At 40.4% G+C, this 57,671-nt stretch carries 43 protein-coding genes (2 of these 43 cut by a window edge); 19 read left to right on the top strand and 24 right to left on the bottom strand.

The genetic code is table 11. The annotated features are described in order from the left end of the window. Nucleotides 1-190, bottom strand: the beginning of a protein-coding gene (locus IEY40_RS15795; RefSeq protein ID WP_188957843.1) for a M61 family metallopeptidase. The gene continues 1,643 nt to the left of window position 1, outside the view; the window shows 190 of its 1,833 coding nt (coding positions 1-190); the start codon lies at nucleotides 188-190; the stop codon falls past the left edge of the window. Nucleotides 191-391: 201 nt separating this feature from the next. Between IEY40_RS15795 and IEY40_RS15800 the strand changes: the two genes are divergently transcribed. The 4 genes from IEY40_RS15800 to xni all read left to right on the top strand — a co-directional run bounded on the left by IEY40_RS15800 (nucleotide 392) and on the right by xni (nucleotide 6,465). Beyond that, nucleotides 392-2,548, top strand: coding sequence for a tetratricopeptide repeat protein (locus tag IEY40_RS15800; protein WP_188957845.1), 2,157 nt, complete (start codon nucleotides 392-394; stop codon nucleotides 2,546-2,548). A gap of 176 nt (nucleotides 2,549-2,724) precedes the next feature. Then, nucleotides 2,725-4,281: a sensor domain-containing diguanylate cyclase gene (locus tag IEY40_RS15805; RefSeq protein WP_188957847.1), complete on the top strand. Its 1,557-nt coding sequence runs from the start codon at nucleotides 2,725-2,727 to the stop codon at nucleotides 4,279-4,281. 62 nt (nucleotides 4,282-4,343) lie between these two features. Further along, nucleotides 4,344-5,708: a nucleotide 5'-monophosphate nucleosidase PpnN gene (ppnN, locus tag IEY40_RS15810; protein ID WP_188957849.1), complete on the top strand. Its 1,365-nt coding sequence runs from the start codon at nucleotides 4,344-4,346 to the stop codon at nucleotides 5,706-5,708. Next, on the top strand, nucleotides 5,701-6,465 hold the full coding sequence (gene xni, locus IEY40_RS15815) for a flap endonuclease Xni (RefSeq protein ID WP_188957851.1): 765 nt from the start codon (nucleotides 5,701-5,703) through the stop codon (nucleotides 6,463-6,465). The genes ppnN and xni overlap by 8 nt, the downstream gene beginning before the upstream one ends. A gap of 96 nt (nucleotides 6,466-6,561) precedes the next feature. Here the strand turns inward: xni and IEY40_RS15820 are convergent, their stop codons facing one another. After that, nucleotides 6,562-9,381: a S9 family peptidase gene (locus IEY40_RS15820; RefSeq protein WP_188957853.1), complete on the bottom strand. Its 2,820-nt coding sequence runs from the start codon at nucleotides 9,379-9,381 to the stop codon at nucleotides 6,562-6,564. 396 nt (nucleotides 9,382-9,777) lie between these two features. On the opposite strand from IEY40_RS15820, the gene IEY40_RS15825 reads away from it, so the two are divergent. Next, on the top strand, nucleotides 9,778-10,788 hold the full coding sequence (locus IEY40_RS15825; protein WP_188957855.1) for an isocitrate dehydrogenase: 1,011 nt from the start codon (nucleotides 9,778-9,780) through the stop codon (nucleotides 10,786-10,788). A 91-nt stretch (nucleotides 10,789-10,879) separates the two neighbouring features. Here IEY40_RS15825 and rlmM read toward each other — a convergent pair whose 3' ends face one another. The 4 genes from rlmM to IEY40_RS15845 all read right to left on the bottom strand — a co-directional run bounded on the left by rlmM (nucleotide 10,880) and on the right by IEY40_RS15845 (nucleotide 14,078). After that, nucleotides 10,880-11,968, bottom strand: coding sequence for a 23S rRNA (cytidine(2498)-2'-O)-methyltransferase RlmM (rlmM, locus tag IEY40_RS15830; protein ID WP_188957857.1), 1,089 nt, complete (start codon nucleotides 11,966-11,968; stop codon nucleotides 10,880-10,882). 98 nt (nucleotides 11,969-12,066) lie between these two features. Next, on the bottom strand, nucleotides 12,067-12,447 hold the full coding sequence (locus IEY40_RS15835; RefSeq protein WP_188957859.1) for a DUF423 domain-containing protein: 381 nt from the start codon (nucleotides 12,445-12,447) through the stop codon (nucleotides 12,067-12,069). A gap of 28 nt (nucleotides 12,448-12,475) precedes the next feature. Further along, the gene (locus IEY40_RS15840; protein ID WP_188957861.1) at nucleotides 12,476-13,186 is read right to left on the bottom strand and encodes an alpha/beta family hydrolase; all 711 of its coding nucleotides are present in this window, start codon (nucleotides 13,184-13,186) and stop codon (nucleotides 12,476-12,478) included. Beyond that, nucleotides 13,167-14,078: a transcriptional regulator GcvA gene (locus IEY40_RS15845; RefSeq protein ID WP_160053940.1), complete on the bottom strand. Its 912-nt coding sequence runs from the start codon at nucleotides 14,076-14,078 to the stop codon at nucleotides 13,167-13,169. The genes IEY40_RS15840 and IEY40_RS15845 overlap by 20 nt, the downstream gene beginning before the upstream one ends. A gap of 178 nt (nucleotides 14,079-14,256) precedes the next feature. Here IEY40_RS15845 and IEY40_RS15850 point away from each other — a divergent pair, with 178 nt between their 5' ends. Next, entirely contained in the window at nucleotides 14,257-14,481 is a 225-nt protein-coding gene (locus IEY40_RS15850; protein WP_188957863.1) for a hypothetical protein, read from the top strand. Nucleotides 14,482-14,609: 128 nt separating this feature from the next. On the opposite strand, the gene thiI is transcribed toward IEY40_RS15850, so the two are convergent. The 3 genes from thiI to pomA all read right to left on the bottom strand — a co-directional run bounded on the left by thiI (nucleotide 14,610) and on the right by pomA (nucleotide 18,061). Further along, the gene (gene thiI / locus IEY40_RS15855; protein ID WP_188957865.1) at nucleotides 14,610-16,064 is read right to left on the bottom strand and encodes a tRNA uracil 4-sulfurtransferase ThiI; all 1,455 of its coding nucleotides are present in this window, start codon (nucleotides 16,062-16,064) and stop codon (nucleotides 14,610-14,612) included. 299 nt (nucleotides 16,065-16,363) lie between these two features. Next, nucleotides 16,364-17,290 (bottom strand): flagellar motor protein MotB, encoded by a 927-nt coding sequence (locus IEY40_RS15860; RefSeq protein ID WP_188957867.1) that lies wholly within the window; start codon nucleotides 17,288-17,290, stop codon nucleotides 16,364-16,366. Between the two features lie 3 nt (nucleotides 17,291-17,293). Continuing rightward, the gene (pomA, locus tag IEY40_RS15865) at nucleotides 17,294-18,061 is read right to left on the bottom strand and encodes a flagellar motor protein PomA (RefSeq protein ID WP_188957869.1); all 768 of its coding nucleotides are present in this window, start codon (nucleotides 18,059-18,061) and stop codon (nucleotides 17,294-17,296) included. A gap of 368 nt (nucleotides 18,062-18,429) precedes the next feature. Here pomA and xseB point away from each other — a divergent pair, with 368 nt between their 5' ends. The 3 genes from xseB to dxs are packed head-to-tail and all read left to right on the top strand — an operon-like array spanning nucleotide 18,430 to nucleotide 21,472. Next, a complete protein-coding gene (xseB, locus tag IEY40_RS15870) occupies nucleotides 18,430-18,666 on the top strand; it encodes an exodeoxyribonuclease VII small subunit (protein ID WP_188957870.1) in 237 nt (78 codons plus the stop codon). A 37-nt stretch (nucleotides 18,667-18,703) separates the two neighbouring features. After that, on the top strand, nucleotides 18,704-19,585 hold the full coding sequence (gene ispA / locus IEY40_RS15875; RefSeq protein WP_188957872.1) for a (2E,6E)-farnesyl diphosphate synthase: 882 nt from the start codon (nucleotides 18,704-18,706) through the stop codon (nucleotides 19,583-19,585). 21 nt (nucleotides 19,586-19,606) lie between these two features. After that, nucleotides 19,607-21,472, top strand: a complete 1,866-nt coding sequence (dxs, locus tag IEY40_RS15880; RefSeq protein WP_188957874.1) for a 1-deoxy-D-xylulose-5-phosphate synthase — start codon at nucleotides 19,607-19,609, stop codon at nucleotides 21,470-21,472. 152 nt (nucleotides 21,473-21,624) lie between these two features. On the opposite strand, the gene grpE is transcribed toward dxs, so the two are convergent. Then, nucleotides 21,625-22,230: a nucleotide exchange factor GrpE gene (grpE, locus tag IEY40_RS15885; protein ID WP_188957876.1), complete on the bottom strand. Its 606-nt coding sequence runs from the start codon at nucleotides 22,228-22,230 to the stop codon at nucleotides 21,625-21,627. Between the two features lie 155 nt (nucleotides 22,231-22,385). Between grpE and nadK the strand changes: the two genes are divergently transcribed. From nadK to IEY40_RS15900, 3 genes are all read left to right on the top strand, one after another. Next, on the top strand, nucleotides 22,386-23,264 hold the full coding sequence (gene nadK, locus IEY40_RS15890) for an NAD(+) kinase (RefSeq protein WP_188957878.1): 879 nt from the start codon (nucleotides 22,386-22,388) through the stop codon (nucleotides 23,262-23,264). Nucleotides 23,265-23,596: 332 nt separating this feature from the next. Beyond that, the gene (locus IEY40_RS15895; RefSeq protein ID WP_188957880.1) at nucleotides 23,597-25,249 is read left to right on the top strand and encodes an L-lactate permease; all 1,653 of its coding nucleotides are present in this window, start codon (nucleotides 23,597-23,599) and stop codon (nucleotides 25,247-25,249) included. Between the two features lie 135 nt (nucleotides 25,250-25,384). Further along, nucleotides 25,385-28,189: an FAD-binding and (Fe-S)-binding domain-containing protein gene (locus IEY40_RS15900; RefSeq protein WP_188957882.1), complete on the top strand. Its 2,805-nt coding sequence runs from the start codon at nucleotides 25,385-25,387 to the stop codon at nucleotides 28,187-28,189. Between the two features lie 91 nt (nucleotides 28,190-28,280). Here IEY40_RS15900 and IEY40_RS15905 read toward each other — a convergent pair whose 3' ends face one another. The 3 genes from IEY40_RS15905 to IEY40_RS15915 form a co-directional block, all read right to left on the bottom strand. Continuing rightward, entirely contained in the window at nucleotides 28,281-29,348 is a 1,068-nt protein-coding gene (locus tag IEY40_RS15905; protein ID WP_188957885.1) for a CobW family GTP-binding protein, read from the bottom strand. Further along, a complete protein-coding gene (locus IEY40_RS15910) occupies nucleotides 29,345-30,619 on the bottom strand; it encodes a DEAD/DEAH box helicase (protein ID WP_188957887.1) in 1,275 nt (424 codons plus the stop codon). The genes IEY40_RS15905 and IEY40_RS15910 overlap by 4 nt, the downstream gene beginning before the upstream one ends. A 157-nt stretch (nucleotides 30,620-30,776) precedes the next feature. Continuing rightward, on the bottom strand, nucleotides 30,777-33,842 hold the full coding sequence (locus IEY40_RS15915; RefSeq protein WP_428848154.1) for an EAL domain-containing protein: 3,066 nt from the start codon (nucleotides 33,840-33,842) through the stop codon (nucleotides 30,777-30,779). A 421-nt stretch (nucleotides 33,843-34,263) separates the two neighbouring features. Here IEY40_RS15915 and yiaY point away from each other — a divergent pair, with 421 nt between their 5' ends. Together yiaY and IEY40_RS15925 are read left to right on the top strand one after the other, a co-directional pair. Beyond that, nucleotides 34,264-35,412 carry an L-threonine dehydrogenase gene (gene yiaY, locus IEY40_RS15920; RefSeq protein ID WP_188957891.1) on the top strand — a complete coding sequence of 383 codons (1,149 nt, stop codon included), beginning with the start codon at nucleotides 34,264-34,266 and terminating at the stop codon, nucleotides 35,410-35,412. A gap of 226 nt (nucleotides 35,413-35,638) precedes the next feature. Continuing rightward, entirely contained in the window at nucleotides 35,639-36,004 is a 366-nt protein-coding gene (locus tag IEY40_RS15925; RefSeq protein WP_188957893.1) for a cytoplasmic protein, read from the top strand. A 91-nt stretch (nucleotides 36,005-36,095) separates the two neighbouring features. Here IEY40_RS15925 and IEY40_RS15930 read toward each other — a convergent pair whose 3' ends face one another. From IEY40_RS15930 to IEY40_RS15950, 5 genes are all read right to left on the bottom strand, one after another. Further along, nucleotides 36,096-36,464 carry an acyl-CoA thioesterase gene (locus tag IEY40_RS15930; RefSeq protein ID WP_160053957.1) on the bottom strand — a complete coding sequence of 123 codons (369 nt, stop codon included), beginning with the start codon at nucleotides 36,462-36,464 and terminating at the stop codon, nucleotides 36,096-36,098. 214 nt (nucleotides 36,465-36,678) lie between these two features. Further along, the gene (ltaE, locus tag IEY40_RS15935; RefSeq protein ID WP_188957895.1) at nucleotides 36,679-37,698 is read right to left on the bottom strand and encodes a low-specificity L-threonine aldolase; all 1,020 of its coding nucleotides are present in this window, start codon (nucleotides 37,696-37,698) and stop codon (nucleotides 36,679-36,681) included. Nucleotides 37,699-37,745: 47 nt separating this feature from the next. Beyond that, nucleotides 37,746-38,336, bottom strand: a complete 591-nt coding sequence (tpx, locus tag IEY40_RS15940) for a thiol peroxidase (protein ID WP_188957897.1) — start codon at nucleotides 38,334-38,336, stop codon at nucleotides 37,746-37,748. 66 nt (nucleotides 38,337-38,402) lie between these two features. Then, a complete protein-coding gene (locus IEY40_RS15945; protein WP_188957899.1) occupies nucleotides 38,403-39,245 on the bottom strand; it encodes a mechanosensitive ion channel family protein in 843 nt (280 codons plus the stop codon). Nucleotides 39,246-39,270: 25 nt separating this feature from the next. Continuing rightward, nucleotides 39,271-39,918 carry an OmpA family protein gene (locus tag IEY40_RS15950; protein ID WP_188957901.1) on the bottom strand — a complete coding sequence of 216 codons (648 nt, stop codon included), beginning with the start codon at nucleotides 39,916-39,918 and terminating at the stop codon, nucleotides 39,271-39,273. Between the two features lie 530 nt (nucleotides 39,919-40,448). Here IEY40_RS15950 and IEY40_RS15955 point away from each other — a divergent pair. Next, entirely contained in the window at nucleotides 40,449-41,957 is a 1,509-nt protein-coding gene (locus tag IEY40_RS15955; protein WP_188957903.1) for a peptide MFS transporter, read from the top strand. A 104-nt stretch (nucleotides 41,958-42,061) separates the two neighbouring features. Here IEY40_RS15955 and IEY40_RS15960 read toward each other — a convergent pair whose 3' ends face one another. Both IEY40_RS15960 and IEY40_RS15965 read right to left on the bottom strand, forming a co-directional pair. Further along, nucleotides 42,062-43,183: a response regulator gene (locus IEY40_RS15960; RefSeq protein WP_188957905.1), complete on the bottom strand. Its 1,122-nt coding sequence runs from the start codon at nucleotides 43,181-43,183 to the stop codon at nucleotides 42,062-42,064. Between the two features lie 46 nt (nucleotides 43,184-43,229). Next, nucleotides 43,230-44,009, bottom strand: a complete 780-nt coding sequence (locus IEY40_RS15965; RefSeq protein ID WP_188957907.1) for an MlaA family lipoprotein — start codon at nucleotides 44,007-44,009, stop codon at nucleotides 43,230-43,232. Between the two features lie 342 nt (nucleotides 44,010-44,351). On the opposite strand from IEY40_RS15965, the gene IEY40_RS15970 reads away from it, so the two are divergent. Both IEY40_RS15970 and IEY40_RS15975 read left to right on the top strand, forming a co-directional pair. Beyond that, nucleotides 44,352-46,412 (top strand): hypothetical protein, encoded by a 2,061-nt coding sequence (locus IEY40_RS15970; protein ID WP_188957909.1) that lies wholly within the window; start codon nucleotides 44,352-44,354, stop codon nucleotides 46,410-46,412. Between the two features lie 19 nt (nucleotides 46,413-46,431). Then, nucleotides 46,432-46,743, top strand: coding sequence for an EscU/YscU/HrcU family type III secretion system export apparatus switch protein (locus tag IEY40_RS15975; protein WP_188957911.1), 312 nt, complete (start codon nucleotides 46,432-46,434; stop codon nucleotides 46,741-46,743). 424 nt (nucleotides 46,744-47,167) lie between these two features. Here the strand turns inward: IEY40_RS15975 and IEY40_RS15980 are convergent, their stop codons facing one another. Then, complete coding sequence (locus IEY40_RS15980; protein WP_188957913.1) at nucleotides 47,168-47,566, bottom strand: hypothetical protein; 399 nt, start codon at nucleotides 47,564-47,566, stop codon at nucleotides 47,168-47,170. Nucleotides 47,567-48,024: 458 nt separating this feature from the next. Then, on the bottom strand, nucleotides 48,025-48,363 hold the full coding sequence (locus tag IEY40_RS15985; RefSeq protein WP_188957915.1) for a hypothetical protein: 339 nt from the start codon (nucleotides 48,361-48,363) through the stop codon (nucleotides 48,025-48,027). Nucleotides 48,364-48,950: 587 nt separating this feature from the next. On the opposite strand from IEY40_RS15985, the gene IEY40_RS15990 reads away from it, so the two are divergent. Then, nucleotides 48,951-49,922 (top strand): DUF3187 family protein, encoded by a 972-nt coding sequence (locus IEY40_RS15990; RefSeq protein WP_229777134.1) that lies wholly within the window; start codon nucleotides 48,951-48,953, stop codon nucleotides 49,920-49,922. A gap of 33 nt (nucleotides 49,923-49,955) precedes the next feature. Here the strand turns inward: IEY40_RS15990 and IEY40_RS15995 are convergent, their stop codons facing one another. Beyond that, on the bottom strand, nucleotides 49,956-50,915 hold the full coding sequence (locus IEY40_RS15995) for a diguanylate cyclase (RefSeq protein WP_188957917.1): 960 nt from the start codon (nucleotides 50,913-50,915) through the stop codon (nucleotides 49,956-49,958). Between the two features lie 3 nt (nucleotides 50,916-50,918). Further along, entirely contained in the window at nucleotides 50,919-55,805 is a 4,887-nt protein-coding gene (locus IEY40_RS16000) for a PAS domain S-box protein (protein WP_188957919.1), read from the bottom strand. A gap of 646 nt (nucleotides 55,806-56,451) precedes the next feature. Between IEY40_RS16000 and IEY40_RS16005 the strand changes: the two genes are divergently transcribed. Beyond that, a protein-coding gene (locus IEY40_RS16005) for a methyl-accepting chemotaxis protein (RefSeq protein WP_188957921.1) crosses the window boundary here: on the top strand, nucleotides 56,452-57,671 show its 5' portion. It continues 403 nt past the right edge of the window; 1,220 of the gene's 1,623 nt are visible here — the first part of the coding sequence; its start codon is at nucleotides 56,452-56,454; the stop codon falls past the right edge of the window.

Raw genomic sequence — 57,671 nt, forward strand, 5'->3', positions numbered from 1 at the left:
TGCGCCACACGGGTAAATTGACGGTTAACTGTGTCGATTCGGTTTTAGGAAAAGAAACGCTAACTTGCGCTAGATGATGTATTGGTTGGTCAATATCAATATGGTAATCAACATCTGCCAACGCCGACGTCGTAAAGCACATCGAAAAAAGCGCACTTGTGGTTAAAAATGCAAGATTAGTAGGTTTCACTCTAGGTTCCTTCTGGTATGATTCTATTTGTTTTTATTTTAAATTCCGAACAATTATAACAATCTACGCTAATTTACAAAGTGGCCATTTACGACTCATTACAAAATGTATTACTAAGTCGGTAAATATGGATGCGGTTTACACGCTATCGTTATCTGCCCAGCGTTATTTTTAAGAAACATATTAAAGGGTTTAATTGCTATGCTGCGACTCGCTCACCTTGTCTTATTCATTTCACTATTTCTCAGCTCAGTCGCGGACGCTAAAGATCTTGAACAACAAGAAATTGAATTTAAAGAAAACCCCAATAAGCTATTAATTAAACTCTCAAAGTCGACTGAATTTCCGTTACAGTTCACCAATAAAGAAGAGTTTAGTAAAATTGCTAACGATTTAGGCTATGAACCTATTGAGTTACAACGAGATTTAGAAGTGCTCGCTAGAGTCAATCTTGAAACCAATTTGAGCTCGCCGACAAAATACGACGATGCAAAATTATTAATTGGGCAACTTGACGCAATTGCTTCTAACGCCTTCGATGAAGCTATGGTCATTATGCTAAAGGCGAGATTGAGGGCGCGCGAAAATAAAGAATATCAGCCGATTATTGTGCAATACATGGATGCGTTAAACAAAATCAACACTGACATGAGCCTACAAGCAACACTGTTTAAATATATTATCCACGAACATTTAGGTGGATTACATATGATGTTGCTCCAATCCGCTCCATCGTTGTCACATTACAATCGCTATCGAGAAATTGCTTATCAGCTTCACAATGACTACTTCATCGCAGAAGCAGAAACCGCGCTGGGTAAATATTACAACCGTAATGGTGACAAGGCAAAATCACTGCAACATTTTAGCGAAGCATTTAGGTTAGCCAGTGGGGTTAATTACCCTATGTTAAAATCACAAGCATTAATCAATTTAGCACGTACTTATCGAGATTTAGAACAATGGGACGATGCCTTAAAATATGCCCATGAAGCCGCTGAAATTCAGCAGCAATTAGGCTTTGAAACCTACCTTGCCGAAACATTGAATGTCATTGCAATGGTATATGAAGGACAAGAGAAATGGAGTAAAGCGGTAGATTACTATTTAAATGCACAACAAGTTAACGAGCGTGTAGGTAATGTAATTGCCGTAGGGATTAACTTTCATAACATTGGCGGCATTTACGCTAAACTCAATAATATTCCAGCCGCACTTAATGCATTACAGCGTGCTAATGATATTTTTAGATCGCTAAAAACTAACCATTACTTAGTTCATAACGAGTTATTATTCACCCAAATCAATGCACAACAAGGCCAATGGGCTGAAACAATCGATCACGCAAAAAAGACACTTGAACTAGCTAAAAAGCTGAAACAGACTGATATCCAAATTGAAACATTAGGTTATTTATCAACTGCATATCGTAAAACCAATGATCTCAATGCGGCTATCGATACTGTGGAAAGTATCATTACATTAACCAATAACCATGACGATGATACAAAAGACGATAAAAGCTACTCAGAGCTCACAGAACAAAAGTTAAAATTTGAATTAACACTGCTCAGCAACAAGCTAGAGCAACAAATAACAAAAAACAAACACCATCAATTGATTATTATTTTATTGGCTTTTAGCTTAAGTATTGTTATCGCTGTAGTGATCTTTATTTGGCGTAAATTGGCACTTAAAAACGCCTTATACCTAGATGCTAAAGTGATTAACCATATCGAGCCTATGACGCAAATAGCGGGATATCGTGCATTTATTGAAAAGTTAGACACCTTAGACCCGAGTGAACCTCAAACATTGGCACTGATCAATATTGATGAACTTAATAATCTTGATATACAGCTCGGATTAACTGAATCACGTGCATTAATGCAAAAGTTGATTGTACAAATGAGTCAACATCTCAACACTGAAGTCTTCATGATCCGCTCAGGGCAGCTGGCATGCTATTTTAATCAACAACGAAATGCTGACTATATTTACGATGCATTAGTCATGTGTCTTGAAAAATTAAACAACATACAACCTAATATCCCGCATTTTGCTCATTTACAGGATGCACACAAAGCGAGTATTGGCCACATCAATTTACCCTTGTTAAGCAATCCTGACGTTAACATCAGTGCTCAACTGCATTTCGAAACACTTCAGTACGCATTAGCGGCTGCCATCGATATTAAAGAGAAACCTGCTTATGTTTCATTAAGGCCGCTTAATTTCGCGCCAGCCGCTATTTTTATGCCACCGCTATATTTAAATCTAACTCAAGCGTTGAACAGAGGCATCATTCGAGCTGAAAGCAACCGAAATACTTTAGATATCAATTGGCCAAAAAGCTAATTGCCTAATAAACTAGCAGTTATGTTCTAATTACGAATCTTTATTAGCAATTAGATTTGTTGCACAACATTAATGAGATAACATCTATAATATACGGACTAAGAGATCATCCTTAGCACTAGGATTGTGGCACTAGATAGTTTATTGCTATCTAATTAATAGTAGGCAATGTAATAATGAAAGAGTCTGATACCGCTATTTCGCAAATAACATTAATGAAGCAAAAGCTTCATGCAGCGAAACTTGCACTGGATGAGATTAATACTGATCGCAATGACAAATTAAAAACGCTGATCCAGTTTATTAGCCATTTAAGCCTTGCTTGCAAAGGACAAAACTTAGAGTTAGACAATAAGCTGGCTAAGTTGCGTCATCATATGCAAAATTTTGAGCAAATTGATGAAGCCCTTCCTGAATTGGTTGATATAGAGCGCCTACTTAAATCACAATACAGCCATACTATGTCACGCTTAGAGGACAGTCGTCTCGGCCTGACACGTGTTATTCGTCAAATTCAACGCATCAACTCAGCACCAGATAAACTCAAAAAAGAAATCACTTATTTTAAACAAGATCTTAGCAAACCTTTTCATACTGTATGGGAATACATTCCTAAGGTTGAAAAACTCATCTTTTTTTATGAAGAGATTTTGAAGCAGGAAATTTCTGGCACTGACAACTACGATATTTTGCCGCAACACATACAACTGGCAAGAGAACTGGCAGCAAAAATAGCAGAGGTTGAGTTCAGAAAAGATCAACGAGATCAAATACTCGTAATTAAAGAAGTATTACTCGGCGATATTCATGTTAATGGTTTACTTGACGCATACCAAACCATCTTAAGTCTACTGCTAGACAATATTGCTCGTGAAAAAACAGCATCACAAGACTTCTTATTCGCCTTAAATGATGCGCTAAGTATCGTCCGAGACGTGGTTAACAGTACTTATAATAACAGCCAGCGCAGCGAACAATTAAAAGGTCAATTAAACAAAGAAATTAACTTACGTGTGAATAATGCTGACTCATTAGTGGTTGATCTTGATAATATTATTGAACTGAAAACTCAGCTTACCGTACAATTATCTTCTCTGCGTGATGCACTCTCTCGCAAAGAAGCACTCGAGCAGCGTGAGCAAACTATTTTACGCAAATCGATAGACTCTATGCGTAAAGAACTGAACGCAATGAGTAACGAAGCAAACACTTACAAAGAAAAGCTATTCGAACACCAAAAACTGAATCTATTAGATCCGCTTACTCAGCTGTCAAACCGCACAGCTTTAGAAGACCGAATGGAACAGGAATACCGTAACCATGTACGCTTTAAAACGCCATTATGGATTGCCATAACAGATATCGACCACTTTAAAGCCATTAATGATAACTTTGGCCATAGTACCGGCGATAAAACCTTACAAGTGATTGCTATGGCACTTAAAAACTCATTGCGTGACAGTGAATTTGTGGCACGTTATGGTGGTGAAGAGTTTGTCTTGTTATTACCAGGCATTACAGATGAACACATCTCACTGATGCTTAACCGAGTTAGAGAAAAGATTAAAAACATTCCGTTTAAGTTTAAAAATCAGAGAATTACAGTTACATTATCTATAGGTGCTGCACAGGTAATGGAAAATGAGACGCTCGAAGAAGCATTCGAAAGAGCAGACGCAGCATTATACCAAGCAAAAAACAACGGCAGAGACCGGGTCGTTATTGATATCTAGTCCATTGCCAAACAATGTTCTTTGGACTCAATAACAAGTATTCGAGTCCAAAGGAGTTGCTTATGATCGTAAAAATTAGTCCACGTGGTAGTCTAGATCAACTGTCTCAATTAGAAGTAGAACGCCTTAGACAAGGCGCCAAAAGCGACCTTTATCAATTATACCGCAATTGCTCACTTGCTGTGCTCGCCTCAGGTTTAATCAGCGACAGTTCAGAAGAGTTATTTACCCGCTACGAATCTTTCAATGTCAATATTTTGCAGCGTGAACGCGGCATTCAAATCGAATTAATTAATCCGCCCACCCAAGCATTTGTCGACGGCGAAATTATTGTTGGTATTCAAGAGCACTTATTCGCAGTATTGCGAGACATTATCTACATCAGCAATAAATACGATAATTTAAAACACATTGATTTGACCAATGCGAGTCACATTACCAATGTGGTGTTTGATATTTTACGTAATGCTCAAGCCATATCGCCAATGAAAGATCCCAATGTTGTTGTGTGCTGGGGTGGTCATAGTATTAATCCTGTCGAGTATCAATACACACGCGATGTAGGTTATCAATTAGGGCTTCGAGGTCTAGATATCTGCACAGGTTGCGGTCCAGGAGCAATGGAAGGCCCGATGAAAGGAGCCACTATTGGCCATGCAAAACAACGGGTACATAATGCACGTTACATCGGCTTAACCGAGCCCAGTATTATCGCAGCAGAACCACCAAACCAGATTGTGAATGAACTGGTAATTTTACCGGATATTGAGAAGCGACTCGAGGCCTTTGTTCGACTAGGACATGGTATCGTGATATTTCCAGGTGGTGCAGGCACTGCAGAAGAACTGCTGTACTTTTTAGGTATTTTATTGCACAAAGATAACTGCAATAGCCCATTTCCACTAATATTAACTGGCCCTGCTGAAAGCGCAGAATACTTTACAGAAATAGATGCTTTTATTGGTGCAACACTCGGTGCAGAAGCCCAAAGTAAATATCAGATCATTATTGACGACCCAGTGCAAGTTGGCCAAATAATGAAACAAGGAATGACTGAGGTTAAAAACTATCGTAAAAATAAAGGTGACGCGTATCAATATCAATGGTCACTAAAAATAGAGCCTGAATTTCAATTACCCTTTGATCCAACCCATGAAGTTATGGCAAATTTAAACTTATACTTTCAAGACAACAAAGCAGAACTTGCCGCTAATTTACGCAAAGCATTTTCGGGCATTGTTGCGGGTAATGTTAAAAGTGACACGATTAAACTTATCCAACAACACGGGCCTTTTAACATACAAGGTGATGTGCAACTCATGCACATGATGGATAACCTGTTAACGGCATTTGTAAAACAACAACGGATGAAATTACCAGGTAGCGCGTATGTGCCCTGCTACAAGATAATAAAAACTAATGAATAAACTGCTGATTATTGATGGATTAAACCTTGTGCGCCGTATTCACGCAGCGCTACCAGATGAAAACGACATAACCAGCGTGCAGCAACGCACTCTGGCTGCATCGCAAAAGATGTTGCTGCAACATCAACCCACTCACGTAATCGTCGTGTGGGATGGTAATGAGACATCCTGGCGCAAGGTATTGTACGAAGATTATAAAAAAGGACGTAAGCCAATGCCCACAGCGTTAAGCGAAGGGCTAGCAAAAATCAAAACGACATTAGCAGACAATGATATTCACTCATTTGATGCACAATCAGAGGCAGACGATGTTATTGCCACGATTGCGACCAAAGTGATAAGCAACAAAGGTGAAGTCGTTATCGTTTCGACCGACAAAGGCTTTAGCCAGTTACCCACCAAAAACCTAACCTTATGGGATCACTTTAATCAACAAACGTTTGATATCAAACAATACGAAAAAAAACTTGGGGTTGAACAATATCAGCTCCTTGATTTTATCGCGCTTGCTGGAGACAGCGGTAATAAAATCCCTGGAATTACCGGTATAGGGCCAAAATCGGCAGCTGACTTACTCAATAAATTTAGAACCCTTGCTAACTTATATCGCTCGCTTGATAACCTAGGCGCTAAACAGGCGCAAAAGCTTGCTGAAGGGAAAGAAATGGCACGGATTAGTTATAAGCTTGCCCAACTGCAAACCGATATTCCACTCAATGTGAACTTAAAACAATTTAGGGCCAAGAACGCTGATTAATTTGTATTTCACATTCCCAGAGACAACAAAAAAAACGCCTCAGTATCATTGATACTGAGGCGTTTTGAAACTGTAAGGCTTTAGTCAAATAGTGGGTTAGTCAACTTTTTTATACTCTTGGTAAGCTTCACCTTGAGATAGCCATTGCGGTGCAGGCTCACCTTTTAAATAATGGTCAAAGTATTGTTTCATTTTAATACTGTAATCCAATTTATTTGGGTATTTTTTCAAATGATGTGGTTCGTCTTGATATTGCAAAAACACCACATCTTTGCCCGCACGGCGCATCGCTAAATACAATTCCACACCTTGCTCCCAAGGCACAGCATCATCTTTATCACCAAACATAATCATCATCGGCGTTTGAATGCGATCAGCATAAAAGATAGGCGAGTTTTCAATGTACTTTTGCGGTGCTGCAAATAAGCTTGCTCCAATGCGGCTTTGACCGGTTTCGTATTGAAATTGACGAGCCAAGCCAGAACCATGACGAATACCGCTATAAGCACTGGTCATGTTTGACACTGGAGCGCCAGTGACCACTGCCTTAAATATATTGGTTTGAGTCACAGCATATGCACTTTGATAACCGCCCCATGAGTGGCCCTGTATCCCTACTGCATCGGGATCTGTCACGCCCATCTCAATGAGTTTTTGCACACCAGCAGTTAATGCTTTAACAGACGAAATACCAGGATAGCCAATTTCAAAACGAATATCGGGCAAAAAGATGGCATAACCATTATCGGCATACCAAGCAAAATTAGGACGATGATTCAGCTTCATATCGGGGAAAGCATGTAACCTGTCGCTCATAAAACGGTAAAAGTACACCATGGTTGGATACGCTTTACCCGCTTGGTAATTGGTCGGCTTAATTAATACCCCATCCATTTTTACCCCATCGCCATCACGCCAATGCACAAGCTCGGCATTGCCCCAGGCAAAATCATTACGTTGCGCATCAAGCGTAGTGAGTTGTTTGGCATTTTGTACATTGTTAACATCAGCACTGTACAAATCAGGATACAAGTCATAGCGTTGTTTAGAGAAAACAACTGTATTGGCATCGTTCGCGCGGGCTAATAAAGTTAATTTACTGTCGCCAGTAGTCATAGCTCTAACACCTTGCTTACCCACTGTCGCAGCATAAAAGGTATCGGCTTTGGTTGTATGGCTGTAACCTTGTAACAACAGTTGTTGACCCTGAGTTACCGTTGCTGGTAGTCGCTTCTTTTTGACTAAACCCACGACTCTAAATTGCGTGTTATTCTTTCGTCCTTCACCGTTGGTTAACATAAAACCTTTATGTGACGATGTATTAAATTGCCACATATCGAATTTATCGTAGAAAGTCACACCACTATCGTCGGATAACCAAGGGCCAAAACCATATCCAGGAGCTTCGCTGGGATAATCATGATCCTCGTCGGCAAATGGGCTGCTGATGTTCTGTGTTAGATTAACGTTACGACCAGACAAAATATCGCGCAAATACACACTGCCCTGTTGGTAATAAGCCAGATATTTAGCATTTGGCGACAACGTTGGCATAGCGTCACTCGGTTGCTGTACCAATATTTGCTGTTTGTTGCCAGTCCTCAGATTAACCAAGTACACATCACGGTAAAAACCAGCCCAAGTAATCATTTTTTGATACGGTACATCTGTGCTTGCTAACAGATAATCAGTTTGTTCACCATAAGTGACATCGGGTATATCCTGATCAGCTAATTGCACCATTTTGTTTGTATCTAAATGCAAAACCGCAAGGTAAGTACGCTTTAACTCTTTTGCATACTCTTTAACTTCTTGTGGTTTAATTTTAGCATCGTCTCCATGCCATACTCTCAACTGCTTTTGTGCAGTAATAACATCGGGATTAACAACATCATCAGCATTATTGTATTTTGCTTGTTCCGCTTGCTGAGCCACACTCGGCACGCGGCCAACAAATAAACGTTGGCTATCTTTAGAAAACTGCACACTAGAATACTGATTGTAACTCCAACGATTATCTTTAGCATATGTACGCAGTTTTTTGCTGTTAATATCAAACAATACCAGCTCATGTTCACGTCCATAACGCTCAACAGAATCATTACCTTTAGTCAATGCAACGAAACGCCCATCAGGACTGATGGCTAATGATTCAAGCTGTTCGTTATCGCTATTAAACACATTCTCACGGGTAAATGAGTCAAGCTTAACCAAGATTAGGTTATGTGATGTTGGTTGGTGCTGATTTTGTAATACTGCTAAGTACTTACCGGCTTTATCAAACGTATATTGCGTGACGTTGTCTAGCGATAACTGCTCATTAGTTGCAAGCTTTACCAATGTAATAGAGGTTCCTACATCTTTTTTATCGGCAGGCTTTTCATCTTCAGTTTGTTCATTCTTAGCTTTTTCAGCAATGATCTTTTTATCCGAATTATCGGCAGATACTTCAGCATTATCGTCGCTAGCATCGGCGGGTTTGTACTTCAATAACAAATAAGCACCATCTTCACTAAATATGGCAGTATCGACGTTATCAAACTGTTGCTGGTTGCCAGTGTCAGTCGCTAAAAGCACCACAGAGTGAGGTAAATCGTCACTTTTTTCTGTTTCACGTTCAAACAAAGACGCTTCAATATTCGCAAGTACAAAGCGACCGTCGGCGCTCACTTTAACATTGCTACCATGCTCAATTTGATATTGCTTATTACTATTACTAAAGCGCACTAATGCACGGCTATCACCGCGGTCTGGCATAGCTTGCACCGCGATAACTTTGCCATTATCCGACACAACAGGCTGTTGCAGAGTTTCAAACTTCATTATATCGTCAATGGCTAATGCCCGCGGCGCCGCAACGCTTGAAGCACTAAAAGACAGGCATATTGCCAGTGGAATTAAATTAAATACCTTCACAGTTTCCTCTAATTATTATCATGTTGGATGGTCTGTTTTTTCAATGGCTGACAAGCAGCGCCATTAAATCGATGATCATTCGACCAAAGTCGTCTATATAAAAACGCCTTAGCGAATAAGCTATCCGTGGTCAACATCTGGCTCTGGTCACTAATAGCCACAGTCTTTCTTAGAAAAATCCAAATCGAACTGATTGATAGTTCATAGTAAAACAAACAGATTAGGATTGACTTAAAAATAACGAAAATTATGTGATAATACTCACTATTTTCTGTAAATAAACGTTAAAAGTCGTTAAAATACGCCGCAGAAAAACGACGGATTTTATCGTCGTCTGACCGTAGCAATAATGCGGTTCAACACTTGCTGTAACCACAATCGTGGAAAGGACTATTCATGTCAAAACGTACAATTACCGTAATCCCTGGTGATGGGATTGGACCTAGCATTATCGATTCAGCCTTAAAAATCCTCGACAAGGCAGGATGTGACTTTGAATATGAATTCGCAGATGCCGGGCTAACCGCACTAGAAAAACACGGTGAACTATTACCACAACGTACACTGGACCTTATCGAAAAAAACCGTATCACCTTAAAAGGTCCATTAACAACGCCTGTCGGTGAAGGCTTTACTTCAATCAATGTAAGCCTTCGTAAAAAATTCAGCTTATATGCTAACGTCCGCCCAGTTAATTCTTTTAAAGGCACTCAAGCACGTTACGAAAACATCGATATCATTACGGTTCGTGAAAACACTGAAGGTATGTATTCTGGGTTGGGCCAAAAAGTATCTGATGACGGTCAAACAGCTGAAGCAACCAGTATTATTACACGCCAAGGCGCTGAGCAAATTACCACATTTGCTTACGAGCTAGCGCGTAAAGAAAACCGTAAAAAAGTCACTATCGTTCATAAAGCGAACATCATGAAGTCGACTTCAGGTTTATTCTTGAAAGTCGCGCGTGAAGTGAGTCTACGTTACCCTGACATTACAACTGAAGAAATGATTGTTGATGCAACCTGCATGAAATTAGTCATGAACCCTGAAAATTTTGATGTAATTGTAACTACGAACCTATTTGGTGACATCTTATCAGACTTATGCGCAGGTCTCGTAGGTGGTTTAGGCATGGCACCTGGCGCTAACATTGGTCGTGATGCTGCTATTTTTGAAGCTGTCCACGGCAGTGCCCCAGACATAGCAGGTAAAAACCTTGCTAACCCAACGTCAGTTATTTTGGCATCGATTCAAATGCTTGAGTATTTAGGTATGTCTGATAAAGCGGTCATGATACGCGATGCCGTTTCTGCAGTGATTGAAGAAGGTGATCGTACGACTCGCGATTTAGGTGGTACTTACGGCACTACTGACTTTACCCAAGCTGTTCTTGATCGTTTAGGCTAATCACTTCTTCTTAAAAAGACTTGAAGCTCAATAAAAAGCCCGCTGATAATGACTATCAGCGGGCTTTTTATATTAATCGATATTGAGATTATTAAGCGTAACTCACACCCTTTTCAGGGAATAACCATAAGTGCACGGTGACTTCATCACGGTCATGATATAAGTGCTTACACTGCATTTTAAAGTCAATTTCGTTCTCAGTTAAAATGGTGGCCATGGTTTCTAAAATGGTACTCACTTCTTTGTAGCGGCTCTTCATCGGTAATTTAAGGTTAAAGATAGCTTCTTTAAACCAGCCGTTAATTGCCCATGCTTCCATTAATTCAGCTACACGCGCAGGCTTTTCAACCATGTCACATACTAACCAGTAAATATTTTTACGCGGTGGCTCAAAACGAAAACCATCGGCGCGATAATGTTTAACCTGGCCTGTTTCCATTAATTTAGGATCCATTGGGCCATTGTCAATTGCAGCAACCATCATACCGCGACGAACAAGCTGATATGTCCAACCACCGGGGCAAGCCCCTAAGTCAACAGCATTCAAGCCACTACGACAACGTGTCTCTTGCTCTTCTTTAGTTAAAAATACCCCAAAAGCTTCATCGAGTTTTAAACTTGAGCGGCTGGGTGCATCGGTTGCCATTTTTAAACGAGGAATACCCATAAAATGAGGTGAGCTATTGTTACTCAACGAATAACCGGCATAGGCTTTGCCCGGGCCAATAAAACATACATGAATAATAGGGCGACGATCATTTTCTGCACCGAGTAGTGCGCCACTTTTCTTTAAACCTTGACGAAGCGGTACCGTAAATTTACGGCAAAAAGCAGACAGTTCTTTAGCTTCATTAGTGTCTGGAGTCTCAACACGTAAGTCGCCACATTTTGATAACTCAGATAATGCAGCAACTACAGGGCTAACGCGGTCTTGCTCAGGTAAATCAGACAATAACTCGCCTGCGGCAAACATTTGTCTAGCGAAGACTAATGAACTTAGCGCCAAATCTTTAGCTAAAGTATCCGCCCCATCCTCTTCAAAACATTGATAAATAACATACGCATCATTAACGTTGGTTTTAACAAAACCACCGACATTCAGTTCTGCTGCACGTTGTTGAATTTCTGCCGCACAGTCTTTTTCATAGCCTGATCGACAAAATAGGAATAGGTTTTTCATTTGGAGCCTTAACGTAAGGATGGTCGCATTGAATCGCGAGACAATAATCCCGCTATTATACCCAAAAAAACGTCAGGAGGGAGAATTTAGACGAACCGTTATTTATCTGTTTTTGATTGCCAAATAGCGGCAGCAAATAACAGCCAACCAATGAGTAAACATAACCCTCCCATGGGGGTTATAGGCCCAATCCATTTGGCGCCAGTAAAGGCATATAAATACAATGAACCAGAAAATAACACCATGCCAGCTATGAAGCTGTAAGCAGCCCAGTTGAGTAATCTAGAGGTAATCCATTGGCCAGAAAATGCTAATGCGATCAATGCAAAGGTATGGTAAAACTGATACTCAACACCCAGTTTAAAAATACTCACTAACTCTGGTGGTGCTATTGCTTTTAGCCCATGAGCACCGAAAGCTCCCAATGCCACCGCTAAAAAGCCGCTCATGGTTGCGACAAGTAACACGCCTTTATTCATGTCATCAATCCTTTCAATACCCAAAAATTTAACTGTTAGAAGTAATAAATTGACGAATACAGCTTACTGCCAATTGCATATTACCCGCTAACGTATAACCGGACGACTTTCGAGGCTGCAGGCTGTGATCGCCATCGCTCATCCAGCACAATTGTGTTTTATCTGTTAACGCCCACGTTGGGACTTGCGCTAGGCCACCAAACTTATCTCGCTCACCTTGAACGATTAGAATAGGTAATGGATTAGTTTGAATAGGCGATAAACGTGGTTCGCCACCTTTTAACGGAATAAACGGATAACCTAAGCAAATGACAGCACTAATCTGAGCCGCAATATCTTGCGCTTGTGATGAAACAAAGGTGTGTTCTTTACTGGTTAACATGGCCGACATTCGTCCGCCCATTGATTTACCCATTAGCACGATTCGTTTAGGAGTAATTAGCCCTTGCTCAATTTTATGACCAACGTCTATCAGCACTTGCTCAAAATGATGCAACAATTTTGGCGCGCGATCAGGTGGACGACGTTTACCATCTTGCATATTGGCTTGCATATATAAAAAATTGAATCGGTAAACTTGAAAGCCAGCAGTGACTAATTGATCACTCATGTTGATCATAAACTCATGGTACATATTGGCACCGGCGCCATGAGCAAAGATTACCAAGGTATCACTTTTAGGTCCTTGTAAAACATAATCATGAGCCAGTTCAATTTGGCTATCCGGTGAGCAGTTCACTGCGCGACTCCTCTGCAAACATGTCGACCATCCATTCTCTGAACGCTGATATTTTACCTATTTCGGAGTGATTTTGTTGGCACACAAGGTAATAGGCATCTTTACTGACTAACACTTCAGAAAACGGGCAAATTAAGCGTCCAGCTTTAATGTCTGGCCTTGCCAACACACTGTACCCTAACGCAACACCTTGCCCGTGTGCTGCAGCTTGTAGCACTAATGACGAGTGACTAAATATCGGCCCCTGGTTAACATTAATGTCGGTAACACCGCATTGCCTAAACCACGCTTGCCAGTCTTGACGGCTCGAATCATGTAATAAAGTATGGAATTTTAAATCGCTGGGCTGAGATAAAGGCTTAGGACCATTTAACAATAAAGGAGAACACACAGGAATGAGCACTTCATTTCGTAATTTATCAGCACGTAACCCTGGCCAGTTACCTTGGCCATAATAAATCGCCACATCTACATCGTCGGTTAACGAACTGGCATCACTGTCTACGGCTTTAATACGTACATCGATATCAGGGTTTTTCTCGCTAAACTTTGCCAAACGAGGTACTAGCCATTGGATAGCAAAACTCGGAGACATACTTACCGTTAATGAACCGACAGCACTTCGAGCAAGTAGGCGATTGGTCGCTTCGCCAAGTTCAATAAAAATATCTTTGATATCGAGAAAGTAGCTTTGGCCTTCTTCTGTTAACAATAATGATCGATTCTTACGTCTAAACAGCTTTAGCCCTAAAAAATCTTCTAATGCTTTAATCTGATGACTTACTGCGGCTTGAGTGACGAACAACTCTTCTGCGGCGCGGGTAAAGCTCAGATGCCTTGCTGCGGCCTCAAATGCTTTCACCGCATTTAAGGGTGGCAATCGTCTAGACATAGTGATCAATCTCTCGTTTTATAATTAGTTTTTCTAATGACTATCGTTATTTTTTGTCGCTTGTAAAGAACACTGTGTTTGGTTAAATTAGCATCATTGAAAATACAGTTGGACAATCTCTACGACGTAATCGGGATAGTCCGGCAAATGTGATAAATTAGCCTGGAGGCTCACCCCTATGTTCAACTTAAAAATAATTGCTACGTTAATTCTGACATCCATCATTGGATTTACTACTGCACAAGCAACAGAGTTAGAGCCTATCAACATGAGTGATTTGCATGCAGAATTATCTCAAAGCATTGAAGCGATGAAAGTTGACATCAATGATGATGTTAACAGCATTTTAGTTGCAGACAATGAAGAAGCACAAAAAACTTCTGAAGCCATTCAAGCAAACTAATTTTTAGCGAGATATACAGACAATAAAAAACCGCATTAAATGCGGTTTTTTATTGTCTGTAAGTTTTTATTGTCTGTAAATAATCAACCAATCAATAACGTCATCGGCATTATTGATTGGCGTTATGCTTATGGACGGTAAACTTTAACGTTGGTATAACCCTGCTCAATTAAATACAACGCTTGCAATTTACTCATCACACCGCGATCACAATAGAGAAGATAAGTTTTGCTCTTGTCTAAATCAGCAAACTGAGTCGCTAATTTAAAAAATGGAATAGCTTTCACCGTCACGTTGTCTAATTCTAACGGTTTACGTTCTTCTTCTTCAGGTGCGCGTACATCAATAACAATCTCGCCAGAAGCCACGTCTTTAACCGTTTCTGTTTCAGTAACCTGCTTATTCATTTCAGCTTCAATATCGCGAATGTCCATCACCACAGCGGCATCAACAACACGGTCGATTAAATCCTCAGAGAATTTAAGCTCTTCTTTTTCTACTTTAGATAAAATTGCTTTCACGGTTGGTTTTTGTGAAATGACACCACAATATTCAGGAATAGATTTAGCAAAATCTTCAGTGCCAATCAAACGGCTCTGATTAATGATATCTTGTTTATCCATTGCAATCAGCGGGCGCAAAATCAATAAATCAGTACTGCGGTCAATCACGTTCAGGTTGGTTAATGTCTGGCTTGATACTTGGCCTAAACTTTCGCCTGTCACTAACGCTTGGATCCCAAATTTGTCAGCAATACGCGTTGCAGCGCGCATCATCATCCGCTTTAACACTACGCCCATTTGGCCATTATCAATACGTTCAAGAATTTCAGCCACGACAGGCTCAAACGGCACAGACACAAAACGTACCTTGTGAGATTCACCATACGTTTTCCACAAATGGTAAGCCACTTGCTTTACGCCAATCTCGTGCTGTGCACCACCAAGATTGAAAAAGCAGTAATGAGTACGGGCGCCTTTTTTAATAAACTGGAAACTCGATACGCCTGAGTCAAAACCACCAGAAATAAGTGATAACACGTCTTCTTGAGTCGCCATAGGAAAACCTCCCAGACCAGGAATACGACGCTCAACCATGTACAATTTGTCTTGATCAATTTCAAGATTCACTGTTACGTCTGGATTTTTAAGTTTTACACCAAGCGCGTCAGTGTGTTGGTTTAATCCGCCGCCAACATAACGTTCAACTTCAATAGAGTTAAAATCATGATTTCCTGAACGCTTAACCCGCACACAAAAGGTTTTACCCGCGATTTCATCGCGGTATTTAGGCAATACTTGCTGGTATATGTGATCAATTGAATCAAAAGCGTATTCACTCACCTGCACGACATGAGCAATCCCCGGAATACAGCCTAAACGTTCAGCAAACGCGTCGACTAACTCAGGCTTATTGTCTGGTACTTTCACTAAAATACGATCATATAAACGTTGTACCTTGGCTTCTTCATCAACCTTTTTCAGTACATTACGAATATTGGTTTCGAGCATTTTGGTAAAACGCATTCTTACCGACTTACTCTTCATCATTATTTCAGGGTATAGCTTTACAATAAACTTCATGGGGTTTCCGCAGGCATAACTTATCCCTTAGCACAGACACAATGTGGTTAGCTAAAAGGAATTGTAATACGTTGATTATAAATTGAAAAAACAGCTTACAGATTTGATACATAACGGTTTATTGATAAACCAAAGCAAAAGCGTAAGCAATAATTCGCGGATTATACCAAAAGCTGACTATTAACCAAACATATTCACCAGTTAATCATTCATTTTGTGCAGACTATACGGTTAATAAACATTCTTATAACAAAAAAGCGCAACCTATTCAGGTTGCGCTTTTTTGTTAGTAAGCAATCTTACTGCTCTACGGTTATCTCATTTGATTCTTTAGCTTTACCTTGCTCAATGGAAATTTCAACTCGGCGGTTTCGAGTTCGATTCTCATTGGTGTCATTGGGTACTAGCGGCCGATTTGACGCCTCACCGACAACCTTCATTCGAGTTTCATCAAACCCAGATACACGTCTTAATTCATCTGCAACAGCAACTGCACGTTGGCTCGATAGCTCCCAGTTAGAACTGTATAACTCGTTACTAATGTGGGCGCCATCAGTATGGCCAGATACCGTCACAATACCAGGAACATCTTTAAGTAACGTACCAATAGAGCGAACAATAGGTTTAAATTTAGGTTGTAAAAAACCAGAACCAGAAGCGAACGAGCCTTTTTCACGAATGCGAATAATAATTTGTTGGCCCAGTGATTCAATTTCAATGGCACCATCAACGATTTCTTCGTTGAGCTTTTCAGCCATTTTTTTCACTTGTTCATTAATATTTTCTTGTGCAGAAGCGGCATCTTTTTTCACAGCCTCAGCTTCTTGCTGCGCCGTTGCAGCTGCATTACCACCACGTTGATCACCACTTTGCTTTTGAGTGCCACCCGCGCTGTCTTCCTCGCCGGCTTGATATTCAATCGTCGGCTGGGTCATTTCGTTAGTCTGCTGATTAATAATCTCAATCGGCGTGGGATCGGGTCTACCAGGACGAAACTCAAGTGCAATAACTGATGTTCCTTTAGGAATATCTTTCACTTCAACTTTGTTTTGCACCCCAAATGCGTACTTCATCGAGCCTGCAATTTGCTTAAACTTCATGACGTCCATTTCGGAAAACGCCAGCAATAAAACAAAGAAACACATAAGTAGCGACATTAAGTCAGCAAAGGTTGCCAGCCACATAGGGGCGCCAGCCGGTGGACAATCACACTTGGCCTTAGCCATGAGTTACTCTCCGTCCGTTGTATCAATTTTGCGTTGTTTCTCTGCAAGGTAGTTCTTTAGAAAACCTTCAATAACTCGAGGGTTTTGTCCATCTTGAATCGCCAATACGGCATCCATAATTAAATTACGGTTCAACAGTTCTTCGCCCATGCGCAGTGACAATTTATCGGCCATAGGTATTGCAATCATGTTTGCAATAACAGCACCGTAAAGCGTGGTTAACAACGCAACCGCCATGGAAGGACCAATGGATTTAGGGTCATCCATGTTTGACAACATTGCGACTAAGCCTACAAGTGTACCAATCATACCCATAGCTGGAGCAACATCGCCCATGGCCTTAAAGATACCAATACCAGTTTTGTGGCGGTCCTCAGTTAAGGCAATGTCTTTTTCTAGCGCATTACGCACAACATCACCATCATGACCGTCCACCAACATATCAACGGCTTTTTGCATAAAAGTATTGGTAATGACCGCTTCTTCTAAGGCTAAAAAGCCGCCTTTACGAGCTGCATCGGCCATGGTGACAGATTGTTCAATCAAGTCTTCAGGCTTATCTATTTTAAACATAAAGGCTTTCATGCCGATCTTTATCGAACCTAAAAATTGCTTTAGGTTAAACTTCATCATCACAACAAATAAGGAGCCAGCAACAACAATCAAAATGGATGGGACATCAATAAATAAACCAATACCACCACTGGTCACCATTGCACCAATAATAAACGCAAACGCGCCGATAATACCTATTAGGGTAGCTAAATCCACAACCTCTCCTCAATCGCAGTGATGACTCTGCTTTATTGTGCGCTTTATAAGTGCAATTTATAATGACGTTTTAGCACGTTTAACTTCGATAATAAGCAATCTTAAGCTCAATCGTTATGCATTATTGCAAAAGTTGCAATACTCTCTTTAAATAACATGATGGTATCAATCTAACAGCAGTTTACGCTATTGATTGAAAATCTTAACTCTTTATCGGACAAAGTCAGCTCAAGTTTAGCCCGTTTTTAAGGTTTCTAAAAAAAATTCAACAACAAAGCGTGCTGTTGAGCAAATAACCAGCGACTGTATTTGACCGATACGCTGGGCTGATATACCTTGTCACACGCGCCGAGAGAGGAATATTAACCGTGGCTAAAAAACCAGAAAATCTCAGTTTTGAACAATCTTTGACAGAGCTCGAAACTATTGTAGCTCACTTAGAGCAAGGTGAAGTCTCACTAGATGACGCGCTCAAACAATTTGAACGCGGTATTACCTTAGTGCGCCAGAGCCAAACTAAGCTAGAACAAGCCCAACAAAAAGTGTCTATTTTATTAAATGAAAATGATGTTGATTTAGCACCATTTTCAGTCGAAAGTGAATAATCGTCAATCCTTTAGGTTGAATTATAGGTCTTGATACGTGTTAGCTGAAGCGATAAAAACTTACCAAAAACGAGTTGATGCTGTACTGAATGAGCATTTAAATCAACTTGATGCTGCCGCGCCTCACCTAAAAGCGGCCATGTTGCATGGCGCCTTATTAGGCGGTAAACGTATTAGACCTTTTTTGGTTTACAGTGTCGGTGACATGCTAGGTGTCAATATTGACGCTCTGGACAAAGCTGCTGCGGCAATTGAATGTATTCATGCTTATTCATTAATACACGATGACTTACCCGCAATGGACAATGATGCGCTCCGTCGTGGTCAGCCGACCGTTCATGTTGCCTTTGATGAGGCTACTGCCATTTTAGCCGGTGATGCCTTGCAAACTCTAGCGTTTGAGATTATTACCGCGCCATGTGAAACACTAACCGCAAGCCAGCAATTAGCCATGGTAAGTGCGTTAGCCAAAGCATCGGGTTATCAAGGAATGTGTGGTGGCCAGGCGATTGATCTTAGCGCCACCAATCACAGTATAAATTTACAACGCTTAACAGAATTACATAATAAAAAAACAGGTGCTTTGATTAGTTGTGCCGTTGAACTTGCATTAATAACAGCCAATGTTCCAAAAGAGCAGTATCTATTAATGATGCAATACGCTCAATCACTAGGATTAGCATTTCAAGTTCAGGACGATATTTTAGATATTACCGCAAGCACGGAAGAGCTTGGAAAACCTCAAGGCAGTGATGAGCAATCCAATAAAAGCACCTTCCCTAAACTACTGGGTCTTGATGGTGCAAAGGCCTGCGCAGAACAACTAATACAAGATGCACTATCAGCGCTGACTAAATTGCCATACAATAGCCAGTTAATTGCAGACTTCGCCCGTTATATTATTGAGCGAAGATTATAATAAGAGTCAGAATATCTCGCTATGAGTTTCGATATTTCTAAATTCCCAGTACTAGCTCAAGCTAATACACCAGAAGAATTAAAGAAGTTACCGCAAGGTTTACTTCCACAAGTGTCTGATGAACTTAGACAATTCTTACTTCAGTCTGTTGGTATTTCCAGCGGACATTTTGCGTCTGGCTTAGGCACAGTAGAATTAACTGTGGCACTTCATTATGTCTATAACACCCCATTTGACCGTTTAATATGGGATGTTGGTCATCAAGCCTACCCACATAAAATCTTAACGGATCGCCGTGAGCGTATGCATACCATTAGACAAAAAAATGGTCTGCATCCTTTTCCCTGGCGTGAAGAAAGTCAATACGATACCTTTAGCGTTGGCCACTCTGGTACATCAATTAGTGCTGCATTAGCTATGGCTGTTGCCGCAGACAAAGAAGCCGCTGGACGTAAAGTTGTGGCTGTGATCGGTGATGGTGCAATGACTGGCGGCATGGTATTTGAAGCCATGAACCACGCTGGTGATCTGCATAAAGACATGCTCGTTGTGTTGAATGACAATGAAATGTCGATTTCAGAAAATGTTGGCGCTTTAAATAATCATTTAGCCCAATTGATGTCGGGACGCTTTTACACCACGATCCGCGAAAATAGTAAAAAAGTGCTTAAAGGCATGCCTGTCATTAAAGAAATGGCTAAGCGTACCGAAGAGCACCTTAAAGGCATGGTTGTTCCTGCTACGTTATTTGAAGAGCTCGGTTTTAATTACATTGGCCCAATTGATGGGCACGATGTGGATTCGCTGGTAGAAACCTTGCGTAATATGCGCAACCTTAAAGGCCCTCAAATGCTGCACATCATGACCAAAAAAGGTCGTGGTTATGAACCTGCAGAGAAAGATCCTATCGGTTGGCATGCTGTGCCTAAATTTGACCCTAGCCAATTTAAAAAACCTGCAACAAAACCCGGACTGCCTACCTTTTCCCAGGTTTTCGGTAAATGGTTATGTGACGTTGCAGCTCAAGATGACAAGTTAATGGCAATAACACCTGCAATGCGCGAAGGCTCAGGCATGGTTGAGTTTTCGCAGCGTTTTCCTGCACAATATTTTGATGCGGCTATTGCAGAGCAACATGCTGTGACACTAGGCGCCGGATTTGCTTGTGAAGGACTGAAGCCTGTTGTAGCGATTTACTCAACCTTTTTACAACGTGGCTATGATCAATTAATCCATGATGTTGCCTTACAACGACTACCAGTATTGTTTGCCATTGACCGTGGCGGTATTGTGGGAGCAGACGGCCCAACTCACCAAGGTGCATTCGATTTAAGCTTTATGCGCTGTATCCCTAACATGGTGATTATGGCGCCTTCCGATGAAAATGAATGTCGCCAAATGTTATACACTGGCTATTGCTACCAAGACGGCCCAACCGCTGTTCGTTATCCTCGAGGTAGTGCTACAGGAGCTGAACAAGTCGAGCAAATGACAACCTTACCTATTGGTAAAGGCCTGTTAAAACGTCAAGGCAAAAAAATTGTCATCATTAACTTTGGCACAACATTAGCCGCTGCATTAGAAGCCGCAGACCAACTTGATGCCAGTGTCGCAGATATGCGCTTTGTGAAGCCACTTGATGTTGATTTGCTAGCTGAGTTGGCGAATAGTCACGATGTCATTATTACTGTTGAAGAAAATGCAGTCATGGGTGGTGCAGGCTCTGGCGTGCTAGAAGCTCTACAACAAATGCGCATTATAAAACCGGTTTTATTAATAGGTTTACCTGATGAATTTATTAAACACGGTGCACCAGACGAAATCACATCAGAATTACAGCTTGATGCTGCTGGGATTTTAGCGCAAATTCAGGCATTTGTGGCATAGATAAGGTTAGTTTTAATTAGCTAGATTACATGATGACCATAAAAAAGGACTGATAATTCAGTCCTTTTTTTATTTCTATTTAACAGTGAAACGACTAAATGTTTATTTTCAACATCACGTTTCTATATAAGGTTATGCTCTAACTTCAACGGCTATGCTTCAACATCTACGCTATTACCGCCTTGTGAAACCATTACCATGGCTGGACGTAATAAACGGTCATTGAGTAAATACCCTTTCTGCATCACCATCATTACCGTGTTAGCTGGGAATTCAGCGCTCGGCTGCATACCAATAGCTTGATGATGATCAGGATTAAATGCTTCACCTTGAGGATTAACTTGGTTTACACCAAACTTCTCAACAGAAGTAAGGAACCCTTTCATCGTTAATTCAACACCTTCGTAGATAGCTTTAGTCGTCTCATTTTCAGGGTCTGTTCCCTGCAAAGCGCGCTCCATATTGTCAATTACTGGCAATAATTCATTAACGAACTTTTCTAAGGCAAATTTACGTGCTTGCTCAACATCTTTCGCAGCACGAGTGCGGATGTTTTGCGTTTCTGCAGCGGCACGCATCTCAACATCTTTACGCTCAGCCAATGCAGCTTGGGTTTCAGCTAATTGCTGTTCTAATTCTTCGATGCGAAAATTTGCTTGGGTCAATTCATCCATCAAACTTGCTTCATCAGCCACGACTTCAGGTGTTACCACTTCTTCCACTTGATCTTGCGGTGCGTTGTTCGATTCGTTGCTCATTTTCACTCCAGCTAAAAAAATGCAAAATTGGATATGCTATTAATGTGACTATTTACTGATTAATTAACAGCGATTATCACACTTTTAATAAGTTTGAGTATATTATGGGGATCAATTCTTATGTTTCAAGTCCTAAAGGCACAACAAACTCGAATATGACTAATTTGTTCAAAACAATCGGACTCATCGGCAAACCGCATCACGAAGGGACCAATCAAACCTTACGGCGATTGCATCATTGGCTCAGTGTTCAAGGCTTTAATGTGATTGTCGAAGAACGCGTCTCTGCAGAGTTAGGCCCTGATGTTTGCTCAATGGACTTACTCGAAATGGGTGAACATTGCGACTTAGCCATCGTCGTGGGTGGTGACGGTAATATGCTTGGGGCAGCCAGAGTACTAGCCCGATTTGATGTTGCGGTTATTGGCGTTAACCGTGGTAACCTGGGTTTTTTGACCGACTTGCCACCGGACAACTTTGAAGATGCATTATCAAAGGTGTTAGACGGTGAGTTTGAAACAGAGCATCGCTTTTTACTTGAAGCTGAAGTGCATCGACACGGTAAGACAATCGCAAGTAATACAGCAGTAAACGAAGCGGTATTGCACCCGGGTAAAATTGCTCACATGATTCAATTTGAAGTCTATATTGATGAGCAATTTATGTACAGCCAGCGAGCTGACGGCATGATTGTATCTACGCCAACGGGTTCAACCGCATATTCATTATCTGCTGGCGGTTCTATTTTAACCCCAAATTTACAAGCCATTATTTTAGTTCCGATGTTTCCTCATACCCTATCATGCCGCCCAATAGTGGTTGATGCCAGCTGTAATATTAAGCTCGTCGTATCACCGAATAATGACGAAAATCTTGAAGTGAGTTGTGACGGTCATGTGCATCTAGCCGTTTTGCCTGGAGATGAAATCTTTATTCGCCGCTCTAATGAACGTTTAAGATTAATTCATCCGAAAGGTCATAATTACTTCCATGTACTGCGAAATAAGTTAGGCTGGGGAAGTAAACTTTTTTAACTTTTGAACTAGCTCACACCTTCTCAAACGTTCGCGTGAAGCCCTTCACATTAACAACTACTAATAAACGTTATCTTAAGGCCAATCGTTCTTAACGCTTGGCCTTATTTTTATGATTATTTTCGTTCCCCAAAAACGTGATCTAAAACCAACATTCGAAATACAGCTATTGGACATAGATCCCACTTCGATAAGCAAACCCTGTTTCTCGAGTTTTAAATGATCTCGATCAACACTTTTAACACTTAAATAACGTCTATTACGCCCTAGTTAGCGAAAGTCTAACAAATAATAACAATTTAATACCCACTATAAGTGATACAGAGGTATACATGACATTTCTACAGTTACTAGCAAGCTTAACGCCCATTATCAGCGTAATGGTATTTTTAGTACTCATGCGCTTACCGGCATCCAAAGCAATGCCGATATCAATGATTGCGACAGGTCTGGCAGCAATCTTTATTTGGCAAATGGACACGATGCTTCTCGCAGCTTCCGTTGTCGAAGGACTTCTTTCAGCATTAACACCGCTTACCATTATTTTTGGGGCGGTGTTTTTGTTAAATACCTTAAAATATTCTGGCGCGATGGACACTATCCGCTCTGGATTTACCAATATTAGCGCTGATGCACGTGTGCAAGTGGTTATTATTTGCTGGCTATTTGGCTCATTTATTGAAGGCTCTGCAGGTTTTGGGACCCCTGCAGCAATTGGTGCACCATTACTCGTATTACTTGGCGTACCTCCAATTGCCGCCGCTGTGGTTGCTTTGATTGGTGACTCTACTGCAGTTTCATTTGGTGCAATCGGTTTACCCGTTTTATTTGGTATGGAACAGGGACTAACAGAAGGCGGCGTGAATATGGCGGCTGCGCAATTTGCTGAACATGGCGGTACCTTTGTGGGTTACGCGCAGTTTATTGCGAAGCACATGATCACCATCGATTTGATTACTGGCTCACTTATTCCATTAGTGATGGTATGTGTGTTAACGGGTTTCTTTGGCCGAAACAAATCAATTAAAGAAGGCTTACAAATTTGGAAGTTTGCCCTATTTGCAGGCTTTGCATTCACCATCCCAGCATGGTTAATTAACTACTTTGCAGGCCCAGAGTTCCCTTCTGTTATTGGTTCGCTTGTCGGTATGGCATTAGTTATCCCAGTGGCGAGAAAAGGCTGGTTACTCCCAGCACAACCTTGGTGTGACTTTAGTGAAAATGACAACAAAACAGAAGAAGAGTTAGCCATTGATGAAACACCGGTTAAGTTTTCGCAAATCGCAGCTTGGTCTCCTTATATCATCATGGCAGCGTTATTAGTTCTGTCTCGTGTTGTAGGGCCTTTCAAGAGCTGGTTAACCAGCTTCAACATTAGCTGGACAGGCTTACTCGGCACTGAGTTAAAAGCCGGTTTTGCCACTTTCTACGCCCCTGGTATTTTCTTTGTTGCCGTCTGCTTATTTGGTTTTGTGTTATTCAAAATGAAACCCAAAGCAATGAAGCAATCATTGACTGTGTCATGTAAATCAATGTTACCTACCATCATTTCATTAGGCGCATCTGTGCCTATGGTAAAAATCTTCCTTAACTCTGGCGAAAACGGAGCTGGCTTGGCTTCAATGCCTGTAGCACTTGCCGATTTACTCGCTAATAGCATGGGTGCGGTATGGGCTTGGGTATCGCCAGTGGTTGGGATTTTCGGTGCATTCCTTTCGGGGTCTGCCACTTTCTCAAACATGATGTTCTCTGGCTTACAATATTCTGTCGCCGATAACATTGGCATGAACCACGCGTTAGCGTTGGCACTACAAGGTATTGGCGCGAACGCCGGTAATATGATGTGTGTGATGAACGTTGTTGCTGCCGCTACTGTAGTTGGCATGGCTGGACGTGAGTCTGAAATCATTCGTAAAACGATGCCTATCGCCCTTGGTTATGCACTTGTTGCAGGCACCATTGCGGTTATCTGGGGCGGTTTTTAATTACTCAAATTCATATTGATAACGAAATACTCAAGCAGATTGGAGTTGTAGCCAACAATGTTACAACTCCAACATAAGAGTATAAAACAGTAGGCATAACTGCCTACACAACATTACAGTGTAAGAGAGCATGTTATGACTATAAACTATCAAGTGGTAATGGATATTTTAACGTCTCAATTAGGCAGCAAATGTGTTACCAATGATCCGGTTCGTCGCTTTGCTTGGTCTACCGACGCCAGTTATTTCCGTATCGTCCCTGAAATCGTCGTTCACGCAGATACCATAGAACAAGTAAAAATAACGTTAAACGTAGCAAGAGCACACAATGTACCGGTAACATTTCGCGCAGCAGGTACCAGTTTATCAGGCCAAGCTATTGGTGAAGGTATTTTGCTCATTCTTGGTCACGATGGTTTTAGAACTATTGAAATCAGCGAAGATAAATCCTCTATTTCGCTTGGTGCTGCTGTAATTGGGTCTGATGCCAACGCGGCATTAAAACCATTTAACAAGAAAATCGGCCCAGATCCTGCTACCCTCGCCTCAGCACAAGTCGGTGGTATGGTTGCTAACAATGCCTCGGGAATGTGTTGTGGTACGGCGCAAAACAGCTATCAAACCATTAAGTCTGCAAAGCTGATGCTTGCTGATGGTACCGAGTTAGATACCGGTTGTCCGCACTCTAAAGCTGCATTCAGCCAATCGCATTCGATGCTTTTAGCTGCGTTAACTGATTTATCGCAGTTAACCCAAAATAACCCAACACTATCAGCGCGTATTCGTAAGAAATTCTCGATTAAGAACACGACGGGTTATAGCATCAATTCTTTAGTCGATTTTAATGACCCTTTTGACATCATCAATCACCTTATTGTTGGTTCTGAAGGTACATTGGCGTTTGTTAATGAAATCACTTATCACACGGTAGAAGAAGCGCAATTTAAAGCGTCTGCCATGGCAGTGTTTTTCAATATGGAAGACGCTGCAAGCTCAATCCCGCTCATTAAAGGTGACAGTGTTGCTGCAGCTGAATTACTCGATTGGGCCTCAATTAAATCAGTGACAGGCAAAACCGGCATGCCTGAATGGCTAAGCCAGTTACCTGAAGGCTCTGCTATTTTGTTGATTGAATCACGCGCAAATGATTCTCAAACACTCGATAGCTATACCAATGACGTGATCCAAAAAATTGCACACATTAAAACCGAACGTCCGATTGAGTTCAGTAAAGATCCTGCGGTATTTGGCCAGTATTGGGCAATGCGTTCGGGCTTGTTCCCTATTATTGGTGGTGCACGCCCTAAAGGAACATCAGTTATTATTGAAGATGTGGCGTTTGAGCTTGAACATTTAGCGAGCGCAGCTGCAGATTTAACTGCGTTATTCCATAAGCATGGATACCCAGAAGGGGTGATTTACGGCCATGCACTTGCGGGTAACTTCCACTTTATCATAACCCCTACGTTTGCTTCGCAAGGCGATATCGATCGTTTCCATGCCTTTATGCAAGATGTCGCTGATATGGTCATCAATAAATACGATGGTTCGATGAAAGCGGAACATGGTACTGGACGTGCTGTCGCACCATTTGTGGAAATGGAATGGGGTAGCGATGCTTACACCCTTATGAAGCAAATTAAACAAATTTTTGATCCGAGCGGCTTGCTCAACCCAGGTGTTATTTTAAACAACGACGCACAAGTCCATGTCAAAAATATTAAACCATGCCCTGTAGTAGATGACTTTGTCGATAAATGTATTGAATGTGGTTTCTGCGAAAAGACCTGTCCAACATCGGCACTTAACTTCTCTCCACGTCAACGTATAGCAGTATTACGTGAGATTGAACGCCTAGAACAGTCAGGTGACAAAAAAGCGGCAGCAGAAATGCGTGCCAGCTCGAAGTACGATGTTATCGACACCTGTGCTGCTTGTCAGTTATGTACTATCGCCTGCCCTGTTGATAACAGCATGGGTCAGTTAGTACGTAAATTACGTACCCCTTATATCACCACTACAGAACAAAAAGTACTCGACTTCCAAGCGAAGCATTTTGGTGCTGTAAACCAGGTGATTAGTACTGGGTTTGATATTCTTGGCATTCTTCATAAAGTGACCGGTGACACTATCACCAACTCACTGATGAATGCGGGTAGAATGATCACTAAAGAAGTACCCTATTGGAATCCAGATTTTCCAAAAGGTGGTAAAGTCGCTAAGCCATCGCCTCATAAACCGGGCCAGCAAACGGTATTATACTTCCCTGCTTGTGGCGGCAGAACCTTTGGGCCAACACCAAAAGATCCTGATAACCGCACCTTACCAGAAGTGGTTATTACCTTACTCGAACGTGCCGGTTACAACGTGATTATCCCAGATAATACTCGTCATTTATGCTGTGGCCAGATGTGGGAATCAAAAGGTGATTTTAAAAATGCCGACGCTAAACGTGATGAACTCATTGATGCGTTAAGCAAGCTATCTGACAACGGAAAAGTGCCTGTTGTAGTTGATGCCTTGTCTTGTACTTATCGTACGTTAACTGGCAACTCTAAAGTAGCCATTACAGACTTAGTCGAGTTTATGCACGATAATTTGCTACCCAACATGACCATCACTAAAAAATCTAACGTCACCTTACACCAAGGCTGTAGTGCCCGTAAGATGAAGCTAGAACCTAAACAACAAGCGATTGCCGATGCATGTGCTAAACATGTTGTATTACCAGCAGGTATTACGTGTTGCGGTTATGCGGGAGAAAAAGGCTTGTACAAGCCTGAAATCAACGCCAGCGCCTTACGTAATATCAAAAAACTCATTCCAGCGGAAACCAAAGAAGGGTATTACGCTAACAGAATGTGTGAAGTAGGGTTAACCCAACACAGTGGTATTTCATATCGACACTTAGCGTATTTGTTAGAGGAATGTACTCGCTAATCTGCAGAGTATTGTTAACCTCTTAAACGCAAAATGGGCATTGATTATTTATCAATGCCCATTTTTATTGGATTATTGCTAATTGATCAGCTCAATAGCATTCAAATAACTGTTGTTGAAGTGTGCCACCATCAAGCGGTTTGTCGCTAATGATCTCGATACGCGAATCAAGGGCATCATCTAATTCGTCGAGAGTTAATTTATCATCAACCATATTGACACTTAGAATGCCGTCAAAGGTAATGACAATGGCTTTTAATCTGATTACATTTAGCAACTTTACAGAGTCAATCCATACCATAAAACGGTCAAAATCAACACTGCGCTGGCTGTCTAAAACCCAACCGTAGCTAAAACAGCCCTCACCTTGATTAGTTTTGTAAATATAGCCCTGCTCAGCTAGCTGTTGTTGTAATTTATCGCCACCTTGAGTTGATGTAGCCATAGGCAATAACCATTGATCTGCCGTTCGAGAAAGCAAGCTGGTAGGCTTGGACTCTGACATGATGCTAGCCGTCGCTCGGCCACTAGGCTGATTTAATATGGCGATCAGCTGTTCTACTTGCCCTTTTTGGCTAAAATAATCATCACTCTTAATAATCGGCGTTTCCGCTCTATCCAATCTAGCCATCAATTCGATTAAGTGTTGCTGTTCTTGCTCACCATATTGTTGAGCTTTGTTAGCAATCACAGTGTCGGCTATCTGCAATTGTTGGATAAAAATATCATGGCTATTATAGCGGCTGTCACTGACCTTACGTGCATCGACTAAACACACTGTAGTTTGTACCTTTATCACCTGTTGCAAATGCGGCACTTGTAATAATTTAACGATTTCAGCTGGGTGGCCAAGTCCGGTAGGTTCAATCAATAATCTATCAGGCTTAGCCTGTTGAATAATTTGATTTATTGCAACTTGGGTTGGCACTCCAGCCGCGCAGCAAAGACAACCACCAGGGACTTCTTTAATCACGACTTTAGTTGCTGTAGAGCCGGCATTGAGTAAACCACCGTCAATGCCAATCTCGCCAAATTCATTGACTAAAACCGCCCACACTTCATGCTCGGGTTTATTGGCCAGCAACGCTTTAATGAGCGTAGTTTTACCTACCCCCAAAAAACCGGTGATAATATTCGTTTTTATCGGTTTAGTGATCACTTTTTAACTTTCGCAGCGTATTTACCTTTACGCATTGGTTTTGCGGCGCCTTGAGGCGGTTTTCCGCGTTTATGCTTAAAGGCTTTCTTTGGTTTTTCAGGGCTGACATCTCGATATCTAGCAGGCAATGGCGCTCCTTCCTCATAACCAGTTGGAGTCAGTGCAGGTAACGTTTGGCCAATAAGCTGTTCAATATCACTGAGTAATTCAAGTTCTTGTGGGCTCACTAAAGAAATAGCTTCACCAGCCAACCCTGCACGACCCGTACGGCCAACACGATGAACATAATCTTCACATTCTTCAGGCAGTTCAAAGTTAATTACACGTGGTAATGCCTGAATATCCAGGCCTCGAGCGGCTAAGTCGGTAGCAATTAATACTCGCAATTGGCCGGCCTTAAATTCTTCTAGGGCACGATTACGTGCACCTTGACTCTTATCACCATGGAATACGGCTGATTTAATCCCATCCAATGACAACTCACGGAATAAATGTTCAGCCGTTTCTTTACGGCTGGTAAAAACCATCACTTGTTGCCAATTGTGTTTACCAATAAGTTCAGACAATAGCTCGGCTTTACGACGAGCATCCACTTTATAGACTTGCTGAGCGACATTCGCAGCCGTCGTGTGAGTTTCAACATGGACATATTCAGGTTGATTAAGCATTTTAGCCGCAAGACTTTTTACATCGTCAGAAAAGGTGGCAGAAAACATCATGGTTTGATGCTGCTTCGCAATTAGGCGTTTTACTTTTTCGATGTCTTTAACAAAACCTAAGTCAAGCATACGGTCGGCTTCATCTATCACCAGATGCGTCACAAATGATAAATCCAATTCATGTTGGCCAATGATGTCAAATAGGCGCCCAGGAGTTGCAACTAACACATCAACGCCCTGTTCTAAGGTTTTACGCTGTGGATTAATGCTGGCACCGCCGTAAACAGCTAAGCTAGAAAGGTCGCTAAATTGACTGTACTTAATCAGGTTTTGTTCTATTTGAATCGCAAGCTCACGAGTCGGCGTCATGATGAGCACGCGCAAGCGCTGGCCGGGAATAATATCGGCTATAGGCTGTTGTAATAATTGATGTAAAAGTGGCAACGCAAATGCAGCTGTTTTACCTGTGCCAGTTTCGGCACTGGCCAACACATCCTGGCCATTGAGCGCTAGTGGGATCACCGCTTGTTGGACAGGTGTTGCGGTGTGATAACCAGATTGATCAATCGCATCTAATAATAATTGCGATAACCCTAGCGAAGTAAATGACATAACAGACTCAGTAAACAATGAAATAGGATGCTATTGTATACTAATCTAAAGCGCATTAACTATTTCAATTATATCTCGCATTACGCTATTAATTGGCGTATGTCGCTATCAATAACACTTTAATTCGAACTAGATTCAAGCAAAAAATAAGCAGTCCTTAATTTGTGACAAGTTCATCCGACAGCCTTGGCACAACATATTGTTGCATATATTTCTTTTCAAAATCCTCGCTACATAAGGCATGTGAAAACAAATAACCTTGGCCATAATCGCATCCAGCAAACTCAAGTAAGCTTCGCTGTTGTTCGGTTTCGATCCCTTCGGCAATCACTTTCATGCCTAATTTATGTGCCATTACGATAATGGCTTCACACAAACTTAAATCATTACTGTCAGGGGCTAAATTATTGACAAAAGATTTATCAATTTTAAGATAATCGATATTGAATTTTCGTAAATAGGATAACGATGAATAACCGGTACCAAAGTCATCTAACGACACTTCAAGCCCCGCCTCGCGGTAAGCTAAAAGCTTAGCTTCAACGTTTTGTTCTTTTTCTAACAACAACCCTTCGGTAATTTCAATACAGATACTTTTTGCATCAACATGTTGCTCAGACATTTGCGATAACCAATCGTTTACGTCTGTGGTTTCATCTCTAAATTGTATCGGAGATTTATTAATACTTATCTGAATATCCGCATTGAACTGTTTTTTCCATTTAGCAGATTGTGTCACGGCCTGACTAAACACCCAGTTACCAATTTCGATAATCATCCCGGTCTCTTCTGCGATAGGGATAAACTCCGCTGGCGAAATAAATCCCATCGTAGGATGATTCCATCGGATCAGCGCTTCTACCTTGACGATATGCTCACTGCTTAACTCAACAATAGGTTGGTAATACAGTTCAAATTGCTGTTGTAGCACCGCATTTTTTAGCTCTTGCACTAGTTGCATGCGTTTTTGGGCATCACTTTGCATTGCTGGAGTGAAATAATTAAACCGATTTCGGCCATGTGATTTTGCAGAATACATAGCTTGATCGGCATTTTTTAGAAGCGCTTCTGTGGTGGTGGCATCATCGGGGAACAAAGTAATACCAATACTGCCGCTTATGTAGGCTGTCTGTTGTCCTAATGTATAAGGTTCAGCTAGGCGTTTAAGTATTTGGCTCGCAACGCGCTCGACACCATGATTATGATCAAGATTGGTTAATACGATGGTAAATTCATCGCCACCTAAACGCGCCACGACATCTGACTCTCGTACGCAGCTTTTAAGGCGTTCTGCGGTTTCTAACAACAATACATCACCCATATCGTGGCCTAATGTGTCATTGATTTCTTTAAAGTAATCTAAGTCTAAAAACATCAAAGCAAAGTGATTATGCTGTCGGTCGCTATGTTGGACTTCTTTAGTCAAAAACTCTAATAACATCCTACGGTTAGGTAAGCCAGTAAGTGCATCATAGTTCGCTTGGCGCCAAATAAGCTCTTCCGTTTGTTTTTTCTCGGTAATATCAGAAAATAGCGCAACAAAACGAGCAGACTGATTTTTTGTTTGGCTAATTGAGTTTATCGTTAATAGGATCAGGTAGTTTTCACCATTTTTACGCCGCATCCATACCTCACCCTGCCAACGACCGAGTTGCTTCAGCTGTTTATCTAGCTGGTCGTAAAAGCTCTTCGGTTGTAATTCAGATTGGAATACACGTAAACTTTGACCTTTGATATCTTCCTTGTTAAACCCAGTAATCATTGAAAATGCAGGATTTGAGTCAACAATTATTCCATCGGATGTAAATACACTCATCGCCTCACTAGAATTTTGGTATACAGACGCCGCAATACTTAACGACGCCTCGACCTGTTTAATATCGGTAATATCACTTAAAGTGCCACACACTCGCAGTGGTTTTCCTCGCTCATCGATATCAACGACCTTCCCAGTTTGTAATATCCATCGAGTTTCCCCCCATAGATTAATCAGTTGATACTCTATCTTTTGGCTGATACAACGGCCTTTACGAACATCGATAATTGACCGTAAAAAACGAATCCTATCTTGTGGATCAATCGCATCAACCCAAATTTTTGGGGTTTGATTTAATTCTTCCATCGAACAACAGAGAATATCAGCACTATAACGGTTAATCTGCATGGCTCGATTGGCAACGTCCCAATCCCAAACCCCCAGCTCACTGCTGTCGAGCACTAAATCTAATTGCTCTTTACTTTGCAATAATGCTTTCTCAGCTTTTTTCTGTTTAGTAATATCAAGGAAACCAGCAATTACCAAAAAACCGTTATTTTCGACATTACGTCGGCACGTTATAGTGATATGGGTATAAACAATAGAACCGTCTTTGGCCACAAAACGTTTATCCATTTCATACTCATCAATATCCCCCTTAACCATCTTGTCGTATAACAGTAAGTCTTTATTTAAATCATCTGGGTAAGTTAATTCGACCCAGGTACGGGCTTTTAACTCACTCTCACTGTAGCCAAACATTTGGCACAAATAAGGATTAACTTTAAGCCAGTATTTAGCTTTCGACGTAATTGATATACCAATATTACCGATGTCGAATTGATTTTTAAAAAGAAAATCTTCTTGAAGCTTTACCTGCATATCACGTTCGCGAAACACAATTTGAGCCAGTAAGTGACCGATTACCATCGTTAATAGCGGAAATATGATTAAGATGGGCAGTGCAATATGCAAAAGCGTATCAATGGCTTGATTTAGCGGTAATAACAGTAACGATGACAACAATACAAGATGGACTATTATACCGAATGTATAAAATGCCCATTTGCTAATTTGATCTAGGTGGTCTTTACGGTAATGGTTCCAGGCCACGCCAATAAAGCCACTGCAAAACAACATCAAAATGCCCACCAAAGCACCAGTTCCACCCTGGTTATATCGATATAACGCCATGCAAACAGAAGCTATGATAGTTGGGATAAATCCAAAAAATAATCCCGACAGGCTTAACAATACAGAACGAGTATCAAACAATACCCCTTCTTGGAAAGCCAATGGATTCATCATAATAATCACACCGATGATACCAATCAGCGCGCCCATACTAAATTGCCATGCAAATAAGTGAGATTTACGTTGGTGGGAAGGAAAAAGCGAATACAGATACACCAACGCTAACAGCAGCGCGGCATTTTCGAAAAAAGAGAAAAAAACATTCAGATTGATCATCTACACATTCCCTTAAGCATCCTTAACAAACTCATTTGCATCCTAGCAGTCTTTAATTAGTGTAGCAGAATCAAACTAATAACATGATTCTTTTGCTCTTTATACCGTATGAGCAGTGATAAATAAATCCCATTAATGGTTTAATCCAGATCTAATATCGATATACATAAAAAGTATACCTTACACGGTTAATATTGAAGCATACCAAACCACGATAACATTCAGCAATTTAGCCTCAATACAGCCACAAAGATGACAGGGATCACAATTAATCAGCTAAACATCGATTATGTAGTAAAAGCACATACATTTAATGCGTTGTAGATCCATATTTAGAGGTAAATCACACAATATTCTTAACCATATTGGTACTTTTACTACAGAGAAAATTTAAAATTAAAATATAGGGGTACAACTTATGGCGACTAAATTCTTTATTCCAAGCGTCAACATTCTTGGTCAAGGTAGTGTAGATGAGGCGATTAATGATATTAAAGCATTAGGCTTTACAAAGGCATTAATTGTAACTGATAAACCATTAGTCAGTATTGGCCTTGTGGCGAGAGTACAAGACAAACTCAATACCAAGGGTATTGAAGTGGTGATCTTCGACGGCGTGCAACCAAATCCAACGACAGGTAATGTTACTGCAGGCCTTGCTTTACTGACCAGTAATCAATGTGATTTTATCATCTCATTAGGTGGTGGTTCACCGCATGATTGTGCTAAAGGTATCGCGCTTGTGGCGACCAATGGCGGCCAGATTAAAGACTACGAAGGTGTTGATGTATCTACAAAACCGCAAATGCCTCTTGTTGCCATTAACACGACTGCCGGCACTGCAAGTGAAATGACTCGTTTTTGTATTATTACCGACGAAGCAAGACACATTAAAATGGCCATCGTTGATAAAAATACCACACCGATTTTATCAGTAAACGATCCTGAACTTATGCTAGAAAAGCCTGCATCACTCACAGCAGCAACGGGAATGGACGCGCTGACTCATGCTATTGAAGCCTATGTTTCTATCGCCGCAACTCCAATAACTGATGCCTGTGCAATTAAAGCGATCGAACTGATCAAAGCAAATTTAGTCAATGCCGTTAAAAAAGGCGACGACATTAATGCAAGAGAGCAAATGGCCTATGCCCAATTCCTAGCTGGTATGGCATTCAATAATGCCAGTTTAGGTTATGTACATGCTATGGCACATCAACTTGGTGGATTCTATGATTTACCACACGGTGTATGTAACGCTCTATTGCTACCACATGTGCAAGCGTACAACGCTAAAGTGGTCCCTGAACGTTTAAGTGATGTTGCTAAAGCAATGGGGGTTGATGTCAGCTCGCTCACAGCAGAACAAGGTGCTAATGCAGCAATTGAAGCCATCAAAACATTATCTGTAGCCGTTAATATTCCAGCAAATTTAACCGAATTAGGTGTAAAAGCAGAAGATATACCAACGCTAGCAGATAATGCCTTAAAAGATGCTTGTGGCTTTACGAATCCTAAACAAGCTACGCATGAAGAAATCTGTCAGATTTTTACTAACGCACTATAAAAACATCAATTTATACGAATGATTAGCACCATCAGACATCTGATGGTGCTATTTTTTTAACGGTATAAATACGATTATTTAAAACAAATATTCAACGATGACAATAGGTTATTTATAATTTAGTAAAAAGTGATGCATAGATCTAACTTCTCGAAATAACCGTTGACCAAAACAAAAAATAAGGACTATGATGAAACCACTTAGATAGCGAATAGGTAGGTAAATAATGACAGCAATCACTCATGTATATAATTACACCGTTCGATGCCCGCACTATAAAGAAAATGAACAACCAGCAACATGGCTCAACCATATCGAAGTTAATCAATCTTGTGAAATCGCGCTAGACCGCATCACCAAATGGCATAACCTTTCAGGTACAAAATCTTTTGAGCTTAAAGATTTTGTTGTGAGAAAAGCTGATAATGAAGAAGCTTATTTTGCCATGCAAAGTAGCCGTTTAAAGCACGATGGCCATGCGCTAGTCACCTTTAAAATATATTTAGATAACTGCTGCCAAGAAGCATCTCCAAATACGATAATGGAGCATTTAATCGAAGATTATCAAAACCGTATAGCTAAAGTTGAATAAGCATACAACATAGTTAAATAACACTTTGTATATTGATATAACGAATTCCTTGGAGCAAATAATCCCTTATTTGCTCCTTTTTTTTGGCATATTAAGCCGCATTGGCACGCATACCATGCGGAATAGGTAAACCATTTTCATTGATATTCACAAAGACCATTTTATCAATAAAAGCGATTGGGGCATGATTGACTTTATTACGAATTTTACAACGTACAGTCACTGAGCTTTGTCCGAGGCTCACAAGTTCAAAACCAAATTCAATAATGTCACCCACATATGCTGGCGCCATAAAGTTTATTTCGGAAATGACTTTAGCAATATGAAATTGGCTGCGCATTTGGCAACTGGCAAAAATGGTCGCCTCTTCATTCACCCAGCTCAATAGCTGTCCGCAGCATAAACTTTGACTGCTGTTAAGGTTAATTGGCATAACCATATGACGTGTAAAATATTTCATGATGACCTCGCGTGTTAATCCATTCATTTTATGCCATCAGGCATATACCTCATAATGAGTAGCAACGTTTAGGCCAATTATTTAATTGTTATTATTCAAGGGGATATTTTTGAAAGACAGCGTGTGAGATTGAAAATGCTCGAATTAAAGGCAATTACGCACCAAAAAAATACAAAGACCGCATGGCGGTCTCAATATGTAGAAGTGACTTTTATTACTTAGCGAGGAGAATCGCTTGCTTGAGTTCGTGTACAAATGTGTTGATGTCATGGCAGCTAATATCATTATGCGTCACTAAGCGTAATTGCTGACTACCACTGATTAATATACCTTTACGACTTAACGCATGAGCTAGCATACTGGGATTAATGTGTTCGGCCAGCTTAGCAAAAACCATATTGGTTTGAACGCTTTCAACATCGACATTCAGCTCAGCAATATCTTCCAGTAATAATGCCAAGGATTTAGCATTGTGATGATCTTCAGCTAAACGTTCTACTTGGTCAGTGATGGCTAACTTAGCCGCGGCAGCAATGATCCCAGCTTGTCTCATCCCACCGCCAAGCATTTTTCGCCACCGTGTCGCTTTTGCGATTAATCGCTCATCACCTAACAAAATCGAACCTATAGGCGCACACAAACCTTTAGATAAGCAAATAGAAACCGAGTCAAAGTATTGCGTAATGTCAGCAATCGCAATCCCCTGAGCCACGGCAGCATTAGCCACACGAGCACCATCAAGGTGTATTTTTAGACCGCGATTAAAGGCCAGTGTTTGCGCTTGTGCTAAATAATCTTGACCAAGTACCTTGCCGCCGATGGTGTTTTCTAAACTCAACAACCGAGTACGGGCAAAATGGATGTCATCGGGTTTAATTGCTGAGTCAATATCACTTAATAAAATACTACCATCTGCTTGATTATTCAGGGGTTGAGGTTGAATACTTCCCAGTACTGCCGCACCACCACCTTCAAATTTATAATTATGCGCTTGCTGACCACACAAATATTCATCGCCACGTTCACAATGAGCCATTAATGCTAACAAATTAGCTTGGGTGCCTGAACTAACAAATAATGCACCGTCAAAACCAAACATTTCAGCTGCCATGTCTTGCAAACTATTGACCGTGGGATCATCACCATAAACATCATCACCCACTTCAGCCTGCGCCATCGCCGCACGCATAGCTTGGGTAGGCTTAGTGACGGTATCACTTCGAAAATCAATCATGAAATACTCTATTTTATCAAAGGTGTATGGTTGAACTGTCAAATATACTATTTGGCTTCAGCAATCTCGGTAAGTGCAGTTAATGCAGCGTCGTAATCTGGGTGTTCACTCACTTCACTCACTAACTCGTGATATTTTAAAATGCCTTGCGCATCAATGATAAAAATAGAACGAGCAAGCAGACCACGGTCTTTAATTAGCAAACCATATTTTTCACCGAAGTCACGCCAAACAGAATCTGACAATACGCTAATCTTATCCACGCTTTCCGTTTGGCAAAAACGTTTTTGAGCAAAAGGTAAATCTTCACTAATGGTAAGCATTACAACATCTGCACCAAACTGGCTAAATTCTTTATTAAAACGCTTGGTTTGTAATGCACAAACCCCGGTATCTAGGCTTGGTACTGCACTGATTAGTACTGTTTTACCTTTAAAGTCACTTAAGCTCACAGGATTAAACTTTTCGTCAACCACTTTAAACAATGGGGCAGGAGTTCCAATGCTGGGTATTTGACCTTCAAGTGCGACAGGATTTCCACCCATTGTAATCATGGTCTTTTCGCCCGCGATAGTAAAACTACTGACAATAGACGCTGATACTAAAGTCATTGCTGCAAGGGTCGTGATTAATTTCATACAAACTCCTAGTATAAAAAAACCAGCAAATGCTGGTTTTTATTTATAAACATACGTTGCCGTAATTTATTTTGCTGGAACTTCTTTCACATGTAAATCCATTTGTGGGAATGGAATTTCAATTTCAGCAGCATCTAATGCATTCTTGATTTGCTCAAGTAACTCAAAACGAGTTGGCCAATAGTCACCAGTACTAACCCAAGGACGAACCACAAAGTTAATAGATGAATCAGCAAGTTCGGCTAAACCAATTGTGTAACCAGGATCTTTTAATACAGATTGGTTGCTATCAAGCACGTCAGCGATGACTTTCTTAGTTACTGCGATATCAGCAGTGTAAGACACACCGATGGTTAAATCGATACGACGCTTTTCTAATGCTGAATAGTTAGTAATTGTGCCGTTCATAATCGCAGAGTTTGGTGCAATAATCACTTTGTTGTCACCAGTGCGTAAACGAGTTGAGAAAATAGTAATTTCATCAACAACACCTGCAACACCAGCAGCTTCAATAAAGTCACCTACACGACATGGACGGAATAAAACCATCAACACGCCTGAAGCAAAGTTTGATAAAGAACCTTGAAGCGCTAGACCTACCGCTAAACCAGCAGCACCAATAACAGCAACTAATGACGCAGTTTGAACGCCTACTTGGCCTAATGTCGCTATAATAGTGAATACAAACACCAATGCCCAAGCTAGATTAGCTACAAATGATACGACAGTGGCATCTACTTTACGGCTATTTAGTACCTTTATAGTCAAACGTTTTGCAACACCTGCAAAATATTTACCAATAATAAAGATAACTATTGCTGCTAAAGCCTTAAGACCATAAGTCATAAAAAACTCTGGTGCTTGCTCTATCAGACCATCTAAACCTTCTAAACCTTCTAGGTTTTCCATTTTTCTCTCCCTTAAATAAGCAGAATTATTCTGCCGAAATGATGAACTCTACACGCCGGTTACGCTGTCGCCCTTCGACTGTGGCATTATCTGCTGCCGGCTTTTTGTTACTCATACCAACAACTTCAATAGATGTTGGCTGAAACTGGTATTCATTAATCAATAAATCTTTAATTGCATTTGCACGTTTTAGAGATAAAGCCATATTAATCGCTTCACCACCAATGATATCGGTATGCCCTTCTAAACGAACGCTTACTTGAGGATGTTGCTCAATGTATTGTTGAACCCTAACTAATGTTGGCCGTTGAGTCAGCAATACGTTCGCTCTATCGAAGTCAAAATACACAGGTTGAAGAATTGAACCAAAACAATCAGCTGCGACATTTACATCTGGTTGTTGGCGACATTGCTCTGCAATTAATGCGGCATTATTGGTCACCGTTGCGCCAATGTCGCCTTCATCAAACTCATCGTCATCGTCGCCATCTTCATCAACAACCAAAATTTCAGTATCGATACAGCCATTGGCCATGACTACAGTATTAACAGGTGTTTCTTTACAGGCATCTTTCTTATCCGGGACACCATCAAAATCGGTATCGACCCAAGCAAATGCGTTGTTAATAAAAAAGCTGATAATGATCAATGTCAAAGTACGAACGATAGTCATAAGAACCCCTTCGACATAGTATCGAGATGCGTTAAGAAATGACATTTTAACTGTTTATCAACAAAATTAAAAGACAATACTTAATAATCAATACCTTGCAAAACTGCTTTCACAAAACTGTCTTCAAAGTATGATAGGTTCATCGGCCGCAGGTAAAAAAACATAACCAATTCACCGTTTACTTTATAAACAAAATTTACAACTCACTAACAAACAAGCATTTTATTTTTTTGCATTGACACAATTTATAACAGGGTTAACCACTCTGTTCCCCGCATTAACATTGACTTTATCGCCTCTAAAAGGGTATATAAGGTTAGCTTTTTGGTGTTTGGTCAGCTTTTAGCATCAAAATGACATAATCTCTTATAAAAATTAACCAATAAAGTCGCTCAGTCATGAAGTATTTGCAATTTTCTTGTTTCTACAAGAGTAAATTGTAACCTCATTATTAGACGATAAATGCAAACAAATAATTTCTGTGTCGACATTTTCGCACAGGCAATCACAAGCTTAAGGTGGAAGACTTAATGAGTGAAGCAAAACCAGAAGGAACGATGTTTGGACACCCTAAAGGGCTGTTCTTACTATTTACAACGGAATTATGGGAACGCTTTAGCTACTACGCTATGCGCGCAATCCTAGTACTTTATTTAGTGGATAAAGTACAAAGTGACCAGGCTGGAGGAGGCTTAGGCTGGACTGAAGCTGATGCATTGTCATTGTACGGTACCTTTACAGGCTTAGTATATTTAACCCCACTGATTGGTGGCTGGTTAGCAGATAACATATTAGGTCAGCGCAAAGCCATTTATATTGGTGGCTTGTTGATGGCTGTAGGTCAATTTACCTTAGCTGCACCACATAGCTGGATGCCTGGACTAGAAACCACAATGTTTTATATTGGTTTAGGTACACTGATTATAGGTAATGGCCTCTTTAAACCAAACATTTCAACTATGGTTGGTGATCTATATCCAGCAGGAGACCATCGTCGTGACGGTGCCTTTACCATTTTCTACATGGGTATTAACGTAGGTGCTGCACTCTCAGGCTTTATCGTAGCTTGGGCTTATACTTCATTCGGTCATGAAGTTGTTATCGACGGCCAAAACGTATTTATCAATAACTGGCAAGCAGGTTTCTTCTGCGCTGGTGTTGGTATGATTATTTCACTTATTATTCAATTTTTCTTTGCACAAAAACTACTTGGCGACATCGGTACTGTACCTGCTGCTAAAGTAGAACAAAGAAAGAACGAAGCCAAAGGCGAAGTTCGTAAAGAACCATTAACTAAAATTGAACGAGACCGCATTAAAGTCATTATGATCATGGGTCTATTCACTATTATTTTCTGGGCAGGATTTGAGCAAGCCGGTGGGTTAATGAACTTGTTCACTAACAACTTCACTGACCGTATGATTGGCTCATGGGAAGTTCCAACCACTTATTTCCAATCACTTAATGCTATTTTCATTGTTGTTTTTGCGCCAGTAATTGCTTCTATTTGGATCAAACTCGGTAAGAATGAACCTAACTCACCAATCAAATTCGCATTAGGTCTATTCCTATTAGCAGTTGGTTTCTTGTTCATGATGGGTGCCGTTTTAGAAATGGGCGGCGACGCGTCTGTTAAATCAAGCATGTGGTGGTTAGTCGGTGCGTATTTCTTCCACACAATGGGCGAACTATGTTTATCACCTATTGGTTTATCAATGGTGACTAAGCTTGCACCACTGCGTATTGCTTCTTTAATGATGGGGGCTTGGTTCCTATTTATTGCAGCGGCAAACAAAATTGGTGGTTTAGTGGGTTCATTGATTGGCCACGGTGGCGCAGTTGAAGAACAGTTAGCAAACGCAATGGCGATCTTCGCAGGCATCGCTATCACAGCTGTTATTTCAGGTATTATCTTATATTTAATGTCAGATAAATTGGTTGACTGGATGCACGGTGCAGAGAGCAAACATGATTCTGAAGAAAAAGCATTAGAAGAAGAAATTGCTGTTACTGCAGAACATGAAGCGATTAAACGCTAATACAGTAAATAATTAATTTGATGAGTTAGCACTGATTCATCATCAATCAAAATCCCCTTCAAGGCTTCTTGGAGGGGATTTTTTTTAAGAACACTTAGCTAATGCTAATGGCAAGACAGCTGCATAAAACCACCAGCATTCATATCAGACTGATAAATTAAGCCTGTAAAACGATTATCAAGTAATTGTTGTTGATGTTGCTGATGAGACGTGCCGATACACAGTTTCTCATCTATCAATAAGGTACGTATTTGTATGCCTGCCTGATGCCAATTAACATCGCCTAATTGAAGCGCACTCGGTAATACTAAAGGCATCAGGTGATTATCATGCCTTAAATAACATCGTAAGCCATTTCCAGCTTGACCAACTGACACTAGGTATTTCTGTAAATCAACGCACACATAAATAATATCTGCCAAAATATGTAACCCAGAAGTCACCATGCGTTTATTTAAATAAGAGAGCATATTTGCAGGTTCAATTAAAGTTGTACTTAGGCCATTTCGAAACAATTTAAGTTTTTGGTTAACGAAGCTTCGCAGTAACACACAGCCAAAAGCAGCGCTGTTATCTTCTGGATGGAAATGTGCCATATACATCACTAAGTGATGCTCCCCGACCATGGTAGAGTCGATAAAATATGCACTTACATCATTATTTTTAAATAAACTGTAATCTATAAATGCATGTGGATAATCCACATGAGAAGCGGGAAAGAGCTGTTGTTGAACACTTTTAGCTGCATGTGCGTTTTGTTCGAGCAACAGCAAGTTATCGGTTAATTCTTGATAGGACAGCTCATTCATTTCATGTAAATGTGATTGCCCTGAGGCATTCATTGGTGTTGCCGCTGTGAGCATCGCCTGAATAATTGCATGTTCAATAATAAATAAGTCAGCAATCGGTTTAGTGAGATAATCACTCGCACCAATACGTAATGCTTCAACAACATCAGACATGACATCGTTACCCGATACCACAATGAAAGGGACTGCCGGATTAATACTTTGCATTTGTTTAAGCATAGTAAGACCGCCAAGACCTGGCAGACCAAGATCGGCAATCACAATATCAAATATCGATTGGGAAAAAGCAGATACGCCTTCAAGGCCGTCGCATGCTTGATGCACCCGAGCCCCTTGTCCTTGCAGAAAATCGGCAACGACTTGACGAAATATCGGGTCATCCTCAACAAAGAGAATATCGACATCAGTTAACGCCATACTACAACCCCGCAGATGTTACTGTCGGGGTTGTTACACACTCCGACTATTCTAGCTCATCTAGAAATTCATCAAGTAACTCATCGTTTTCTTGATTTGACGGCATATCGCCATCATAAACTTTGTAATCCATATGCTGTAAATAAGCATCTTTAGCAAAAGCATAAGGATCAAGAGCATTGTCTAGTAACCTTTCTTGATCAATCGCTTCAGCTCGCGAATGCAGTCCCTTAAGACCCCATTTCAGCACAGACTGCCAAAAAGTCAGTTCTGATAAAGGAAAGTATAGACTATCAACCCAGTCTGATGCGATTTCTCTTGTCACAAAAGGGCCATAAAAAGGCGCCATAAAATATGGACCATTTGGCACACCGTAATATCCCAAGACTTCGTTAAAGTCATCTTGTTTACGTGGCATACCCATCATTTCAGCAACATCGATTACCCCAAGTAGACCGATTGTGGTGTTAACGGTAAAGCGTCCGCCAGCATTTGCCGCCCAGCCCCATTTACCTTGTAGGGTATTGTTGACAAGCGAACTAGGTTCTTCCAGATTATAGACAAAGTTAATCACTCCAGTTCTTATCGGATTAGGCACATAGTTCTTGTAACCATGAGCGACCGGCCTAGCGATATATTTATCTAAAAATAGATAGTTAAAATCCCACATTGTGCGGTTAATTTCTTCAAACGGATCGCGAGGATCGTTATAAGTAATTTCAATCGCAGGTTGTGGTGTTGTGGCAACTTGAGGCGCTTCACTCTCGGCATACACAGGTATACTAAAAGCAACAATCACCTGAAGTAATATCCATTTATACTTCATACAAACTCTCTTTAAATGACAAAAGGGGTTACTCAACAAACTGCTATTTTTGTCTTTTTATTAAAGCAATTTTTGTTCAAGTCGATATAATTTAACGGGCTTCAGCAAGGATTTGCCTTGATATTTTATTCCTGCAGCACATTAAGCTTGTTCCTGTTACCAGCAATCATCAACACAATAGACACTTTGTTGGAATGAATTGCCCCAATATGGGTAACAAGAACGCTAAGGATACTGTCACTGTTGACAATATCAATCAAAAATTTGTAAAAGATAAATATTCCAATAACTCTTTGATTGATTTTAAAAGATATTTTGGTTTGTTTGCTTAATAGGATATTTATGGTTTTGCCGATAATTAATACAGCAACGACGGTAACCGCCCCTGCAACACCAAAACCTGCCAGTGCAAGTCAAACCAACACACCCGAAAATCAGCAACCTCAAAATCTATCTGCGACCACTAAAAACATTGAAGCCAATATAAAATCCGATCTTTCAACATTATTGTTGCCTGTTCACATACAACAAAAACAGACATCAAGTAGCGCCCAAGTTAATGTGAGCATTCAAGAGCAGCAGTACCAGCTCAATAAGACCGTCGAATTACAAAAATTATTGCAGCAAACCGTTCAAGTTGTCATCTCCAGTGATCAAGCTAAGCTGGTCGCAAAGGTTGCAGCAACTCAAATAACGACATCTGCAGAATTAGCTCAACAAGCTACCCAGCAGCAAACAACACAACAAACCGCTTCGAGTATAAAACCAATCTCGACTCAAATCATTTTGTTAGCACAAACAGTGCAATTAGCTTTACCGCAATCGTTAACTGAATTAGCCAAACAAAATGGCGTATCGACACAGCAATTAGCCTCTTTAGCATCTAGAGCTCAAGGTTACCCTTTACCCACTGCGCTAATCGCACAAGGTCAACTAACATTTACCGATGGACCAAGTCTTAAGCTACCTAACAATATCGTATTAAACGACGGCCAATATCTTGCAAAAGTGGTCGTTAATCAACAACAATTACAACTCGCATTAACCCCTGTGATTGGAGAAGTAAAAGTCGATTTGATTAAGCAAGCGCCAGTAATAGCATCATTGCAGCAAGACAATATCGTGATAACTAAAAATGAACCTGCACAGATTTTAAGTCAGTTTTTAAAAAAACTCGAAGCGACGCCACTCCCTACTGCAAACACAAATCAAACAGGCATCAATAAAACCGATTCAAGTGCAATGCCAATAGCAACAGCAAACCCAGTGAATACGATGAGTCAAGGTTCAAAGACAAGTGAAAATATTCAGCAAGGGCAAATTGCTACGTCAACAAAAGCCGATACGTTGAGTGTAAAAACTGGTAACTCGAATATACCAAATAATATTTTACAGCAATCACCTGCGCAGCAGAGCACTCTGCAAGGAAAAAGTAATATTAATGATGTCAATGTAACAGCCGCGAATCTTAATACTGTCGAAGTAAAAGGCAGCCAAAATCAAGCATCAGCTCAAGCAACACTTCAACCGACGGCTAACAAAGATCCTCAACCAATAGAAGTATTAAACAAGGCATTGTCTAAAGCCGGAGCAATGCCTATAAAACAACAACTCGCTTTGCAAATCCCTAATAGTCTAGCCACTGAATTACTAAAACATTTACCGCAGATGAGTCCACACCCACTGAGCGCCTTGAGCGACCCAAGCTTACTAAGCCAAGAGCTTCTAAGCCTTGCGGGATTAAACTTAGCGCAAACATCATCACAGGCGAATAGTTCAGTCTCTTCTACCCTCTATTCTGGTGGAGCTATAACAACACTATTTCAACTGTTATTAGGGGTAAAGGCAAAAACGACAGGCTCAGGGATAAGTGCAAAATTGCAAGAGCATCTCAATCAAATACAACAACGTACCCTCGCTAAGTTATCGGGAAATTCAGGCTTATTAAGTGCACTTGATAAACTTGGAGGAGCGGATTCTATGGCACAACTTGCCGGCAGTATCGCAATGTATCAACAAGCGAGTGCCGATCCTAACCAAGCTTTGACTTGGTACTTTGCTCTGCCCTACTCAATTAACCAGCGTGATGAGCAATTTGAAGGGAAATTCGAACAAGAAAATGAGTTAGATAAAGACAAAGTTAATGGTTGGAAATTACAATTAAAATTTAATTTAGCACAAGGCTCGTTACTCATTTGTGCCCACAAACAGGGCGACACACTCGACATACAATTTAAAGGTAACAGCCAAGCATTATTGTCAAAGGTCGATAATTTTAATGGTGCCTTAGCAAGTAAAATTAGCCAAATAGGTTTAACACCTGGCACATTTAGCACCCAATTAACCCAAATTCCCGCAACGCTATTGCCAGGGGATCATTACTTAGTTAAGACAAGAGCTTAGTTAAGACAAGGGACTAAATATGAATGACGAATCGAAAAAAATTCAACAAGCAGTGGCACTCAGTTTTGACGGTAAAAGTGCCCCTAAAATTACTGCCTCAGGTAAAGATCTCGTTGCAGAAGAAATCATAGCGATTGCAAAAAATGCTGGCATACATATCCATCAGGATCCGCACTTAAGTGAATTTTTACAATTACTAGAACTCGGAGAAGAAATCCCCAAAGAGTTATACTTATTGATAGCAGAACTCATCGCATTTGTTTATATGCTCGATGGTAAATTTCCTGAGCAATGGAATAATCTCCACCAGAAAATTGTTGCCCAAGCCTAATGGTTAACATGGAAAAAGTATGAACAACGCACTTATGCGTTTATATTAAAGTTTAATAATTTATCTGAGAACGAACATCATTTTTTATAATAAATCTTTTTCTTTCCAAGATTATTTTTGAACAGAAGTGTTTAGTAGTATCAGTCATGATATGTCATAGGAATGAAAAACGTCAGGCAACATTGCCTTTTAAAGAAAACCTATATGTGTTTGCTTTTTTGCTAAGAACAAGATGATTTAACAGCAAAATGACGAACGAGGTAGATGAATTTGTTGATTGATTTTAATTTGACAGCAAAAGCAGCCAAATACCCTACCGTAACAAAAGAGCTCTCCTATTGACTGCCGGGAGGCTCATATGTGTTAGGTGTCTCATCAACTTGTCATTAGCGATTTCTTAATGTACTTTTCACACGATTAGAGACTATGTCATCCACTGATAGACACTAACGCCTCCAAGTATAATCATTAGTAAGATTCCGCCTCTAGATAACTGGTATACAGCCGAAACCATTGTCCCATGTCCATACCGACTCTTTGATAACAAGTTATAATAAAACTCGTTTACAGACTTCGCATAATATTTAAATATTAGGAAATAGCCTGTCGAAGCTATAAACCAAGTAAATCCCATTAATATAACAGCAGTCGAGACTTCGAATAGCGCTATAAAAATGAAGGGAAAAAAGTAAAATAATACTAACCATGCAATAGCGTAATAATTACACTTTTTTTTTAAGATATATACCCATTCTTCATACTCAGCAATATTTTTGGCTCTTGCTTCTTTACATTCTTTTTTATGTCTACTTTTCTTACCCATTCAAAAAACAGCCTTATATTTTAGTAATCCTATAACGACACATACTTATTTCACTCATAAAGCGGCATTCTACATCCTCAACGCCAAAATCGAGGGAATCCCCAGGTAATCCTTTCAAATTTAAAAATAATAGACACAAATGTTGCTATCAGATCCAGGGATCGATTCTCATCGGTTAACAGTACCGACTTAAATGGCAGCCCCTCTTTGCGCTGCATATTCCAATGTTTGGCGTAGCAATTGTTGGCGTCATACCTATTTTCCCAAGGCCGTATAAGAGCGTGTTTTTAGCTCATCAACGATACGAATATTAATGGTTCCCATAATCAACACCGTAATTACAAATGTAACTACGCCGCATGGATTTGCAGTGCAAATACCAGGCACAAAATGTTATCAAATAGCGCATCTATGGTGAAGCGCCAAAAAATATCAAACTACTACATAAAATCACAGCGCTACAGCAAAAATTGAAATGAAAATTTTGCGATGATAAATACCCCACCCAAACCGAGTCCGCCCAGGCATAAACCAGCTAATCGGTCTTGATCAAATTCAAGCCAATCGTTAAATGCCGCATAGAATCGTAATGAAATGCCGTACAACACAATGACAGCGAGTGATAGAAAACTATACAGATAATGCTCAGGGTAAAAAAACGTTAATAGCGGAATAAATGCCAACAAATAATCACAGCCTTTACGATCAAAGTTGGTTTTGGTTTCAATGGCAATATCTAACAACATTTGCAGTGGGAGTAAGATCACGAGTAAGCCAAGTAACAGAAAAAAGTCCATGCTATTCCTTTAATCCATCACACACTTTAACGAAGTTAAACTGTGTATAAATAATTTGTATCTCATGAATAAAGAACAACTAGTAACGGGGTTTATTTCAGCACTTGTTAAGTGATAGTCACTGCGCTCAGGCAGAAGTCGACGCAGCATAAACACTACAGCTGTAAAGGCTGTAGATATTTGGGTTCGATAATTTAGGTATAGCGAAGAATAATCCATTATAAATTCCATTTAAACATAACCGTCCATCACAAATTTATGCATCTCATCCAAAGACTAAATTTGTTTTAACAATTACCTTATACCGTACTATTAAAATATAATCAATGTGTTACATAAAAACTTATCCATTATTATTCTTTAACAGTGACATAAAAAAACATATCAGGACATATCACAGATTTAACTCAACAAAGTTTCTCAATATAATTGTTTTGCATATTATGTTCACTTTTTGTTGTTTAAATTTATATTGCACGCAATCATAATGCGGGACTTGGTAATCTCTAACGCTCGTTATAACAATAAGCCATTCAATTTAAGCTGCGAAATAGCTTGATGAGCCACGCGAATAAAATGAGAAAACTATGCTGATGAAAAAGAATCTATTGTTCACTCTCTTAGGGCTAACATGTTTACCTGCTGCGCAAGCTCAAATGATCGACTTTGACGATTACGGTCCGTTAAGAGTGTATGCACAGTCGCCAATGCAATCGATCAATCACACCCCACTATTGCGTTCAGGTTTTTCGTTGCCAAATGGGCAACGCGAATGGTACATCACAGCCAATATCGCGAGTATGTGGTCTGAATCAGATGTACTACTGGCCGATTACTACCAAAATGCGGTCACTGGTGGCGTAAAGTGGCAGATGTCTGATGCTCTGATGTTAGATATTAATTATCGATGGGGATTTAGCGCTGATAACCATCTAGACTCGCTAACGATGTGGTTTCACGATGCGTTTGGATTTGATCAAAATGGCCGACAAAACCAAGCTAAACATCAAAACCAAATACAATCAAAAGAATATGGTATTCACATTGATGATTTAAACGGTGAAACCCTCGAAAATGCTTTAACAGCATACTTAGGTTACCAACTCGTACAAACTGAGCGTCATGGATTATCTTTAGGCGCTAGCCTATATTTCAAATCTGTCGATAGTGGTCCATTTGCTGAAGATTCATTTGCGCAAAGTATCCAAATAAACTACAGCTACAAAAATGGCCCACATAATGTTAATTCAAGCTTTGGCGTCAGCTTTATTGAAGACACCGAGTCGATATCAACTAATCATTATGACTCTCGTTTCACCAGCATTGGGATCGGTTATGAATATCGAACTGGACGCCATGGTTGGTTAGCCGAAATTCACCGATATGAAGGATTGGTAAGCTGGGATGAGAACTTCTCTGATGCATCGCATGAAGCCTTACTAGGCTATCGTTACTACTTAAATACCAGTGCAATTGAATTCACGCTGGTTGAAAACTTTGAGAATATGGATAACAGTGCAGATATTGCTTACACGCTGGGATATCGTCATAAATTTTAATCAACAGGGCAATATGTTGCCCTGCGATAACCACTAAACTGCGGTCAATTCTGCTATTGAAACCTGTGTGCCAAGCACTCTATTTCTGCCGCGCTCTTTTGCTAAATAAAGCTGTTTGTCGGCAGCTTCAATTAATACTTTTTCAGGGATATTTCTTGTGGGCACTATCGTCGAGACGCCCGCACTTACCGTCACAAAATGAGATACTGTTGAGGTTTCATGTGCAATTTTAAGCGATATAATGCTGTCGACTATTTGCTGGGCCACATAAGTGCCTCCAACTAAATCGGTATTGGGTAAAACACAAATAAATTCTTCACCACCATAGCGCGCCACTAAATCATAAGGGCGGTTAACGGTATCTTGTATTTTTTGGGCTACTTTTCTTAAACAAGTATCGCCTTCAGTGTGCCCATAGGTATCATTAAATAGCTTAAAGAAATCGATATCTAATAAAATAATCGTCAATGGTTGTTGCTCACGACAACCTTGCAGCCAACTCACGGGTAACACCTGTTCAAACTTACGCCTGTTTGCGACTCCCGTTAAGCCATCTAGCAGAGCAATGGCACGAAGTAAGTCGGATTGTGACTTTAACATAAGTTGATTCTTAACCCGTGCTTTGGTAATGACTGGGTTAATGGGTTTATGAATAAAATCTACAGCCCCTAAGTTAAATCCTTTAACTTCTTTTTCTTCATCAAAATGTCCGCTAATAAAAATTACCGCAATATCTTGTGTTTTGGGGTCGTTTTTAAGATGAGCGCAGACATCGAACCCATTAAGGATTGGCATTTCAATGTCTAATAACACCATATCTGGATTGACTTTTTTACACATATCAATCGCTTGATGCCCATCTCTGGCCATATAAATATCGTAATCATTTTGCAGTAATTGATGCAATATTTTAATGTTGACGACTTGGTCATCAACCAACAGTATTTTTCCTTTTACAGGAGCAACACCAGAAATATACTCATCTATGAACACGCATCACTCCTTAATTATCGACTTTAGGGTATCGATAGCATCCAAAAACTCGAGTTGACTCACCTGAGATTTTAATCTTGACCAATTCTTATCTGTAGCCATATTATCTGATAATTGCTCAAGATAGCCAATTGCATCTAAATTTTGCTCAACTAATAATGCCATTAACCTATCTATTTTATCTGGCCCTATACTGGTTATCGGCAACAATGGCACTTTATCCAACTCATTTGCTGTTAGCACCGCAGTTTCATCAGGGAATAAAGTATCGAGCACATGTAAACTGTCGTTAATTTGTCCCTGGAGCTGCCCCAAATAAACATCCGCATCAATTTGAACATTATGTTTTATATTCTGTTCAAGCTGTGCGGCAAAAGCGGCTAAACGCTTTGCACCAATATTACTGGCAGTACCTTTGATAGTATGAGCAATAATGCTTATTTTATCGGTGTCTTGTTGTTTAAATGCTTGAGTTAACGCCATTAACTGCTCTGACATTTCCACAGCAAAATGGTGTTTTACATCAATAAAGAACGCTAACTCACCACCAAAACGCCTTAATATCGACTCAGGACTTTCAATAATTACATCATCGTCGCCTGTAAGCTCATCAGGTAACTCAATAAATGCTTTTATATCATTAACACCGCCCAATGAAGGTACATTTTTCCCTAACAAGCCCAACATACAAGGCAGTAAACGCGTCATGTCAATCGGTTTGCCGATATGCTCATTCATACCAGCATCAAGACATAATGCTTTGTCTGCTAAAGAAGCGTTTGCTGTCATCGCTAATATCATCAAATCATTAAATCGACCATCTGCACGGATTAAACGCGTTGCCTCTAAGCCATCCATATCAGGCATTTGCATGTCCATAATAACAATATCAAATACATTGTTAGATTGGGTCACCCACTCTACGCCTTCAACACCGCCTTTGGCTAATGTAACAATCGCACCTTGTAATCTAAGTAACTCATCAATAACTTGACGATTGAGTTGATTATCTTCAACCACCAGCACTCTAATTCCTTGCAAGGCTAAGTGGGTCACTTTTTTACTTTCTAACGGTATTTCTTCACCACTAATAGCCTGATGCACGGCCTCAAGCATTAAGTTAGCCGTAATCGGCTTGGTTAACATATTAACAAAAGGTTGTTGATCATACTGCTTGGTTTGCTTCATCACCTCAGAGCCGTAAGCTGTAAGCATAATAATGGCGGGAGCGGAGCCTTCTGGAAACATTAATTGAATATGTTGTGCGGTTTCTAGACCATCCATTTCAGGCATGCGCCAATCCATAATAATCACGTCATAATGGTTGGTTGCATGTAAACTTTGGTCAATAAGATTAATAGCCTGCTTACTGTTACTCGCTTCGTTAACATAAGCACCATGAGCCATCAGTGTTTTTGACAAAATTTTACGGCTCATTTTACTGTCATCAACAATAAGAATATTTTTACCTTGTAAATCAATATCGAGATAAGTGTTTTTCATCTCGACCACAGAAAAAGACAAATCAAACCCAAAACGACTGCCTTGGCCAACCTCACTATTTAAGGTTAATTCCCCGCCCATTAACTCCACTAAGCGCTTAGTGATAGCAAGCCCCAAACCAGTGCCACCAAATCGTCTTGAGGTGGATGACTCAGCTTGCACAAAGCCTTGGAATATTTTACCTGCTTGTTCTTTGCTGATACCTATACCACTGTCTGACACTGAAATGTTAAGTTTGACTTCATCCTGGCTAAGTTGATGACAATGCACTCCAACAATCACATGCCCCTGTGAAGTAAACTTAATGGCATTACCTGCAAGATTTAATAACACTTGGCGTAAGCGCAGTTCATCGCCTTCAATAAGGTATGGAATGTCTGGGTCAAGGTCAAAAATGACTTCTATGCTTTTGCTATGAACATTGGTTGCCAACATGACAGCCAGTTCACGCATTAAAGTTTCCATTTGAAATGGATGAACATCAAGATCAAGTTTACCCGCATCAATTTTGGAGAAGTCCAATATGTCATTTAATAGACCCAACAAGGATTTTGCCGCGATTTCCGCTTTGGTGACGTAATCGAGTTGTTGTCGCGTCATATCAGAATGCTGTACTAATTGAAGCATACCTAATACCGCATTCATTGGTGTACGAATTTCATGACTCATATTGGCTAAAAATGCTGATTTAGCTGCACTCGCGGCATCTGCATCCTGTTTGGCTAAGCGCAAAGTTTGCTCGAGTTCGCGTTGCTCAGTGATATCTCGATTAATCCCAACGACACGAACAGCTTTGCCTAGTTTATCGTAACTGATTTGCGCGCCAGCATGGATATAACGCACCTGATTTGCGCGATTAAGGATTCTAAATGTTGGTTGATAAGTCGAATGGTTTTCAATGGCCTGTTGTAATGCTTGCTCTGCCATATAAAGATCATCTGGGTGAATACGTTGCTGCCAATGTCGATAATTAAGGCCGTCTTTCTGTATCTCTTGAGGATAGTCGTACATCACAAACATACGATCATTCCATTGCAAATTTTCCGTTAATAAATCTAAATCCCATATACCCAGCTCTGCAACCTCAGCGGCTTTAATTAATTGATTGCTGGTCGACATTAACTCTTCTTGCTGTTTCAACATGGTATCGATATTAACGGCAACCCCAAGGTAACCAATAAGTTCACCAGACTCATTACGCATTGCGGTAACAGATAAAGATACCTGGCATTGGGTATAATCTTTACGAACATACGTCCAGGTTCGCGTTTCAGGGCCAAAGTTTCTGGGTTTATACACAAAAACATCAAACGCACTGATCTCTTCACCAAATTCTTCGCTTAATTCTTTACCTCGTTCCCTAACCTCAGAAGGCACATGCATTATTGCCGGACTCATTTTACCAACAATTTCACTCGCACTATACCCAAGCAACAACTCAGCACCGCGATTGAACATGGTAATAACGCCTTCGCTGTTTGTTGAAATAATGGCAATTTCAGATGCCGCAGCAAGTACATTGGTTAATAATGAGGTCAGTTTAAGATTTTCAAGTTGCGTGTGTTTACGTTCAGTAATATCAATTCGCAGGGCAATACAGCGCTCTAACTCTCCATTGTTATCAACAATAGGGGTGATGAGTGTATCAAACCATTTAGCCTCCCCCTGCTTGTCATGGTTACACACTTCACCTTGCCAACTTTTACCCTGATTAATGGTATCCCACATGTCTTGCCAAAACGCATCATCATGCTGACCTGAATGCAAAATAGAATGTGTTTGGCCAATCATCTGCGCACGGGTATACCCTGATGCAATACAAAAATAGTCGTTTACCGCCAATATTACGCCATCTTTATCTGTTTCAGAATATAAGAGCTGTTGGTTGATATTATCGAGTAAGGTTTTATTTTCTGACAAAGCTTGCTGCAATGCTTGCGTGCGTTCAGTGACTTTTAGCTCGAGGCTGGCATTTAAACTTAATATTTGTTTTTCTGCATTTTGTTGCGCGGTAATGTCTCGAATAGTTTGACTCACACCAGTAATGACACCAAATTCATTGTAAATGGCTAACGAGGTCATTGTGGTTGTGAGGAGTTCATTATCTTTACGTTTATGATAACCAATAAAATTTAATAATGGTTTACCGCTTAACACGTGATCAAAATGTGCGTTATCTTGACTTTGCCCTTCATTAGCAACAATAAAGCCATGTTTTTTAAGACCAACAACCTCGCTATGGGTGTAGCCAAAAGTGAGTTCAGCACCTTGATTCCACCCTGTGACAACGCCATCGCAATCGTAACTAATAATGGCATCTTGTGAATGTTCTAATATATTTGCGCGTCGTTCATTATCGGCTAAAACCAGCTGTTTTCGACCTAAAGTATAACTATAAAAGGCAAGAAAAGACGCCAGCAATAAACTCAATATAAAGCCGTAAATAAATATAATGTTAGGCGAGGTTAAATGCAATTTACTGACAAAGTTAGGGTAAGCAACTAACGATAATTGCCAATTACGGCCAAAAACCTCACGTTCAACAGTCACGATATACTCAGTTAAAGGGCTTGAGTCATCGATGTGGGTTTCGTAAAAGGTCACTGTATTGGCAGTATCAGTAATATCTTTGACCAATAACTTAGTATTGGGTCGCGACAACGACAAGTCGCCAAAAACTTCATTGGCCACTAATGGAGCATAACTCCAACCAAAGGCTTGTTGCTCTCTTAACTCTGGCGTATCAGGGGTTCCACCTGTACGATATATAGGCATTAAAATTAAAAAGGCTTGTAATGGATTACCAGTCGCTTGCACTAAGGTAATAGGCCCGGTTAATCTCACCTCCCCAGTTAAAATAGCATCTAAAGCCGCTTTTTTACGGTTTGCTTCGGAGGCAATATCTAAACCAACGGCGGAAAAATTACGCTCTACAGGTTCAATATACTGAATGATATAGCGTTCACCGTTATGGGCGTTAAGCTGCCTAATTTCGAACGTAGGCCAGTCATCTAATTGCGCTGCGCTAATAAAACTGGCTTCGTCAGTCACACTCACTCGCCGAATAAACCCAAAACCTCTAGCGCCAGGAAACTCCTTATCGATATCGCGCGTCTGAGTGTATTTATTAAACCCTTGCCGATTAATCCCATCTTCACCTGCGGTAAAAATAATACCGCGAGCACTGCGTAAGCCGTACTGATATAACTGAATACGGTCAGTAATATTATTGACGACTTGCTCTGTAACAGCATTAAGCTCATTAACAATGATGTTATTATTTTTATTTTTAACACTTAAAACGACGCCCACACTAATGACTAAGCCAAAAGCGAATACTCCGACACCCAATTTAAGCGCGTTTTTATAATTAGCAAATCTAGTCATGTTTATGTGAGTTTCAAGCTACGGATGGTTAACTGTGGACGATAAGGCAGTTTTTTACAAGCTACACATTGAAAAACAAAGTATTTTCCAAGTTAAAATCACGGTAAATACTTAAGGGCATAGTTAAGATAAAAGTTAAGAGAAAAGTTAAGGCCAGTTGCTCTCTAAGGCTACTTTTACAGTGAATTGTTGACCAGTCATTTAGGCTCCGACACTGCGGTATCGCGACTCAGCGAAAAAGTCGATTACCCAGTCAAACGGCCCAAAAACATTACCCGAAGGATTCGGCTAAACCAGTTTTACTCTGTGTTTAATAGCTTTCTCAGCACCAATCGATTCATCTCAGTGAACACCGTGTTTAACTTGATACCATTCAACTTGCAAAAATCAGCAACGCCTAGCATTTCGTATACCAATACCGAGAGCCTATTAAAGAAGTTTTGTGATTTACCGATAAACTGTAAATACCTAAACAAGAAACATCTAAACAAGCGTTTCCACTATCGATTATAGCGACTTAACATATCAGCCCTGATGTCAAAAATGCTGCAAATGTTATGCAAGGTACTATGATTTAAATATGATTTAAAAAAGCTGACTAATTGTATATCAACTGTTCATATGATCATGAGGTTTAAGGATAGAAATGAGAAATATCAAAATTGGCAAATTGTTGTTACTGGGTTTTTCAATTCCTGTCATTGCTATTATTGGATTAATGTTACTGTCATTGTCACAGATGAATACCATTAACCAACAATCAACAGAAATCTCAACTAATTGGCTTCCTTCAGTACAATTAATTGAACGCATCAACACCCAAACAGCAGATCTGCGTAACGATGAAGCTGTCCACATTATTTCGACAGACTCTCAAACAATACAGCAAGCAACCAATGCGATTAACCAAAAGAAACAACAAATAGAAAAAACCATTAACGACTATAGAGTGCTTATATCTAGCCCTCAAGAGCAAGCGCTTCTAGATGAGTTTGACGAGCTTTATCGTCAATATCTAGCCATTCAAATCGAACTCCTGCGTCTATCTGAAAACAATGATAATGAAGAAGCAAAAACCATGTTTTTGGGTAAATCATTAGCGGCTTATAGTAAATACTCAGAAACACTGCTCAAGTTGTCAACGTTAAATGAAAATGGCGCTATTACGGCAAGTGAATATGGCGACGTAATTTATAGCCGTTCTATGACGATCATGGTGGTAGCGGTAGGTGTTGTCGCTATCATTATTATTTTTATGGCATTACGCATCTCCAGCCTTCTTGTTAGTTCAATTACAGTCATACAACATGCGATGATCAGAATGTCTCAAGGTGATTTGAGTGTACGTATTGATAACCAAGGTGAAAATGAACTTGGAATACTGTCAGATTGTTTAAACAAAACCTCTGAACAATTTGCAAAATTAACTCAACAGTTGATCACCGTGGCAGACACAGTAGATAGCTCGTCACAAACATTGGCCTCCACCATGGAGCAAGCCGACAGCAACTCGCAAAACATGTTAATGCAAGTTGAGCAAGTCGCAACAGCTGTCAATGAAATGTCGAGCACCGCAATGGACATTAGCCGAAATGCTACTGAAGCAGAATCGTCAGCAATTGAAGCGAATCAAAGTGTCGATAAAGGCCATCACGCTTTGCAAGAGTCAAATAAAATCTCGGACAAAATCAACCACTCTATTAAAGAGTCAACTGAAATCGTCAATCAGTTAAAGAGTTACTCAAACGAAATTGGCGCTGTTATTGAAGTCATTAATGGTATTTCTGAACAAACCAATCTATTAGCACTTAATGCTGCAATTGAAGCCGCACGCGCTGGAGAACAAGGCAGAGGTTTTGCTGTTGT

The sequence above is a fragment of the Shewanella ulleungensis genome (assembly GCF_014648315.1).
Lineage (GTDB): Bacteria > Pseudomonadota > Gammaproteobacteria > Enterobacterales > Shewanellaceae > Shewanella > Shewanella ulleungensis.

What these genes read in the sequence shown, in the direction of transcription:
- IEY40_RS15800 (WP_188957845.1), top strand. Translation starts at nt 392, where the DNA reads ATGCTGCGACTCGCTCACCTTGTCTTATTCATTTCACTATTTCTCAGC.
- IEY40_RS15805 (WP_188957847.1), top strand. Translation starts at nt 2,725, where the DNA reads ATGAAAGAGTCTGATACCGCTATTTCGCAAATAACATTAATGAAGCAA.
- ppnN (WP_188957849.1), top strand. Translation starts at nt 4,344, where the DNA reads ATGATCGTAAAAATTAGTCCACGTGGTAGTCTAGATCAACTGTCTCAA.
- xni (WP_188957851.1), top strand. Translation starts at nt 5,701, where the DNA reads ATGAATAAACTGCTGATTATTGATGGATTAAACCTTGTGCGCCGTATT.
- IEY40_RS15825 (WP_188957855.1), top strand. Translation starts at nt 9,778, where the DNA reads ATGTCAAAACGTACAATTACCGTAATCCCTGGTGATGGGATTGGACCT.
- rlmM (WP_188957857.1), bottom strand. Translation starts at nt 11,968, where the DNA reads ATGAAAAACCTATTCCTATTTTGTCGATCAGGCTATGAAAAAGACTGT.
- IEY40_RS15835 (WP_188957859.1), bottom strand. Translation starts at nt 12,447, where the DNA reads ATGAATAAAGGCGTGTTACTTGTCGCAACCATGAGCGGCTTTTTAGCG.
- IEY40_RS15845 (WP_160053940.1), bottom strand. Translation starts at nt 14,078, where the DNA reads ATGTCTAGACGATTGCCACCCTTAAATGCGGTGAAAGCATTTGAGGCC.
- IEY40_RS15850 (WP_188957863.1), top strand. Translation starts at nt 14,257, where the DNA reads ATGTTCAACTTAAAAATAATTGCTACGTTAATTCTGACATCCATCATT.
- thiI (WP_188957865.1), bottom strand. Translation starts at nt 16,064, where the DNA reads ATGAAGTTTATTGTAAAGCTATACCCTGAAATAATGATGAAGAGTAAG.
- IEY40_RS15860 (WP_188957867.1), bottom strand. Translation starts at nt 17,290, where the DNA reads ATGGCTAAGGCCAAGTGTGATTGTCCACCGGCTGGCGCCCCTATGTGG.
- dxs (WP_188957874.1), top strand. Translation starts at nt 19,607, where the DNA reads ATGAGTTTCGATATTTCTAAATTCCCAGTACTAGCTCAAGCTAATACA.
- grpE (WP_188957876.1), bottom strand. Translation starts at nt 22,230, where the DNA reads ATGAGCAACGAATCGAACAACGCACCGCAAGATCAAGTGGAAGAAGTG.
- nadK (WP_188957878.1), top strand. Translation starts at nt 22,386, where the DNA reads ATGACTAATTTGTTCAAAACAATCGGACTCATCGGCAAACCGCATCAC.
- IEY40_RS15895 (WP_188957880.1), top strand. Translation starts at nt 23,597, where the DNA reads ATGACATTTCTACAGTTACTAGCAAGCTTAACGCCCATTATCAGCGTA.
- IEY40_RS15900 (WP_188957882.1), top strand. Translation starts at nt 25,385, where the DNA reads ATGACTATAAACTATCAAGTGGTAATGGATATTTTAACGTCTCAATTA.
- IEY40_RS15910 (WP_188957887.1), bottom strand. Translation starts at nt 30,619, where the DNA reads ATGTCATTTACTTCGCTAGGGTTATCGCAATTATTATTAGATGCGATT.
- yiaY (WP_188957891.1), top strand. Translation starts at nt 34,264, where the DNA reads ATGGCGACTAAATTCTTTATTCCAAGCGTCAACATTCTTGGTCAAGGT.
- IEY40_RS15925 (WP_188957893.1), top strand. Translation starts at nt 35,639, where the DNA reads ATGACAGCAATCACTCATGTATATAATTACACCGTTCGATGCCCGCAC.
- IEY40_RS15930 (WP_160053957.1), bottom strand. Translation starts at nt 36,464, where the DNA reads ATGAAATATTTTACACGTCATATGGTTATGCCAATTAACCTTAACAGC.
- ltaE (WP_188957895.1), bottom strand. Translation starts at nt 37,698, where the DNA reads ATGATTGATTTTCGAAGTGATACCGTCACTAAGCCTACCCAAGCTATG.
- tpx (WP_188957897.1), bottom strand. Translation starts at nt 38,336, where the DNA reads ATGAAATTAATCACGACCCTTGCAGCAATGACTTTAGTATCAGCGTCT.
- IEY40_RS15945 (WP_188957899.1), bottom strand. Translation starts at nt 39,245, where the DNA reads ATGGAAAACCTAGAAGGTTTAGAAGGTTTAGATGGTCTGATAGAGCAA.
- IEY40_RS15950 (WP_188957901.1), bottom strand. Translation starts at nt 39,918, where the DNA reads ATGACTATCGTTCGTACTTTGACATTGATCATTATCAGCTTTTTTATT.
- IEY40_RS15955 (WP_188957903.1), top strand. Translation starts at nt 40,449, where the DNA reads ATGAGTGAAGCAAAACCAGAAGGAACGATGTTTGGACACCCTAAAGGG.
- IEY40_RS15960 (WP_188957905.1), bottom strand. Translation starts at nt 43,183, where the DNA reads ATGGCGTTAACTGATGTCGATATTCTCTTTGTTGAGGATGACCCGATA.
- IEY40_RS15965 (WP_188957907.1), bottom strand. Translation starts at nt 44,009, where the DNA reads ATGAAGTATAAATGGATATTACTTCAGGTGATTGTTGCTTTTAGTATA.
- IEY40_RS15970 (WP_188957909.1), top strand. Translation starts at nt 44,352, where the DNA reads ATGGTTTTGCCGATAATTAATACAGCAACGACGGTAACCGCCCCTGCA.
- IEY40_RS15975 (WP_188957911.1), top strand. Translation starts at nt 46,432, where the DNA reads ATGAATGACGAATCGAAAAAAATTCAACAAGCAGTGGCACTCAGTTTT.
- IEY40_RS15980 (WP_188957913.1), bottom strand. Translation starts at nt 47,566, where the DNA reads ATGGGTAAGAAAAGTAGACATAAAAAAGAATGTAAAGAAGCAAGAGCC.
- IEY40_RS15985 (WP_188957915.1), bottom strand. Translation starts at nt 48,363, where the DNA reads ATGGACTTTTTTCTGTTACTTGGCTTACTCGTGATCTTACTCCCACTG.
- IEY40_RS15990 (WP_229777134.1), top strand. Translation starts at nt 48,951, where the DNA reads ATGCTGATGAAAAAGAATCTATTGTTCACTCTCTTAGGGCTAACATGT.
- IEY40_RS16000 (WP_188957919.1), bottom strand. Translation starts at nt 55,805, where the DNA reads ATGACTAGATTTGCTAATTATAAAAACGCGCTTAAATTGGGTGTCGGA.